The organism is Thermococcus sp. (assembly GCF_027063845.1).
GTDB lineage: Archaea > Methanobacteriota_B > Thermococci > Thermococcales > Thermococcaceae > Thermococcus.
The window spans coordinates 1-56,565 of record NZ_JAMOQU010000103.1; the positions used below are offsets into that span (position 1 = coordinate 1).

The window sequence follows — 56,565 nt, forward strand, 5'->3', positions numbered from 1 at the left end:
GAAAGAAGAGCAGGATTCACTCAAGCGACGTCATGAGGCTTTCAACGGATTTGCCAATCGTGATTGAGGTGGTTGACAGGGGCTTCAAGATAGAGAAGGCGATATGCGAAATCAAGCCCATGATTAAAGACGGCATGATAACCGTTGAGCCAACCATCGTGGTCTGGGTAGGAACCAAGGAAGAGGTCAAAAAATTTGAGGAAGATGCCGTCCGTGAGGAATAGTTCGGACTTCATCCAATAACTTAATAAGGGCTCAAAACGACTCACCCACAAACTAAAGTTACACTTAGCTCCACGAGCGAGGGGATTAACTATGATGTCGCTGGAGTTCGAGGTCCCCGTGAAAAGGCTCAACAATGTTATGGACGTCATACTTAGGGAGGACTCTAAGCTCCAGTGGGTCTACTACCGCGAGGATACGCAGAGCGTCGTCGTCCGAACAACGGTATCAAGAAACGCTCTACAGACGTTCCTGCTGAGGCTGGCCTCCGCTGTGGACGTGCCAGTAGAAGTCACAATAGTGGATGAGCGAGAAACGGGCAGGGCAATCCACGAGGCGTTCCTCCTAAGAGTGGACGTTTCAGAGGGCTCTTATCCCGTGGTTATACTGCTCCTCTACAACGTCAGCAAATTTTACCCGGATACAATAATAGTTGGCACATCTTCCGATGCCCCTCAGGAACTCGTTGACACCGTGCTTAAATTGACAATCGGCAAGGTCAACCTCCTTGAAACCGAGAAGGTTAGGAGCTCAATCGTTGATGGTGGGCTCTTCATCCAGCTCAGGGCAAACGTGCCCAGCTCCCCCGACAAAGAGATAGTCCTCGTCTGAGCCGTTGGTTAAGTCAGAAGTTTCTTAACCTCTCTCTCCAACTATTCTCGGTGGTCTCGATGCTTCACCACGTCAAGCTGATTTACGCCACGAAAAGCCGGAAGCTCGTTGGCAAGAAAATCGTTCTCGCGATTCCGGGCAGTATAGCCGCTGTCGAGTGCGTCAAGCTCGCGAGAGAGCTCATAAGGCACGGCGCTGAGGTTTACGCGGTGATGAGCGAGAACGCCCAGAAGATAATCCACCCCTACGCTATGGAGTTCGCCACCGGGAATCCTGTCGTGACCGAGATTACGGGCTTCATAGAGCACGTTGAGCTCGCTGGGGACCACGAGAACAAGGCCGACCTGATTCTCGTCTGCCCCGCGACGGCGAACACCATAGGCAAGATAGCCTGTGGCATAGATGACACACCCGTCACAACCGTTGTAACGACCGCCTTCGCCCACACGCCGATTATGATAGCTCCTGCCATGCACTCAACGATGTACGAGCATCCAATAGTCGTTGAGAACATCGAGAAGCTCAAAAAGCTGGGCGTCGAGTTTATCGGCCCCCGCTTCGAGGAGGGGAAAGCCAAGGTCGCTTCGATAGACGAGATAGTCTACCGCGTCATCAGGAAGCTCCACCCCAAGAGCCTCGAGGGGAAGCGCGTTTTAGTTACGGCAGGCGCGACGAGGGAGTACATAGACCCGATTCGCTACATCACCAATGCGAGCAGTGGCAGAATGGGAGTTGCCATAGCCGAAGAGGCGGACTTCAGGGGGGCGGAGGTTACACTCATCAGGACTAAGGGGAGCGTCCCGAGCTTCGTCGAGAACCAGATTGAGGTAGAAACTGTTGAGGAGATGCTGGAGGCGATAGAAAACGAGCTGAAGGCCAGGAAATACGACGTCGTGGTTTTAGCCGCCGCCGTAAGCGACTTCCGCGTTAAGAACAGGGCAGATAAAAAAATCAAGAGCGGAAAGGGCCTTACCCTCGAACTCGAGCCGACGCCGAAAATAATAGACCGCGTTAAAGAGCTTCAGCCAGACGTATTCCTCGTGGGCTTCAAGGCCGAGACAAGCGAGGATAAGCTCATCGAGGAAGCCAGGAAGCAGATTGAGCGCGCGAGGAGCGACCTCGTCGTTGCAAATACCCTCAAAGCGTTCGGAAGCGAGGAAAACGAAGTGTTCCTCGTCACCCGCGATGAGGTTAAGAGACTGCCGAGGATGAACAAGCGCGAGCTTGCCGAGAGGCTCTGGGACGAGGTCGAGCGCCTTATCTAACCCGAATCTTTTTAAGTCCTTTTTCCCACCTTTCTTGATAAAACTTCGTATGGAGGTCGTTGGTATGATGAACCTAAACCAGGCGCTCCCCTACGTTGGGGTGACGCCGTTTCAGCTGATTTCTGTCCTCGCAATTCTCATCGTGGGTTACGTCATTGCGAGAGCCCTCGTTGGGGCCTTCAAACGTGCCCTCAGAAAGACCAAGCTCCCGCCGCTGGTCGTCGAGTTCCTCGGCAGGTTTCTGGCCATTGGCCTCTACCTGATAGTCCTCATCGTGGCCCTGGGGGCCGTTGGAATCTCAATATCTCCCATAATCCTTGGCCTGTCTGCTGTGGTGGGCCTAATCCTCGGCTTCGGCCTGCAGGACACGATGACCAACCTCGCCGCGGGAGTGTGGCTCGCCGCACTGAGGCCTGTTGACATAGGGGAAGTTGTGGATATAGCTGGCAAAACTGGCAAAGTACGTGACATCGGTTTGATGGGAACCGAGCTCTTAACTCCCGACAACACGCTCATAACGATTCCCAACAAGCTCGTCTGGGGGAGCGTCATAACCAACTACACGCGGATGCCCACGAGAAGGGTCAGCGTTGATGTTGGCGTTGCATATGGAACCGACCTTGACAGGGCGATAAAGCTCGCGATGGACCTCATGAAGGGCCACCCGAAGGTTCTCAATGAGCCGGAACCGAGCGTCGTCATAACGGCCCTTGCGGACTCCTCGATAAACCTCCAGCTCAGGGCCTGGACGAAGACCGAGGACTATGGAACCGTTAAAGGAGACCTAACGAGGGGAATCTACGAGCTATACACCCGGGAGGGCATAGAGATTCCGTTCCCACAGCTCGACGTCCACCTGAAGAACGAATGATTTTCGGGTTCTCGCCCGTTTTCTACGTTTTTGTAAACTTTTTCCTTCACTAACCTTTCGTTCTTAACCAAAAGGTTGATAGTGGGGCCGACCCACTACATCCGGTGAGTGCTATGAGGAAGATAGGCCTCGTCGGCGGAACGAGCCCGGAATCAACACTCTACTACTACAAGAAATACCTTGAGATAAGCCGCGAAAAGTTCGGGCCCTACGTTTACCCAGAGCTGATAATCTACTCGATAAACTTCAAGGAGTTTATCCACAACCCGAACGGCTGGGAGGGGAGAAAGGAGATACTCATAAACGCGGCGAAGGCCCTTGAGCGGGCCGGGGCGGAGATAATGGCCCTGACCGCGAATACACCCCACATAGTCTTTCCCGACGTCCAGAAAGCGGTAAACGTCCCGATGGTCAGCATAATAGACGCTCTCATCGAGGAGATGGGAAAGAGGGGGGTTAAAAAGGTTCTCCTACTCGGAACGAAGACAACCATGACCGCGGACTTCTACAAGAACGCCCTCCGCGAGGCAGGCTTTGACGTGGTCACTCCAAGTGAGGAGGAAATCGAGAGGCTCGACAGGATTATCAAGGAGGAGCTCATGTTTGAGAACTTCGCCAGCAGGAACTGGGTGGTCGAGCTAATCAATCGCTACATAGAGAGGGAAGGAATTGAAGGCGTAATCCTCGGCTGCACCGAGCTTCCGCTCATAATCAAGCCTGGCGACGTCAAGGCGGAGGTCTTTGACACCGTTGAAATCCACATGCGGAGGCTCATTGAGGTAGCGAGCGAGTGATTTCATTCTTTTTTCCACACCGCGAACCCCTCAACTACCAGAACGTCCAGTTCAGCTTTTCTAAACGTCCTCAGCGCGTCCTCCGGTGAGCAGACTATCGGCTCGCCGTGCATGTTGAAGCTCGTGTTCAGAACGGCCCCGATGCTGGTTCTTCTCTCGAAGGCCTTAATGACTTCGTAGTAGCTCGGATTTACCTCTTTCCTCACGGCCTGAGGCCTCGTCGTGCCATCCACGTGAACGACCGCTGGAGCGATTTCCCTAAATGCTTCGCTCGCGGTGTAGCTCATCGTCATAAACTCGTTTGGCCGACCTTCAAGGTCTTCGAGGTATTCCCCGGCCTTCTCCCAGAGCAAAGAGGGCGCGAAGGGCTGGAAGACATCCCTTTTGAGCGCCAGATTAAGCCGCTCCTTGACGCTCTCGTCGGATGGATTGGCCAGAATCGAGCGGTTGCCTAAAGCCCTCGGCCCGAACTCCATCGCCCCCTGGAAGAAGCCGACGAGCTTCCCCTCGCTCAGAACGTCGGCAACGAACTTTTCGTCAACCTCCTCAAACTCGAGACTCTCTTTCCTCAGAAACTCCTCAATGTACGCCTTATCGTAGGACGGGCCGAGATAGACGTGTTCAAGCTTGAAGGGCTTCCATTTTCCGTCGAGCCTCTCGAACTGGGCTTTGGCGAAGATTGCCGCGCCAAACGCTAATCCCCCGTCGTCCATCGCGGGGAAGACCCACAGGTTATCGTCCCCGAAGATTTTTCTCAAAACCGCGTTGGCCTTGACGTTTTGGGCCACACCACCTGCGTAAGCTAAAGGAAGGCCCCTAGAGCGGAGCTTAACGCCGAGCTCTTCGAGGAGCTTCTCAAGGTGCCTCTGCGCGCTCGCCGCTATCTCGATGGCCGTCCTCTGGAGCTCGCCGTCGAGCTTCCCGCGCTTCATTTGGTTCGCTATCTCCTTTGCCCTTGAGAGAGGATAACCGAAGAACTCGGCCAGCTTTTTGGTCGCCTCGACGCCGATGACCTTGAGATGGTTTTCAAAGGTCAGTCCGTTGAGCTCGATTATAGCGCTCAAATCGTAGGTCGGCCGTCCGTAGGAGGCAAGGCTCATTACCTTTCCCTCGTGGCGCATTGGCTTGAAGCCCAGAAGCTCCGTAACCGAGGCGTAGAAGTCGCCGAGGGAGTCAATGTAGGTGCTCTGAGCTATCCTGACCATCTCGCCGTCCCTCGCCACGTAAATCGAGGAGCTCAGGCCGTCTCCAGCCGCGTCGATGCTAACAGCTAAAGCTTCGCGCCAGCCCGAGGTGTAGTAAGCTGATGCGGAATGAGCTAAGTGGTGCTCGACGAAGAGTACTTTCCTCTTGAACTCCGGGCCAAAGATGGCCTTCAGCCTCTCCTCAAGCTCCAGAAGTCTCTTCTGCTTCCTGAAAATCCCGGCAACGGCTATTACATCAACGTCCTCTGGGCTTGCCCCAGCCATTTCGAGAACGGTTTTGATGCTGAGCTCTGGAAAGCCCCTGTATTTCTTGACACGGTTTAGGCGCTCCTCGTTGACAGCGAAAATCCTCTCGCCGTCTATCAGAACCGCCCCGGCGTCGTGGCCGTCGTGGACTCCGAGAATCATTTTAGCACCTCCATATCATCAAGGTCCCACACGAAGCCAAGCTCCCTTAACTCTTCTTTGGATTCAACTCTCCTGGCGATTATTCCGAAGTGGAACCCCCATCCGTCCAGACCGATGAGCTTTGACTTCCTATCGAGCCCCTCAAAGACCTTCCTGGCGTCCCTCTCACTCAGGTGCCTCCACTTAACCTCTATCAGGAGGGCCTTCTTCTCAACTTCGTCTATCGCAACGAGGTCAATCTCCTCGCCCTTCCGCCACCACCTGCCAACCCTCGTCGGTTTCAGAGGAAGTTTCTCCCTAATTTTCAGCAGAAACTGTCTGGCAACGTCTTCAAAAATCCTTCCGACGTGTTCATCCAAATCCTTCATGACGAGCCTCGTGAGCATGTCGCCGTTTCCGGTCTCGATTAAATCGGCGTTGGGGTGGACGTATCGGAACCAGAACGAAAAGTAGGGGTCGTCGATGTAGTACCGTCCCTTTCTGCTCTTTTTGCTCTCAGTTACCGGAACTTCCCGCCTCACGATTCCGAGGTTCATCAGAACCGAAAGGTACTTCCCGACCGTCCCCCTCTCGAGGCCTGTCTCGTTCATTATTTCGCCGAGGGTCGTTCTTCCCCTTGCAATCGCCTCGAGAACGGCAAAGTAGAGCCTCGGCCTCTCAAGCTCCTCCCTCAGGACGAACTCGGCGTCGCCGTAGAGGAGGCCCTCCTGTCTGAAGTAGTTCTCGGTGAGGTTCTCCTCAACGCTGAGCCCATCGTCGAACTCAAGAAGGTACGCGGGGGTTCCGCCGAGAATTGAATAGGCCCTCACGAAATCCTCCATTGAAAAATGAGGAAGGAATTCCCTCGCGCTGAAGAAGTCGAGGGGCTTTACCTTCAGCTGGCCGGTTCTCCTGCCGTAAAGCGGACTCTTGTATCCGAGAAGCCCCTCCATCATCGAAACGCTTGAGCCGCTTATTATCAGGTAAAGCTTTCCCTCTGAGAACTTGGTATCCCAGTAGTCCTGAAGAATAGATGGAAGGCTTTTGTTTGAAAGGACGAGGTATGGGAACTCGTCTATTGCCACGATTAACCTTTCTTCCCTGCTTTTTTGATGGAGGTACTCAAATAGAGCATCCCAGTTGCGGAATGGATTTTTGAGAAGGACGTCGTCTCCGAAGTAAGCGGCAATCCTCTCCGAGAACCGCCTGAGGTTCTCAAGCTCGCTCGTTTCCCTCGCGAGGAGGTATATACCCCCGTGTCTCCTCAAAAACTCGGTTATTAGGGCAGTCTTCCCGACCCTTCTCCTTCCGTAGATTACCACGAACTCTGCACTCTCGCTCTCAAGTCTCTTCTCAAGGAGCCCAATTTCCCGCTCCCTATCTATGAACCTGCGAGACAATTTACCCACCAGTAATTTACTTTGCAGTAAATTGTTTAAAAGAGTAGCGGAGGGAAAAAGAATCAGTAGGTCCTCGCGAACCTCGCCACGAACTTCGCTTCCCTTCCGCAGACCGGGCACTTCTTGCCTTCGATGCCTTCCCTGGCTTTCTCCTCAGGGTAGGGCGTTCCGAGCATCTTTGCGTCGAGCTCCTCTTCCATTTTAAGCCCGCACTCCTCGTCACCGCACCAGGGAATCTCGACTATGCCACGCCTGTCCTCGAAGACTGCCTTGGCTTCCTCAATCGTGTCAACGCGCTTGATGTGGCTCTCAAGGAACTCCTTGGCGCGGTTGTAAAGGTTCTCGTGAATCGCGTCGAGGGTCTTCTTCACTTCCTCGACGATTGCATCTCTTTCCACGGTTACCTTCTCGAAGGTGTCGCGCCTCGCGAGGACGGCTTTCCTTCCCTCGACGTCCCTTGGGCCGACCTCTATCCTCAGGGGAACGCCCTTCAGCTCCCAGTCGTAGTACTTCCTTCCAGGCCTTATGTCGCGCTCGTCAACGTGGACGCGGAAGCCAGCCTTCCTCAGCTCCTCCGCTATCTCCCTCGCGTAGGCGAAGACGTCAACATTAGCGTCTTTCTTCGGAATGGGGACTATGACCACCTGAATCGGCGCTATCGTCGGCGGGAGAACCATTCCGCTGTCGTCGCCGTGAACCGCTATAACTGCCGCGAGAAGCCTTTCGCTCATTCCGAAGGTCGTCTGGTGGACGTACTCATGGTCGCCCGTCTCGGTCTCGTACTGGATGTTGTAGGCCTTGGCGAAGTTCTGCTTGTAGTTGTGCATCGTGCCAATCTGGAGCGTCCTCCCGTCGGGCATCATTATTTCCGCTCCCAGTGAGTAGAAAGCTCCGGGGAACTTGTCCCAATCGGGCCTCTTTGAGATGATGTAGGGCAAAGCAAGGAACTTTGCGAGGCGGTCGAATATCTCGAGGTCCTCCTTTATCTGCCTCTCGGCGTCCTCGAAGTCAACGTGAGCTGTATGCGCCTCGAAGAACCTGCTGATTTCCCTAACGCGGATGAGGGGCCTCGTGTGCTTGGTCTCGTAGCGGTAGACGTTGACTATCTGGTAGACCTTGAAGGGCAAATCCGCGTGGGAGCGAATCCAGAGGGAGAACATCGAGTACATAGCAGTCTCACTCGTTGGACGGAGGATGAGCCTCACGTCGAGCGGGTCGAGGCCCGCATGCGTTACCCAGTAGACCTCGTCCTCGAAGCCCTTTATGTGCTCGGCCTCCTTCTGGAACTCGGTCTCAGGAATGAGCGCTGGAAACAGAACCTCCTCGTGGCCAGTTCGGGCCATCTCGGCCCTTATGAAGGCCTCGATGTTGCGCATGATTTTCAGCCCGTACGGAAGCCAGACGTTCATTCCCTTGACGGGGTAGCGCTTGTCGATTATTCCAGCGGTTTCCAAGAGCTCGTTGTACCACTCGCTGAACTCGTTGCTCCACTTCTCACGCTTTACCTTCCCCATCTGCACCACCTAAAGGGAGAACTGGAAGGAGTTTTTAAGCTTTCTCAGGTGGTATTCGCCACTTTGCCAGGAGAAACCTTATTAGGTTCGTTTCGATATGGGTCTTAAGGTGATAGCATGAGGCCTAAGGTGGCCGTCCTCTTCAAGATGAAGAGCAAACCCCTTGAGGAACTCAAGAAATGGGCGGACGTTGACGTTATCCTCTACCCGAGCGTTGAGGAGCTTAAAGAGGTCATCGGCAAATACGATGGGGTGATTATTTCCCCGACAAATCCCCTCCCGAAGGAAGTCCTTGAGAGGGCCGAGAGGCTGAAGGTCATAAGCTGTCATTCAGCGGGCTACGACCACGTTGATATTGAGACCGCAACCAAGAAAGGAATCTACGTTACCAAGGTCTCTGGAGTCCTCAGCGAGGCCGTTGCCGAGTTCGCCGTTGGCCTGACCATAGACCTCCTCAGAAAGATTCCCTACGCGGACAGGTTCCTAAGGGCAGGAAAGTGGGAGTCACACAACACCGTCTGGAGCGGTTTCAAGGGGATTGAGACGGTCTACGGCAAGAAAGTCGGAATCCTCGGAATGGGCGCGATAGGAAAGGCCATAGCGCGGAGAATGAAGGCTATGGGCACGGAGATACTCTACTGGTCGCGCTCGCGGAAGCCAGACATTGAGAATGAAGTGGGTGCGAAGTACCTCCCGCTCGACGAGGTTCTGAAGGAGAGCGACATCGTTATTTTAGCCCTCCCCGCGACCAAGGAGACGTACCACATCATCAACGAGGAGAGGCTGAAGCTCCTTGAGGGGAAGTACCTGGTGAACATCGGGCGTGGAACGCTGGTGGACGAGAAAGCCCTCACAAAGGCCATCGAGGAAAGAAGGCTGAAGGGATACGCTACTGACGTCTTCGAGAACGAACCCGTGCAGGAGCACGAGCTTTTCGACTACGAGTGGGAGACTGTCCTAACGCCCCACTACGCGGGCCTCTCGAAGGAAGCGATGGAGGACATGGGCTTTCAGGCGGTTAGGAACCTCCTAACAGTTCTGCGCGGTGAGGTTCCGGAGACGCTCGTTAACCGTGAAGTCCTGAAGGTTCGTCCGCCCGAGGAGGTAAAGATGCTCTGAGGTGGTTTGAATGGAGTGGAGGGAAAGGCTGAAGGGCCTTCTCGAACCCTACGGCGAGGTTATCGAAACCGAGAAGGGGTTAATCTTCGAGTTCGGCGACGACGAAGGGGACTTCTCCGACAGGCTCGCCTTTGTCATCGAGAAACCTGAGGAGTGGCCGCTGGTGGAAGTTGCGGTAAAGGCGATAGCGGATTTAACCGACCACGACGTCCCTGGGAGGAACCTCTTCGCCTTCGGCTTCGAGCCCGACTTCGAGGGAACGCTCATCAGGCTCGGCATTCTGGATGGGAAGCCCGGGGAAGGGCCGGTAATCGGGGATGTTCCCGAGAAAGTCGTTAAGATAGCGGAGCGCAACGGCATCAAATACCAGCGCGGGGACGGAGAGGGAATCGGCCTTCCAAAGGACTTCACGGAGGAGGACTTTGAGGCCCTGATAAAGCTCGTGGAGGCCGTTGCCTTCGAGTGGTGATGGCATGCTGAAGTACCTCTCCTACTTCGCGGTTGGAATCTTCATCGGCATCCTCGCGGCACTGTTCGGCCTCGGAGGGGGCTTTTTGGTGGTACCCGTTCTCAATTTACTCGGCATTGAGATGCACCACGCGGTCGGAACCTCAAGCGCGGCCGTCGTCTTTACCTCCCTCAGCTCGGCGATAGCTTATTCACGGCAGAAGAGGATACACTACAGGGTCGGCCTCCTGCTGGCCTCGACGGCTGTTATAGGCGCTTACATAGGGGCATGGCTCACCTCGTTCATCAGCGCCTCACAACTAAAGGTCATCTTCGGGTTAGCACTCATCGCCGTTTCTGTAAGGATATACCGCAAGAAGACCGCAGAACCGAGCGAGGTCAGGCTTGAGGACGTTAAGGTGAACTACAAGCTCGTTCCTGTCGGTGGATTCTTTGCGGGAATCGCGAGTGGCCTGCTCGGCGTTGGTGGTGGGATAATCAACGTGCCGTTCCTGACTTACCTAGGCTTACCAATACACTACGCCGTTGCCACATCAAGCTTTGCGATTGTTTTCACTGCTTTAGCAGGAGCGCTCAAGCACTACGCGATGGGCAACGTGGAAACGCAGTGGCTCGTCCTCCTCGTTCCTGGCCTTATAATCGGGGCCCAGCTCGGGGCGGGGATAGCAAGGAGGACGAAGGCGAGCAGTCTAAAGAAGACCTTCGCCATCGTGATGTTTCTCCTGGCCCTGAGGATGATTCTGAAGGGCCTCGGCTTTGGAATCCCGTGAGGTTTTTAAGAAACCCCCTCAACCTTTTCCCATGCTCCAGTACCTCCTTGATTTTGTACTCGGCCTCGGCATTGGATTTATAGCGGGTCTCCTCGGTGTCGGGGGTGGCTTCCTGATAGTGCCGACCCTCGTCCTCCTCGGCGAGCCGATACATCTCGCTATAGGCACAAGTTTAACATGCATAGTCCTCAGCTCTCTTTCTGCTTCAATAACGCACATTCGGAGGGGTGCCGTCCTCTACCGCGTCGTTCTCCTGAAGGAGATTTTTTCCGTCCCCTTCGCGGTTCTTGGTGCTTACCTCTCATCCAGACTCCCTGAGAGGGGGCTCAGGCTGGTCTTCGCGTTCCTTCTCCTTTACCTCGCCTATACAATGGCCAGGAAGAAATGCAGACCTCACGACGAAGAGGGCGCGGTTCACTACTCCCGCGTTCCGGTTGTGGGAATCCTTTCGGGCCTTGTGAGCGGGCTCTTGGGCATAAGCGGCGGCGTTCTCAACGTTCCGCTCTTCCACACCTTCGTGGGCATACCTATGAGGTACGCCGTTGGAACCTCGAGCTTTGCCCTCTTTTTCACGGCCTTGGCCGGAGCCTTCGAGCACTACCGCCTCGGACAGGTTGATTTACACATGGCCTTCCTCCTCGCCCCGGGGCTCATAATCGGGGGCAGGCTCGGTGCCTTAACGGCCCACAGAGTTCACCCCAAAACCCTCAGGAGGGCCTTTGCGGGAGTTCTAATCCTGGTCGCGCTCAAGATGCTCCTGTGAAGGTTTATTAACTCCGGCATTAAGTCCCAGCGGTGGAAGCTATGGAGGAGCTCGTGGAAAAGGTTCGCGAGAAGTTCGACCTTGAGGTTAAAGATATGGCCGACGCCTGGAGGCTCGTTGAGTGGCTTGAGGAAAAGGAGTGGGTCATCTACATCATAACGGCCAAGGACAGAAAGCAGGTCGATGCATGGCACCCGCGCTACGGAACGCTCTTCGCCCAGTTCGGGGAGGTTCCGAACTTTGGAAGCATTTTAGAGGGTATTTTGACCGTTGCACTATTAGCCAGAGAGCTTGAGGAAAAAGGAACGATTTGAAACGCGCGTTTCAGCGAAGTCCTCAAATATGTCAAACCCGTAGTGCCAATCGGTGATTTCGATGGTGAGCGCGAAGTTGGGGGCGTTTGCCCTCGTCCTGTTGCTGATTGGAAGTGCCGTCCCAGTGGCCCTGGCCGAGGGCAACACCACCGCAGACCAGGGGTACGGGCCCTCCACGGACGACGGCTCCAGAGAAAAGGCCATAGCTGGCCAGCTGATTAGCCAGCTCCAGAGGCTCAGCGGGTTCGCAGAAAAGAGGATAGGGCCAATAAAAGACAAGTTACCTGAGAACTCAACGATACTGACCCACTACAAACTCGCCGAGGAATACAAGGAAAGGGCGGTAAGTGAATACGAAGCTGGCGACTATTATAATTCGATACTGGATGGCCTCACCGCCATGCACCACTACAGGATTGCCCTCTCTGCCCTCAAGGAAACCAGAGACAAGGTCAAAACGGCAAGAGAACGCATGAGGCTTGAGACCGAGCGCATGATGGAGTACTTCAGGTTCGTCGAGAAGACCATAAGACTGGCGGAAAACCAGGGGATAGACGTAAGCAACCTGACCATTCTCTACAAGGAGACAAAGGATGCCTACGAAAAGGTGATGTGTGACCTCAAAGCCAGAGATTACGAGAAGGCAAAAGAGGACTATGAAATCGCCAGAGAGAAGAAAGCCCTCCTTGACGAAGAACTGAGAGAGGTTCGCGAACAGCTCGCCTACGCAAACGCCGACAAAATCGTCAGGGACTTCCTGATTAAGGGAGAGAAGGAGATGGAGATGGCCCAGAAGGCAATAGAGATTGGCATGGAGAAAGGCTACAACGTAACGGAGCTCCAGGAGAGGCTCAACGCCTTCTCAGAGGTTTACGAGGAAGTCACGACTCTCGCCAATGATGGCAGGTGGGAGGACGCCCTCACCGTCCTGAAGGACAACAGGCAAACCATAGCCGAGTTCCACAGGGCCGTTAGGTTCATACTCAAAAAGGTTCGCGAGAGGGAGCTCGATGGCAAGCTTAAGGACGTCCGCGCATTCCTCAGGGAGATGAACGACAGGATTGGAAAGGACAGAAAGGCCCTGATGGAGCTCAAGAAGAGGGGCATCAAAACTACGAGGGCCGAGGTTCAGCTAAGGGTTGCGGTTCAGGAGCTGAAGGTTGGTGTTGAACTCCTCAGGGCGAAAAAACCCATCCAAGCCAAGGCCCACTTTGCGGTGGCACTGGACATGCTCCACAGGGTGGAAGACTTCATACTCGCCCACTCCTGACCTTTCTTTTTCACAGGGAGGGGGTCAAATGGGGCTCAGAGAGGTTGCGGTCACACTCATTGTTGCCCTAACTCTTCTGCAGGGGGTTAGTGCTTACACCGTTTCATCGCTGGTTTTGGTTGTTTACAGCGACGGTTATGTAAAGGTAGAGTACGAGCTCCTGCCCGAGGAATACTCCACCCAGATTGAACTTCCCCTTCTCGGGGACCATTACGAAAACGTCATCGTTGAGGATGAAGACGGGAACCCCCTGGATTTCAGGCTTGAGAACGGAACCCTCTTCATTTATCAAGGAAACGCCGAGTTGGTTAGGGTCTCGTACTACACCCCAGACCTGACATCCAAGAGTGGAATAGTATGGACAGTTAACGTATCCACAGAGGTTCCCTTCGACGTCGTTCTCCCCAACGACACTATCATAGTTGATTTGAGCGATATACCGCTCCAGATAAACGGAACGGCTATAACGATGCCCCCAGGAAATCAGAGCGTCTCCTACATCATCGAAGACCACCAGAGCTTTCCTTCAGAGGAAAGCAATGAGAACAGCGACTTAAGGCCTCTCTATGCCCTTAGTGGGGCCGTTCTCGTTGCATTGGGAGTGTTCGTGTGGTGGAGGAGTAGACGACAAAATGGTGAAGATGAAGAAGACGGGGCGAACGTCATCGAGAGGGCCCTTGAAAGCGACGAGCTGAGGGAGGAAGAAAAGCTCGCGCTGAAGTACCTGCTGGAGCACGGCGGACGGGCCAGTCAGGCAGAGATAAGGGACGCGCTCGGAATTCCGAAGACCACCGCATGGAGAATGTTCAGGCGCCTCGAAGAGAGGGGGCTCGTTAGAATCATCCGGGGGAGGAAAGAGAACTGGGTGGAGATAAGACGTTAGAGAAAATGTTATATCCCCTTTATTCCCAATTCTATCCGCCTGAAATCGAAAGGAACCTGCGGAAACGTTTTAAGTCATTCGTCCCACCGCTTCCCTAATTAGGGATGAGCCGTAACCTAAAGCGGTGATAATGGTGAGGAGAATCGCGTTCATGATTATCGGGATACTGCTCGTCTCACTTGTTCCGGCAGTCGGAGGGGTTAGCTCTGAGACCGTCTTCGCTTCAACACGAGCAAACGGACTGCTCCTTGCATTGGACAGGCTCGCCAACTACACTCACTCCATTAACTGCACCTCCGAGCAGGCCGACGCCCTTCGTGAAAAGGCCTGGGAGCTCTACAGGGCCGAAAAGTACAACGAGACAATTAAAGAGGCAATACTGGCAATGCACCTTTACCGTATGGCAATAAAGGTCTGTCAGGTTGGGGGAGAGGAATTGGCGGAGAAAACCGACTGGATTTCAATCGCTGAAACAGAAGTGGCCATCGCTGGGAACGTTCTGGAATATGCCAGGAAGCTAATTGAATCGGGCGAGCTGAGCGGAGAGGAGCTGAGGGAACTCGAAGCCGAGTACAACCAAACTCTCTGGGTCTACGAGGGACTGAAAGAATCCCTTGAAGAGAACGATACTCAGGACATAGTTCACAAGGTGGCGTTCCTTCGGACGTCGAGGCTGAAGCTCGAGAAGGCCCTCAACAAGGTGGTTCACAACTCAGTCAGGGCAAAAGCCAAGCTCCTGGGACAGGCTCAGCTACGCAGGATTGATGAGCTTATCGAAATGGGCGCTAACGCAACCGAACTCCTAATCCTAAGGGCAGAGCTCGAGAACGCAATCAAGAATGGAAACAGTGAAGAGGTTCTTCGGTTGCTCGGGGAAATCCCCAAGGTCTTGGTGGAACTGGAGAGGAGGGGCAAAATACGGGGAATTACCCACACAATCCCAGGACGTCCATCGTTCCCTGGAAGTTCCGTTGAAGGCGTTCCAAATACGCCACCAAAGAAGGCCCCGAGAAAAGGTTCGGGAGGCAAGAGATAACGTGGCCGGAGGGAACACCGTGAAAGGTTACTTGGCACTGGTGCTTTTGTTCCTTACACTTCCCATAGCCCTTGGACAGGCAACGGTTGAAACCGTTTTAGTTGAAGTGTACGATAGCGGATACGCCAAGGTAATCGAAGCGGCGACTCCCTCGAACTATTCAGTGGCCATTGAAATTCCACTTCTGAGTGAAGACATCACGGGGCTCTCTGTGTTCGATGAGAATGAAAATCCCCTCCTCTTCGAGAAGAACGGGAGCGTTCTCACTGTTTATGTCCTTAATTCGACGACTAAAATTATTGTCACGTACTTTACGGCCTCGCTGACCTCAAAAGAGGGGGAACTCTGGAACCTGACATACGTCTTCCCATACCCCGTTACGATAAAGCTCCCCCCAGGGGCCATGGTCGTTGATTTAAGCGATGTTCCCCTCAAGATAACCTCCGACACAATAACCATGCCTCCGGGAAACCAGAGCGTTTCCTACATCTTACCCCTCCCAGTTACCACGACACCATCTCAATCCCCAACATCAACCACATCGACCACGACAACGAGGGCATCAAGCTCGGATACACAATCAACGACTTCTTCAATTCCAGTTAGTACAGTTCCGAGCATGCCTACTTTAAGTTCCCCAGCGACGACCTCCAAGAGCACCGCTCCCGAGAATCTGACCACATCAACGCCCTCCAGCCGGGGAGGTTTACCATTGCTCCCAATGCTCGGCATCCTGGCGGTTATTGGCATCCCAGCAGTCGCATACTGGACTAAGAAGAGGAGAAACCCTGGGAACCTGCCCCTTTCAAGGGAAGAATTTAGAGAAAAGCTCGAAGCGATGGGTCTCACCGACGAGGAAATCAATGCGCTCCTTTACGTCTATGACCAGGGCGGAAAGGCCAAGCAGGCCGACGTCAGGAAAGCCCTCGGGATTCCCAAAACGACAGCATGGAGAATGTTCAAGCGCCTTGAGGAGAAGGGACTCGTGCGGGTTTACAAGAGGGGAAAGGAGAACTGGGTGGAGCTGGTGTTTTAGCGACGCCAGCTTCTCTGGAACCCTTTCTGCTTTTATGAAAAGTTGTTGGCCAGGTAATACCCGCGCTATAACTTTTGTCGTTGACCTCCAGAAGCACAATGCCGTTTGAAGAGTGAAAGAGCACAAACAAAAGGCAGAAAAGAAAAAGAGACTCACCTAATCCTCGCGCCGAGCTTTACCTCCTTGTCGGGCATGAGCAGGGCGACGTTCTCGCCGTCATCAGCGGCCAGAAGCATTCCCTGGCTCTCTACTCCCCTGAGCTTCTTGGGCTCAAGGTTCGCTATGATGACGACGGTCTTGTTTAGGAGCTCTTCGGGCTTGTAGTACTTCTTAAGGCCAGCCACCAGCTGTCTGACCTCGTCGCCCAAATCAACCTTGACCACGTAGAGCCTGTCGGCGTTCGGGTGGTCCTTGACCTCGATTATCTTTCCAACGCGGAGGTCGAGCTTCGCGAAGTCGTCAAAGCTGACGTACTCCATGCTTTCACCACCTTTTTCCTTCTTTACCTTCTCCTTCTTGGAGGCCTTTTCGGCCTTCTCAGACTTGGCCTCGATTTCATCCCCGTAAATGCTCTTAAGGATTGCCACCGCCTCTTCCCTGCGCTTTTCGCCGAACTTTTCGAGGGTCACCTTCACAACGTCATCCTTCTTGTAGTACTTGTCGAGGAGTAGCCTGGCGCTCTCCGGGTTGCCCCTGGTTATGTAGTTGACGATGAAGTAGATTATGTCCTCGTCGGTGACCTTCCTGAACATCGGCGTTGCCTTCCTGACGCGGTGTCCCGCGGGAATCTCGGTGAACTCCCAGCGCTTCAGCTCTTCGAGGTTGAGCAGGTGCCATATCTTCTCGCTGGCATCGGGCAGGAACGGCTCAAGGAGGATTCCGAGGGCCTTAACTATCTGGAGCGAGACGTTGACCGTTGTGGCCGTCCTCTCGCGGTCGGTCTTTGCCGTCTTCCAGGGCCTCTGGTGGTCGAAGTAGCGGTTGCCGAAGATGGCCAGCTCCATGACCCTTCTGAGGGCATCCTTGAAGCGGTACTGGCTTATGAGCTCGCCGACCTCCTCGAAGGCCCTCTCAATCTCTTCGAAGGCCTGTTTGTCCAGCTCGTTCAGCTCGCCCCTCTCAGGCACGATTCCGTCGAAGTAGCGGTTCACGAAAGTGAGAGCGCGGTGCACGAAGTTTCCGAGGTTGTTCACCAGCTCCTCGTTTATCTTCACCTTGAAGTCGGCGAAGCTGAAGTCGCTATCGCGAGTTTCGGGCATTATCGCGGTGAGGTAGTAGCGCAGGTAGTCTGCTGGAAAAGCGTCGAGGAACTCGTGAACCCAGATGGCCCAGTTTCTGCTCGTTGAGAACTTTTTGCCCTCGAGGTTGAGGTACTCGTTGGCGGGAATGTCGTATGGGAGATTCCACTCGGCTTCGACTTCCTCGTCCTTATACTTGCCGTAGGCCATCAGGAAGGCGGGCCAAAATATCGCGTGGAAGGGTATGTTGTCCTTGCCGATGAAGTGTATTACTCTGGTCTCGCCGTCGAGGTTAAGCCAGAACTTCTTCCACTCCTTCTCCTTTCCAGCCCTCTTGAGGGCCTCGATTGTTATGGAGATGTATCCTATTGGTGCCTCAAACCAGACGTAGAGCACCTTGCCCTTGACGTCTTCGTCGTCCAGAGGGACTGGAATTCCCCAGTCGAGGTCGCGTGTGATGGCCCTCTCCTCCAGCCCCTCGTTAATCCAGCCGAGGACGGTGTTCTTGACGTTGGGCTTCCAGGGCCTGCTCTCAACCCACTTCTTGAGCTTCTCCTCGAAGTCCTGCATTTTGATGTAGTAGTGAGCTGAATCCTTGAAGGTTATCGGGTTGCCACAGATGTTACAGCGCGGGTTGATGAGGATTTCCGGCGTTAACGGCCTTCCGCAGACCTCACACTGGTCGCCACGCTGGTTTTCGGCACCGCAATAAGGGCAGGTTCCGATGACGTACCTATCGGGCAGGAACATCTTGTCGTGCTCGCAGTAGGCCTGCTTGGTGACCTTCTTAACGAGGTGGCCGTTTTCCAGGGCCTTTAAGAAGAACTCCTGGCTCACGCGGTAGTGAACGGGCAACTCCGTCCTTCCGAAGTAATCGAAGCTTATCTTAGCCCTCTCGAAGGTCGTCTTTATGTGCTCGTGGAACTCGTCAACGATTTCCCTCGGGCTCCTGCCTTCCTTGAGCGCGCGGAAGGTTATCGGCGTGCCGTGCTCGTCGGTTCCGCAGATGAAGAGCACTTCTTCGCCCTTGAGCCTCAGGTAGCGAACGAATATATCGGCCGGCAGATACGCTCCCGCCAGGTGGCCCGCGTGAATCGGCCCGTTCGCGTAAGGGAGTGCCGAGGTCACCATGTAGCGCACCATTTCAACCACCGTTGGCCGTTGTTTCTGGCGCTTATAAGGCCTGCGGGTTTTAAGCATTACGGTGGGTTATTAAGTTATAGGCTAAATATGTATAGTCTGATATAAAACCAGCTGGTGTCGTTTCCGCTGGTATTATCAGGATGAGAGCGGACAGAGCATCGAAGGGCCCCGTCATAGTGGAAAATTCAAAACGAGCGGGCGGAAGAAGCTGTTGGAAATCGGATTTTGCAAATCTCAAAATGCAACATAATGTTTCAGAATTTTAGTTAAAATGTTACAGAATTTTTTCGAAGTGAATAGATTAGATACGAGCGAAGAGCTTTCCATTGGAACCCTAATGGGGTCCACTCATTCCGCCAGACAAAACCAAAACTGCTTCAAAACTTGTATCAAAGCACTCTCATGAGTCTGGAAATCCCACCGGTGCCCCCGTGTCAGGCATGAGAACGATACCCCAATCCCCGCGAGGGACAACGTGACGGTCAGCACGACCGAGCCGTGGTAAACGCAGGTTTCCAGAAAGGCTTAAATATTCCGGCGTTCTTATTTCTCCACTGGACGAAAGGGCGAGTTTCGCGCCCTGTTGCAATAAGACTCGAAGAGAATTGAAAGTTAGTAGCCCTCCAGCTCAACCTTCGAGAACGGCGGGTTGCAATAAGACTCGAAGAGAATTGAAAGGAGGATAAAGATGGAAAGGAAGTAAACCCCTGTGGGTTGCAATAAGACTCGAAGAGAATTGAAAGCAGGCCTGAGACCATGCCACGTTAAGAGGCTCTCCCGTTGCAATAAGACTCGAAGAGAATTGAAAGTTCTTCTTCCCTATTCTCATTTCGCCATCCCTCCTAGTTGCAATAAGACTCGAAGAGAATTGAAAGATAGACTGAAGCCCACACCAGGAGGCCTGGAATCGTGGTTGCAATAAGACTCGAAGAGAATTGAAAGTGGGGCCTCATCATCTGGCTTGGGCTTCCGATATTGGTTGCAATAAGACTCGAAGAGAATTGAAAGGAAAGGCATCTTTGGTAACTCGGATTGGATCATCGGTGTTGCAATAAGACTCGAAGAGAATTGAAAGCGAAAGTGGGTATTTCGGGAGTGGAAGTCTCTAAGGTGTTGCAATAAGACTCGAAGAGAATTGAAAGTATCACCTCCTCAACTGTTGCGGCTGAGAGATGAAGGTTGCAATAAGACTCGAAGAGAATTGAAAGTGGGCTGGGCGAGAAGGCCGAGCTTCCGGAATCAGTACGAGTTGCAATAAGACTCGAAGAGAATTGAAAGTGTTAGGGCTGTTGAGGACCTCCTCGACGACATGGATGTTGCAATAAGACTCGAAGAGAATTGAAAGTCGGAAACATCTTCTTTGAGAGCAAGTAACCCATATCGTTGCAATAAGACTCGAAGAGAATTGAAAGGGTGTTTAAAGATAAAGGCCGCTTCGTCGTCGTAAATCGTTGCAATAAGACTCTAAGAGAATTGAAAGGGGAGAATGGAATGAGGTTGTGGTATCTTGGGGGGTTGCAATAAGACTCTAAGAGAAGAGAATTGAAAGTTTTAAGTCATCATCATTCTCTGCCTCGATGATTTCGTTGCAATAAGACTCTAAGAGAATTGAAAGATAGTTCTTTCGTGTAGTTCAAGCCGACGATGGTGTGTTGCAATAAGACTCTAAGAGAATTGAAAGTAGCATCACCCGATAAGAATAAGCTGGGTGGGTATAAGTTGCAATAAGACTCGAAGAGAATTGAAATAAGTTTGAATTCCCCGCTTGCAGTATCAAGTTAAACGCTACAATAAGAACAAGGAAAAGGAAACCTCAGACCTTAACCCTTTTCCAGACCGTTCCCTGCGGTGTGTCCTCCAGCTGGATTCCGAGCTTTCTCAGCTCTTCCCTGATTTTGTCGGCCAAATCGAACTTCTTCTCCTTCCTGAGCTGGGCGCGGACTTCAACGAGCAGGTTTATGAGTTCCTCCTCGTTTCCGGCCTTCTGCTCCTTAAAATAGTCCTCGAACAGGCCAAAGACCTCGCCAACGTCCTTGAAGAACTCCCAGGCCTTCCTTAGAATGCTCTCCTTCGGCTTTTCAACCTCGGTGAGGTAGCGGTTGACCACGTTGCTGACCTCGAAGACCGCCTTTAAAGCCTCGGCCGTGTTGAAGTCGTCGTCCATCGCTTCGTAGAACTTCCTCCTTGCGTCCCTTATGGCCTCGTAGGCCCTGAACTCGGGCTCGTCCCAGCGGAAGGATATTTCAGCCCGCTTCATCGCAACGCGGATGTTCTCAAGCGTGTTGTAGAGCCTCTCAAGGTTGTTCTTGGCGTGCTCAATGCCCTCCTCGCTGTAGTCGAGAGGCGAGCGGTAGTGCCTCTGGAGGACGAAGAGCCTTATAACCTCTGGATTGTAGCGCTTGAGGAGCTCTCTAACGGTCACGAAGTTGCCCAAGCTTTTGCTCATCTTCTCGCCGTTCACCATCAGGAAGCCGGTGTGCATCCAGTAGTGGACCCACTCGTGGCCGAAGCAGGCCTCGCTCTGGGCTATCTCGTTCTCGTGGTGCGGGAAGATTAGGTCGTTGCCCCCGCCGTGGATGTCGAAGCTCTCGCCGAGGTACTTACTGCTCATCGTGGAGCACTCTATGTGCCAGCCGGGTCTTCCCTCTCCCCAGGGGCTTTCCCACTTCGGCTCTCCTGGTTTGGCCTTCTTCCAGAGGGCAAAATCTTCGGGGTTCCTCTTCCCCTCGCCTGGCTCGACGCGCGCGCCCTTCACGAGGTCCTCGAGCTTTATCTTGCTCAGCTTTCCGTAGTCCCTGAACTTCCTGACCTCGAAGTAAACGCCGTCGCTACCTTCGTAGGCGTAGCCCTTTTCCTGGAGCTTTTTCACGAAGTTAATGATGTCGTCCATGTGCTCGGTGACGCGCGGGTAGACGTCGGCCGGCTTGACCTTCAGGGCCTTCATGTCCTCAAGGAAAATCCTCAAAAAGCGCTCCGCGAGCTCCTTTGGGTCTTCCCCTGTCTCGTTGGCGCGCTTGATGATTTTATCGTCTATGTCCGTGAAGTTCATCACCATGAGAACCGTGTAGCCCTTGTGCTCAAGGTAGCGCCTTATGACGTCGAAGGCGATGTAAGTTCTCGCGTGGCCGAGGTGGGGGTAATCGTAAACCGTCGGGCCGCAGACGTACATTCTAACCTCGCCTTCGCGAAGGGGCTTGAACTCCTCTTTCTGCCTCGTAAGGGTGTTGTATATCCTAATCGCCATCCCCACCACCGGGGCCTTTTGGGAGGGCCTTTTTATTAGCTTATCGTTGCGGGAAAGCTTAAAAACCAACTCCACAACTCCGGTTAGAGCCTGAAAAAGGGGGTTGTAAAGATGGTCAAGGTTGAGAAGGGAGACGTCATAAAGCTCCGCTACACCGGAAGGATTAAGGAAACCGGCGAGATTTTCGACACCACCGATGAAGAGATAGCCAAGCAGGCTGGCATTTACAAGGAGAACGGCGTTTACGGTCCGGTCCCGATAGCGGTCGGTGCCGGCCACGTCCTCAGGGGCCTTGATGAGGCCCTGGAGGGCCTTGAGGTCGGTAAGAAGTACGAGATTGAGGTTCCGCCCGAGAAGGGCTTTGGAAGGCGCGACAGGAAGCTTATCAAGACCTTCACCCTTGGCCAGTTCAGGAGGCAGGGCATAATCCCGTTCTCCGGAATGCCGATTGAGATTGAGACCGAAAACGGACGCAAGCTCAAAGGAAGGGTCCTCACCGTCAGCGGAGGTCGCGTTAGGGTTGATTTCAACCACCCCTACGCAGGCAAGCACCTCATCTACGAAGTTGAGATAGTCGAGAAGGTCGAGGACCCCATAGAGAAGGTCAAGGCCATGATTGAGCTCCGCCTTCCGAGGGTTGACGCCAACAAGGTCATCATCGAGGTTGGCGAAAAGGACGTCGTCGTTGACTTCACCCCTGTCAAGGACGAGGTTGACAGGGGAACCCTCGCCCTCGGTGAGATACTCCTCGAGAGCGACCTCAAGTTCCTTGGCTACGAGGAGATAACCTTCAAGCCGAACGTGGAGGAGCTTCTCAAGCCTCCGGAGGATGCAGAAGCCGAGGAAGAGGTCATTGAGGAAAAGGTTGAAGAGGGGGAGAAGACCGAAGAGGTCGAGCCTGCTGAGACTACTGAAACCACCGAGGAGACCACCGAGACCACTCAGGAAGAGAAGCCTACCGAGGAGAGGGAAGAGGGTGAGGAGCCAAAGGAAGAAGCCGAGAAGGTCGAGGAGAAAGAGGAGAAGCCCAAGAAGAGAACCAAGAAGAGCACCAAGGGCAGGAAGACCCGGAGGACGACCACCAAGAAGACCACCAGCAAGAAGAAGACCAAGGCCGTTGAGGAGAAGGAAGAGAAGTCTGAGTGAAGTTTTTAACCCCCAACCATCATCTTTTTTCTTAGGGGGTGCGCATGGCGAGTCGCTTTGAAATTCTCCTCCAGGACTTGGGAAGCAGGTTCACCCAGGATGACATACCCAAGATTAAGGACGCCCTTTTAGCCCTCAGGCGCGTTATGGAGATTCCAGTGTCGTACCTCAACCCCTCGAGCGGTTATCATCCCGTCGTCATCTTCAAGAAGCGCTTTGGCAGGGTTCAGAAGGAGGTTCCCGTTTCGATACTCGACCTCAGAATCCTGAACCGCTACAACATGCCGGGCTGGAGAAGGGAAGTGGAGTTCTGGCTCGACAACGATGTGGTCATCCAGGAAAACCTCTACGGAATGGAGGCCCTCCTAATCGGGGACCCGCGCGGGCTTAACCGGCTCTCGGACATCATAAGGAGGCTTGCCCAGTACATGCCGGTTCGCCCGTCGAGGCTCGTGCTGTTCTACAACACGATTTACATGGACTATAGTGGGGGAAGGTACATCCAGCTCCTCCTCAGGGGCAACGACCTTGAGGTCAGGCTCATAAGGATGAAGCTCAGCGAGGCCGCGAACTACCTCGGCAAGGCCATCGAGTACATGGACTCGGCCTTCGGCAACAAGAACATAGACTTTTACAAGCTCCTTTTCGCCCACGCCTCAGAGACCTACAGCTCCTTCGACTGGTTCTTCCACCGCTACCTATACCCCCGGCTAAACCCGGAGCAGAGGGAATTCTTAGAGGAGATGCAGGACTACCGGAACTTCCTCAGACTGCTCTACGACCACATCAACAGGCTCAACAAGGACAGAATCGGCGACGAGGTCGGAATCCGCGTCATCAGGAGGGCAAATCCCAAGAGGCCCCTTGAGATAGGAATAGCCTTCACAAACCGCGGAATCGAGGTCAGGCGCTACGCCAACACGGTCCAGATAAGCTTCATGGTGTGAGAAATGGACAGAGCTTTGCTTTTCTACGCCCTCCTCTTTCCCCTGAGCTTCGTCCCCTGGTTAATCCCCGCCTCGTTCTGGGGGCACGTTCTGATTGTCCTCGTTGCCTATCTCCTTATCCCCCTGGCAATCTCTACGGCCCTCGGCTTCAGGTTGAGTGAGCTGGGGCTCAAACCACCGAACCGCAAGGGCGTCAAGCTGTTCCTCCTGCTCTTCGCCCTCTCGATTCCGCTGAGCCTCTATGGGATGACAGTCCCCTCAATGAGGAACTACTACCCGGTCTTTCCCTACTCGGGCCCGGGGAGCTTCCTCTTCGGGGAGCTCGGCATGGGACTTATAATGCTCGCCCACGAGGCCTTTTACAGGGGATTTCTCCTCTTCCCGCTCGCCAGAAAGAACGAGCCACTGGCGATAATCCTCCAGGACATCCCCTACACGCTCGTCCACATAGGGAAGCCCGGAATAGAGGTGCCCTACGCTTTGGTGGCAGGAATCATCTTCGCAAAAATGGATTTGGAGGGAGAGAGCTTTCTCCCGAGCTTCCTCCTCCACTGGCTCGGCTCAGCGTTTTTCGACGTCCTTTGCGTTCTTTAGCCTCGCCGTTCCGTAGCCCACGAAGAGCACCCTGTCCGGGTCGAGGGCCTTCAGCACTTCTGGCCTGTGGGTGATTATCAGGGCAGTTATGCCGGCCTCGCGGATTATCTCAGCAACTTTCTTGGCGACGCGCATCGCCGTCAGCGTATCGAGATGTGCCGCGAACTCGTCAATGAGGAGCAGGTTGGGCTTTTCCGCTAAAAGCGAAGCTATCCTCGCCCTCTCCTTCTGCCCCGTGCTCAGCTCGCCGTACTTCGCCCTGTAGAGGACGGCGTCGCTCAGGCCGGCCCTGTTGAGTATTTCGACCGCTGCATTGAGGTCGCCTATCTTCCTGTAAACGTGCTCCAAGATGCTCTCCGTCCCGAAGGTCGGCTCGAACTCACCGGGTATCATAACTGAAACCTTGGCGTTGTCAGGAACCTTAATCTCACCCTCCGTTGGTCTAAAGCGCTCCTCCCACCAGCCGTTGGCCGCTCCAAGGATGAGCCTCAACAGTGTCGTCTTTCCGGCCCCGCTCGCGCCGACAACGGCTATAAGTTCTCCAGGCTGGATTTCGAAGTTCAGATTCCTCAGAACGGGCCTCTGAATAATGCGGTGCCTAACGCCAAAGGCCTTGAGCAGTTCTTGGATCTCCTCTGGCAGGCCCTTGATGTCAAGCTCGCTCTCGAAGACCTTGCTTACGTTCTTGAAGATTATCGGCCCAGCTAAAGGCTCAACCTTCCCGTAGCTCGGCCTCCAGAGCTTACCCTCAGGAGGCGCGTAGGGGTCTTCGCGAAGGAAGCGCTCGATGTACTCCTTAGCTTCTTCCGTCAGCGGGTAAAAGAGGACGGGCCTTCCGCTCGCGGTCTCCCAGAGGAACTTGAAGCCGACCTTCTCGAAGAACGGGTTGTAGCGGGCCATCTGGGCTATGGTCTCGACTATGTGCTTCCTCTTCCTCATCTCGGGAATCCTGCGCTCGGCTATCCACTCGAGGGCAGACTTGACGCTTAACTGTCCCAGCCCGTCGGAGCGGTAGTCGGGGTGGACCACAACCCTCGCAATCCTCGCGCCCGCCGTGTTGGTCTCTGCTAAAGCTTTCCACTTGGCCTGCTCCCAGAGGTAGGAACGAGCTATTCTCCTCTTCCCGTACTTCCTCTTCAGTTCCTCGTAGAGTTCCTTCATTATGCGCTCCGGCCAGAAGGCGGGGTGGAACCACTCCTCCGGAAAGACCTTTTCGCGGATGTTCTTCTCGATTTCGCCATTCGGCAAGCGGCGGTGCATGAGCGGTATCGGCGGGTCAACGCGGACGTAGCTGAGAATCCTCGGCTCGTATTCTTCCCTCTCGACGAGCTCGAAGATGAGGAAGCGCGACGCTGGAGTTGAGCCCTTTATCTCGAGTATGTGGCTTTCAGCCCCGCAGATTGGGCACCTCTGCCTGGTGTTGGCCTCGAAGATGTGGCCGTTCTCACAGCGCCAGAGGGCTACTTTCTCCTTCTGGCTCGCGTAGTGGTACTGCTCCAGCTCGGCTATCGCCTCGAAGTCGCTCTCGTATTTCGCCTCGCGGGCGCGGATTTTGTAGGTGTAGAGGAGCTCCCCTGTCAAAGGTGAGTAGCGCTTGGCCTCAACGGTTTTCTCAAAGAGGGGCCACACAGGAATCCTGTCGCCCTCGTAGAACTTCCACAGCTTATAACCGTCGAAGTCGAGAACCTTAACGCCGTCCTTCTCATTCGGTTTGTTGAGGATTTCAATTTCCACCTCATCGCCAGTCAAAAACCACTGGGCGACGTTGCCCGTCATGTAGAGGCGGTATTTCTCCCCCTCGGCTTCGACTTCGAGGATTCCGAACCAGCGGTGCTTGAAGCGCGGGATTTCGTTACCGACGACCCTTCCCCTTATGAGCATGGGACCACCGGGATAAATAGGAAAAAGGAGTTAAAACGTTAGCCCAAGAGCTTCCGCACCCTCTCCACGACCTCCCCCGCGTCCCGCCCAAAGACCAGAACCATCGGCTCCTTTCCCCAGTCGCCGAGGTGGTAAACCACGTCGGGCCTTTTTCCAGCCCTCTTTACGGCGGTCTCGATGCCCCACTCCATCGTCCCTCTCTCTGACCTTTTCACCTCCTCGGGCTCCTCCCTGCGGTCGTAGAACGAAACGACGAGGCCGAGTTCCTCCGCCTTCTCTATCAGCTCCTCCGAGTAGCGGAGGTTCAGAACCGCCTTAATCTCTGGATAAAACTCGCGCATCTTGAGGAGGGCTCTCCTGAGATGGTCGCTGGCGTTGAGCTCAACTGGGCCAACGGGCTTGATAGTCTGACCATAGCGGACGATTCTGCCTTTAACTGCAAAGACCTCTCTGAAGGGCGTCGCAAGGGCGAAGTTCGTTCCCACCTCGGGAACGTGCGGGTTGAGCCTCTCCCCAAAGGTCACCAGCTCTTCAACCGCTTTTTCAAGCTCTTCCCTGACCCTCCAGCGGTAGGCATCTCTCTCCAGTTCCCAGAGTGGATTCACCGCTTTAGATTCTGCCTTTGAGAACCTGATAGAGTTTTCAACGAAGCGCTTGGCCCTCTCAACGGCTTTAGGGAGCTCAAGTCCTTTGGCAAGGAACGTCGCCAGAGCCGAGGAGAAGGCACAGCCGGTTCCGTGCGTGAAGCCCTCAGCCTTTTCTCCCTGGAACTCGTAGAACTTCCCGCGCCAGTGGAGGACGTCTGTGAGGTCAAGGTGTCCCCCTTTAACGACCGCGCCCTCGGCGCCAAGCTCTTCAACAAGAACTCTCGCAGATTCCTTCATATCTTCCACAGAGCGGATTTCAATGCCTGTCAGCGCTTCGGCTTCCGGGACGTTGGGAGTGACTATCGAACCGGGAATGAGTGTCTTGAGCGACTCAGCGTCGTCAATGAGCTTTCTTCCGGTGCTTGAGGCAATCACGGGGTCGAAAACCCGGGTTAGGCCTTCAGTCTCTTCCCTCACGACCCGGGCAACCTCACCGCTCCCGAGCATCCCGATTTTGACCGCTTTAACCTCAAAGGCCCCTTTAACGGCCCGTATCCCCTCCCCCACGACTTCGGGCGGAAGGGTGTGGTAACCCCTTACCTCCGAGGGGTTCTGGTAGGTTATCGCCGTCAGAACCGGGAGCGGGTGCTCGCCCAGAGCGGAGACTGTCTCGATGTCTGCCTTCAAACCCGCCCCGCCACCCGTGTCGAGGCCCGCTATAATTAGGACGGCCATTCCATCACCTCAGCTTCTCAAGGATTTCGAGGGCCGCTTTCCTACCGCTCAGGAACATTCCGCCGAATATCGGCCCCATCCTCGGCGCTCCAGCGATAGCATTGGCGGCCATTCCCGTAACGTAGAGGCCGGGGAAGACCTCCCTCGTGTGCTTTACGGTGAGCTCTTCCCCCCTCTCGGCCCACATCGGCCCCTCCCCGGGAACCTGGAGGAGGTCGCGCCTGACGAGGTGTTGCGTAACCTGCGCCCCGTGGCCGGTGGAATCAACCACAAAGCGCGCCTCGACCGTGAGGGGGTCAACGTGAAGGCCCGTTATCATCACAGGCGTCCAGTTGATCACTATTCCCGCGACGCGGTCCTCCTTGAGAACCAAATCCTCAACCTCAATCATGTTGAAGAACTTCACACCGGCCTTCACAGCTCTGCTCGCTATCGTCGTTGCCGTCTCGATGGCGTCGGCAACGTAGAGGCCGTTCCCGAAGGGCCTGTAATCTATCCCGAACTCGTCGAGGATTCCCCTCGCCTCCTCCTGAACGACGATTTTGTTGAAGCCCATCGCACCGCCCCAGATTCCGCCCCCGATTGAGAGCTTCTTCTCGAAGATTGCCACCTTCGCACCGTTCTTCGCGAGGTAGTAGCCCGCTACCATCCCAGAGGGGCCAGCCCCTACAATAGCGACGTCGAGGCTCAGGCTTTCGAGAAGCTCGGCGGTGTAGGCCTCTATTATCGCCCTGCTTATCTCTATCTCCCTCAGCATCCCGACCACCCAAAACCTTTTAAGTTCCGCTCAAAACTGAGTTTTGAAATTTAAAAACTTTGTTATAAACTGGTTTTAAAACCGGGTGATTAAGATGACCCAGCTTGAGGCCGCGAAGAGGGGAGAGATAACAGAGGAGATGAAATTCATCGCCGAGCGGGAGGGAATAGACCCTGAAAAGCTCAGGAGGAGCGTGGCAAAGGGGCACACGGTGATATTCAGGAACGTCCGCCACGACTGGGTTAAGCCTGTGGCAGTTGGCAATGTCGTCCGCGTTAAGGTCAACGCCAACATTGGAACGTCGCGCGACATAGTGGACGTTAAGGCGGAGATAGAGAAGGCCAAGGTCGCCGTGAAATACGGCGCCGACACGATAATGGACCTCTCCACCGGGGGCGACCTCGATTCGATAAGGAAGGCCATCATGCACGCCGTTGACGTGCCCATCGGCACAGTTCCAATCTACCAGGCCGCTGAAGAGATGTTAGCCAAGGGGAAGGCCATCATCGAGATGACCGAGGACGACATGTGGAATGCCGTCGAGAAGCACTTCAAGGACGGTGTTGATTACACGACCATTCACGTCGGGGTTACGAAAGAGGTTGTCGAGAAGATGAAGCGCGTTAAGCGCGTCGTCGGCATGGTCTCGCGCGGTGGGACCTTCCTCGCGGCGTGGATACTCCACTGGGGCAAGGAGAACCCGTTCTACAGGGACTACGACTACCTGCTTGAACTCGCCAAGGAGTACGACGTTATTCTGAGCCTCGGCGATGGACTTAGACCAGGTGGTCTTCCAGATGCGGGCGACGAGCTTCAGATTGCCGAGCTTTACACCCTTGGAAGGCTCGTCAGGAGGGCGAGGGAAGCCGGAGTCCAGACGATGGTCGAGGGTCCCGGGCACGTGCCCATCGACCAGATTCCGGCACAGATAAAGCTCGCGAAGGTTGCCACCGACAACGCGCCCTTCTACGTCCTCGGCCCAATCGTTACAGACATCTTCCCGGGCTACGACCACATCACGTCCGCCATAGGAGGAGCGATAGCGGCTTTGAACGGCGCGGACTTCCTGTGCTACGTTACTCCAGCGGAACACCTCGGACTGCCGACGGTCGAGCACGTCCGCGAGGGAGTTATAGCGGCGAAGATAGCCGCCCACGCGGTCAATTTGACCCAGTTCGAGGCCGACTTCAAGAAGGACTACCTGATGAGCCTCGCGCGCGGAAGGCTCGACTGGGCGAAGCAGTTCGAGCTGAGCCAGGACAGGGAGAAGTTCATCGAGATAAGGAAGGAGAGACCGACGAAAACCGAGGCCTGCTCGATGTGCGGTGATTTATGCGCGATAAAGCTCATCAACGACATGCTCAGGAAGGGGTGAGAGCTTGAGGCTCATCTATTCCGGCAAGACGAAGGACGTCTACGAGGACGGGCCTTACCTCATCTTCCACTTCAAGGACACGGTTCTTGGCAGGGAAGGCAGGGAAGACAGCGGGGGCAACGAGGTTATAGGAGAAAAGGAGGGAAAGGGAAGCCTCGTTTTGAAGCAGACAGAGTTCTTCTTCAGGCTCCTTGAGAGGAACGGTGTAAAGACGCACTTCGTGGGGAGGATTGACGAGAGGAAGGCCCGCTTCCTGAAGGCCGAGAGGATTCCGCTGGAGGTCATCTACCGCGAGCTGGCCTACGGTAGCTTCCTTCGGCGCTACAAAGGCTGGGCAAAGCCGTTTCAGAGGCTCGGGATAGTGGAGTTCACTCTAAAGGACGACTCGCTCGACGACCCGCTCATAGCGGAAGAAGCAATCACAGCCCTCGGAATCGCGGGTAGGGAAGAGGTCGAGGAAATGAAAGAGACAACCAGAAAAGTCGCCCGGGTTTTAAGGGACTTCCTCTCATCGAAGGGCCTCCAGCTCGTTGATTTTAAGCTCGAGTTCGGCAGGCTTGACGGCGAGCTAATCGTCATAGACGAGCTGAGCGGAGATACCATGCGCGTTGCGAAAGGTAACAGGATTCTGACGCGCGAGGAACTCTCGGAGGTGATTGGATGATAATCTCGACGATAGCGTCTCATTCCTCCCTCCAGATTCTCCTCGGGGCTAGAGACGAGGGGTTCAGGACGAGGCTCTACGTGAAGCCTGGGAGAAGGGCCTTTTACGCCTCCACGAGGCTCGCGGACGAGCTTGTGGTTACAGAGAACATGGGCGCGATTCTCGACGACGACGGAATAGTAATCCCTCACGGCTCCTTCGTGGCCTACCTCGGCCTTGAGAGGATAGAAAGAGCTAAGGCAAAGTTCTTTGGCAACAGGCGCTTCCTCAAGTGGGAGACAACCTTTGAACTGCAGGATAAAGCCCTCGACGAGGCGGGAATCCCAAGGGTGAGGGTCATCGAACCCGATGAAGTCGAGCCAGATAAGTTCTACTTCGTCCGCCTTGAGGGGCCGAGGGGAGGAAGCGGGCACTTCATAGCGCGCGGGGAAGAGCTTGAGGAAAGGTTAGGGGAGCTTAAGGAACCCCACAGGATAGAGGAGTTCGTCCCGGGCGTTTACCTCTACGTCCACTTCTTCCACTCGCCGATTCTGGGAAGGCTTGAACTCCTCGGCGTCGACGAGCGCGTCGTCATAGCCGATGGAAACGCCCGCTGGCCGGTGAAACCGCTCCCGTACACGATAGCGGGGAACGTTGGCGTCGCTTTGAGGGAATCGCTCCTTCCGAGGCTCTACGACTACGGTCTGGCGTTCGTGGAAGCTATGAAAAAGCTTGAACCGCCCGGAATCATCGGCCCCTTCGCGCTCCACTTCGCTTACGATGGGAGTTTTAGGGCGATAGGCTTCGCCTCGCGGATAGACGGAGGTTCCAACGCCCTCCACTGGTACGGAAGGCTCTACTGGGACGAGCCCATGAGCGTCGGGAGGAGGATAGCGCGCGAGATTAAGCTCGCCATTGGGGAAGACAGGCTCGAGGAGGTGGTAACGTGACCTACACGGGCAGAACCCTCGGGGTCGGACTGATGAACGGCAGGCCCTTCGCCTTCTATCTCCTCTGCTCCCGTTCCTTCCCGAGGAGGAGGGCAATCGTGAGGGAAAACGCCGTTTACATCGAGAACCTAACGGAGACCGATAACCCCTACGTCAGCTACCCTGTCGTGAGGCTCCTCGATGAGTACGCCGTCGTCACGAACGGCCTCCAGACGGACTTCATAGCTCAGGCCCTCGAGTGGGAAAGCCCAAAGAAGGCCCTAATCCACGTTCTTGATGCCCTCGACTACGAGAGGGACGCCTACAGCACGCCGAGGATAGCCGGGATAATAGGGAAAGACGGAAGGGGCTGGCTCGGCTTCGCTGGAAAGGACGAGTTTTGGGTAAGGGAGCTGGAGCTGAAAGAAGGCAAGGCCTTCGTCACGGCCACGTACAACCTCGCCTTTACCGAGCTTGAGTTCCCGGCCTTCGAGAGCGCTGAGGAGCTTGCGAGAAAGGCTTTGGAGCTCCCCTTAGAAAAGAAGGTGCTCGCCATCGGAGTTGTAAAAGGGAAAAATGAGTGGAGCGTTGGCTTCATTCCCTTTCTTTGAACCTTTTCATAAGGTTCGCCATCTCGAGCGCGGTCATCGCGTACTCGAAGCCCTTGTTGCTCTTCACTCCCGCCCTGTTGAAGCCCTGCAGTTCGTCCTCGACTGTTATGACGCCAAAAATCACAGGAACGCCTGTGTCGAGAGAGACCTTCGCGACACCCTTCGCGACTTCGTTGGCAACCAGGTCGAAGTGCTTGGTTTCTCCCCTCACGACCGCCCCCAGAGCTAAAATCGCATCGTACCTGCCACTCTCGGCCATTCTCTTCGCCACCAGAGGAATCTCGAAAGAACCGGGGACTTTGACAACATCAACCCTCTCAACGCCGTGCCTCTCGAAGCAGTCGAGTGCCCCCTTCAGGAGCTCCTCCGTGAGCAAATCGTTGAAGCGCGCAACCACTATTCCTATCCTCAGGCCAGCTCCGATAAAACCGCCCTCAACCGTTCTTACCTCCATAGACACACCCCCTAAACCTCGAAAGGAAGCTTGTGGCCGAGTTTCTCCACTTTGACCTTTAAGTACGGTCTGTTGTGCTCCGTGACCTCCCCAGGGGCAGGAATAACCTCGACCACCTCAATCCCGAACTCCTCCAGGGCCCTGGCCTTCGCCGGATTGTTGGTTATGAGCCTTATCCTTGAAACGCCCAGCGCGCGAAGCATCTGGAAGGCCGCCTCGTAGGTCCTCTCGTCGGCCTTATGACCGAGGGCCTCGTTGGCTTCAACGGTGTCTAAGCCCTTATCCTGGAGCTCGTAGGCCTTAATCTTCTCCTTTAGGCCAATTCCCCTACCCTCCTGGTCCATATAGAGCAGTATTCCGCCCTCCTGCGCTATCATTCTAAGTGAATTTGCCAATTGACTTCCGCAGTCGCACTTGAGGGAGGCGAGCGTGTCTCCGGTGAGGCACTTCGAGTGCACCCTGACGAGCGGAACGTCGCCGTAGGGCTCCTTGACTATGGCCACGTGCTCCTTGAAGTCTAACTCATTATCGAAGGCGATTATCCTGAACTCCCCATACCTTGTTGGCAGTCTCGCGTTGGCGTAGACTCTAATCAGCTGCTTCCTCTTCACGAACTCCTTCCAGACGTCGTCCGTCGTGATAACCGGCAGGCCGTGCTCCTCGGCGAACTTGAGGGCATACTCGCGGTTGTGGGAGTCGCCCTTATCGTCGAGAATCTCGATTATCAGGGCGTAGCGCATGAATCCAAGGAACTCCATGAGCTCAAGCGAGCTCTCCGTGTGACCTCGACGCCTGTTGAGCCCTATCCCGCCGAGGAGGTGCAGATGCCCGGGGTAGCGGAAGGCCTCAACACCCAGACCCTCGGCGAGCTTTCTTGCCGTTAAAGCCCTCTCTTCGGCGGTTATGCCCGTGAATGTCTCTTTATAATCGACAGGTATCAGGAAGTTTGTCTCACCTTCCTTACTCGGCAGGCGGAAGAAACCCTTCCTCAGGGCTTCGTCCATGTCCATCGTGAGGCAGAGGAGGCCCTTAGCGGAAAGCATGAAGTTCACAACCTCGGCAGAGGCAATCTCGGCCGGATAAATCAAATCTGCCTCGAATTCTCTCCTGTCATCTATCAGCACGACGGGTTTTCCCTCAAGGATTGCCCTTCTCAGCTCTTCAAGGTTCATACTCCCGCCTCCATGATGCGCTTTACATACCTCGCCAAGACGTCAATCTCGTAGTTTACCCTATCTCCTGGCCTAAGGTGGCCGAGGTTCGTCACCTCGAGCGTGTAGGGAATGACCTGAACCCAGAAGCGGTTGGCTTCGACCCTTGCAACGGTGAGGGAGACGCCGTTGAGCGCTATCGAGCCCTTCTCAGCTATTCCCCACCTCTCGCGGGGCATCTCGAAGGCCATCCAGGTGGTGTTCCCGCTCCTCCGCGCGGTGATAAACCTGATTGTCCCGTCCACGTGGCCCGTAACTATGTGGCCATCCAGGCGGTCTCCAAGCTTCAAGGCCCTCTCGAGGTTCACGAGCCTTGCCTCGCGCAGGTTGGTCCTACTCAGGGTCTCCTCGCCGACGTCGAAGACGGCTGTTTTTCCGTCGAACTCGACAACGGTCAGGCAGGCCCCGTTCACCGCGACGCTGTCGCCCTGTTTAACCTTGAACGGGAGCTCTACGTAAAGCTTTCCCGCCGAGTAGCGGGCTTTGCCTGTTCCCTCAACGATTCCGCTGAACATCTTCACCACCGGGGTAGGCCGTTACGAGGAAGCTCTCGCCGAGCCTCTCGATTGAGTCAATCCTCAGCAGCGGTGCCTCGTTCGCGTTCTCAACCTTCAGGCACTCGAAGGGCTTGATTCCCCTCCCGAAGAGCTTCGGCCCGTAGAAGAGGTAGAACTTGTCCGCATAGCTTAAAAACTGGCAGGCTATCCTCCCACCCTCAATCAGGACACTGTCGATGCCGAGTTCACCGAGCTTCCTGAGAATCTCCCCGGGCTCGGTTATAGGGTAGGCCTCCGCTATTCCTTCGAAGAGCTCCGGCCTCTCTGTAAAGAAGATGACCCTGCCGTCCTCAAAAAGCCGGAACTTCCTCCCAGACTTCATTGCCTCAGCGACTCTGCCAGAACGGTCGAGGACTACCTTGACCTTCTCGGGGCAGTTCTCCAGCCTGCAGTTGAGCCTCGGGTTATCGGCCAAGACCGTTCCAGAGCCGACCATTATCGCCATGTGCCTCCTCCTGAGCTCCTGAACTTTGAGCCTCGCCATCTCGCCGGTAATCCACTGGGATGAACCGGTCTCCGTCGCGATGAAGCCGTCCAGGGTTAGGGCGAGCTTGATTGAAACGAAGGGCGTCTTAGTAGTCACGTACTTAATGAAAATCTCGTTGAGCTTTCTTGCCTCGTCCTCGAGAACGCCAACCTCGACCTCGATTCCAGCCTTTTTCATCTTCTCGATTCCCCTTCCCGAGACGAGCGGATTGGGGTCCACCATCGCAACTACAACCCTCTTGAAGCCCTCCCTGATTATCCTGTCGGCGCATGGAGGTTGCTTCCCCCAGTGGGAGCAGGGCTCGAGCGTCACGTACATAGTTGCGCCCCTAACGTCGTGTCCCCTGCTCTTCGCGTCCTCTATGGCGTTGACCTCCGCGTGCTTCTCGCCGAAGTGCCGGTGCCAGCCGACGCCTATTATTTCCCCGTCCTTGACGATAACTGCCCCTACCATCGGGTTCGGGTTGACCCAGCCCTCACCGCGCTTCGCCAGCTCGAGTGCCCGGCGCATGAACCTCTCATCTTCACTGCTCATGGTTGGGCATTTGTTCCGAAACTTTTAAGGTTTTGTTCCGTTTGGGGAACGAACTCTTTTTATCAACCACTTCAACGTTGAGATGGTGATTTTCATGGAGGATCCCTACATCTGGGCCGAGAACCTAAAGGACGAACGCGTTCTTAAGCTCGTCGAGGAGGAGAACAGGAGGTTTAGAGAGTTCATAGGAGAGCTGAGCGAAGAGCTCTTCCCCGAGGTCTGGGAGTACTACTCGATTCCTGTCTTAACGGGCGCGAAGCTAACGGAGAAGGGCGTTGTAGCGATGTACCGCGAGAGGGACAGGCAAATCATCAGGTGGCTCAGCGGAGAAACCATAGCTGACTCGAAGGAGCTTGAAAAGGAATTTAACGACGAGGTTCTCCTGCAGGGCTTCACCGTCGATGATAAGGGCAGATTTCTGGCCTACAGCTTCTCAATAGGGGGTGCCGACGAGGGGATAACGAGGATAATAAACCTCGAAACCGGCGAGCTAATCGAAGAGTTCAGGCCGTCGGTGTGGAACGTCACATTCCTCGAGGACGGCTACTACTTCGCCCGTTTCTACAGGCACGGGGAAACGCCCGACGGCGTTAAGGCTCCCGCCGAGAGATTCTTCCGGAAGGATGCGAGCGGAGAAAAACTAGTCTTCGGAAAGGGCCTCGGGTCGGGCTACTTCATCTCGCTGAGGAAGAGCACAGACGGAAAGTGGGCGATGGTTACGGTAACGTTTGGCTGGAACAGCGCGGAAATCTACGCTGGTCCGATAGACGAGCCCGAGAAGTGGGAGAAGGTTTACTCAGCGGACGTTCCGGTTGAGCCGGTTGACGTCCGCGACGGCAAACTCTACCTCCTGACGAGGGAAGGGAAGGGCTTAGGGAAGCTCATCGCGGTCAGGGACGGAAAAATTGAAGAGGTAATCCCCGAAGGTGAGTTCCCGCTGGAGTGGGCTGTCTTAGTTGGGGATAAAATCCTCGCGGGCAGGCTCGTGCACGCGAGCCACAGACTTGAGGTCTACTCGCTCGACGGAGAAAAGCTCGACGAGATGACCTTCGACCTCCCTGGGAGTGTTTACCCGCTCGACACCGACGGGAAGAAGGTTTTGCTCCGCTACGAGAGCTTCACCGTCCCGTACAGGCTCTACGAGTTCGATGGAGAGCTTAAGCTCGTCGAGGGGCAAGAAATCGAGGGGAACTTCAGGGTCGAAGAGGACTTCGCGGCCTCGAAGGACGGGACAAGGGTTCACTACTTCCTCGTTAAGGGCGAGAAAGATGAGAAGAAAGCCTGGGTCTTCGGATATGGAGGCTTCAACATCTCCCTGACGCCACGCTTTTTCCCGCAGGCGATTCCCTTCATAAAGCGCGGGGGAACCTTCGGGATGGCCAACCTGCGCGGTGGAAGCGAGTACGGCGAGGAGTGGCACAGGGCCGGGATGAGGGAGAACAAGCAAAACGTCTTCGACGACTTCATAGCCGTCCTTGAGAAGCTGAAGGGTGAAGGCTACAGGGTAGCGGCGTGGGGAAGGAGCAACGGTGGCCTCTTAGTCTCGGCAACCCTCGTCCAGAGGCCGGACGTAATGGACTCGGCGCTGATAGGCTACCCCGTCATAGACATGATGCGATTCCATAAACTTTACATCGGCAGCGTCTGGATTCCGGAGTATGGCAACCCAGACGAACCGAGGGACAGGGAGTTCCTCCTGAAGTACAGCCCCTACCACAACGTCAGGCCGGCAGAATACCCGCCGACGCTCATCTACACCGGCCTCCACGACGACCGCGTGCACCCGGCCCATGCAATAAAGTTCTTCCTGAAGCTGAAGGAGGTTGGAGCGCCGGTTTATCTCCGCGTCGAGACAAAGAGCGGGCACATGGGCGCTTCACCTGAGACGAGGGCGAGGGAGCTGACCGATTTGCTCGCCTTCGTCCTCAAGACCCTCTCGTGATTCCTACTGAGGTTAGTTGTGACTTTCCCGTCCACTCCCTTTTTCAAAGTTCTTTCGAAGGGTATTCGGTGTTCCCGGAGGAAGAATAAGCTTTATATGGGAAACGCCGTTAAAGGTTATGGCTGAGAGGCGATGGTCGCAGGAAGGATTTCAACCGGGGTCCCTGGGCTTGACATAATGCTTCACGGTGGATTGATTCCCGGAAGGGTTTACCTCGTCAAGGGTTCACCCGGAACCGGAAAGACGACCCTGGCCATGCACTTTGCGATGGCGGGGGTTGCAAACGGGGAGAGTGTACTGTATATAACCCTTGAAGAGCCCGCCGAGAACATAAGAGAGGACTTCGGGAGGATGGGCTTCGACGTTTACCACGAGGATTTCACCCTTATTGACGCCACCCCAACAACTGAGCACTACGTCTTGGTTGAAGACTTCTTCGAGACCTTCGCCAAGAACCTCAACAAGCTTACCGAATCAATAAAGGAGCAGTTCCGGGTCAGGCGCTACTCAAGGGTAGTCGTTGACCCGATAACGATGCTGAAGCTGGCCACAAAGGACGAGATTGACTACCGCAGGGCGTTTCTGACGTTCGTCAAGAGCATGATGCGTCTCAAGGTAACTGTTCTCATAACGTCTGAAGTCGAGAGGACCGACATCGAGGAGTATCTCGTGAGCGGTGTCATCGAGATGAAGCTCCTCGAGCGCGATGGAAAGCTGATGAGGGCTATTAAGGTCACCAAGTTCCGCGGAAGCGGCTTCGACAACGTCATAAGACCATACGAGATAACCGAGACCGGCATGGTGGTTTACCCCGACAGAACCGTGCCGTGAGGGTTCGAAATGCTTCCCCCCGAGGTCAAATCCGTTCTTGAAGAACTTCGCGCCGAGAGGATACGCGGTGCCAGCTGGATGGCCAGACGGGGGGCGGAAGCTTACCTAATTCTGGCAGACCTTCTTGAGGGTGACGAGCTGAGAAAGGCCCTCATCGAGCTTAGACACGAGCTTCCAAGGATAAACCCCACAATGGCTTCCCTCTACAACCTCTCGCGCTTCATTCCGGTAACGGACAACTCCCTCCTCGTCAAGTCTCGGGCGGAAGAGTTCCTCCGTCTGATTGACGAGGCAAAGAAGACAATCGGCAACATCGGTAGCGAGCTGATAGAGGACGGCGACACGGTTATAACGCACTCCTTCTCATCGGCGGTCTTTGAGATACTCAGGACGGCAAAGGCCAAGGGGGTAAACTTCAGGGTAATCCTCACCGAGAGTGCCCCTGACTACGAGGGAATAGCGCTGGCGAGCGCTCTCGAACGGGAAGGAATCCGCTTCGAGGTCATAACCGATTCTCAGCTCGGTCTCTTCGCGAGGAACGCCACGATAGCCCTTGTGGGAGCAGACAATGTGACGCGCGACGGGGCGGTTGTGAACAAAGCCGGCACATACCTCTTAGCTTTGGCGTGCCACGACAACGGCGTTCTCTTCTACGTCGCAACCGAGAGCTTCAAGCTCCACCCAGAACTTAAGAGCGACGAGGTCGAAATCCTCGAGAGGCCCTATGCGAGGCAGGGCTACCGCGTGAGAAACTTCCTCTTCGACGTTACCCCTTGGCGGTACGTGAGGGGCATAATAACGGAACTCGGAATTCTCGTCCCGCCCAGGGAAATTTAAGAAAAGGAAGGAAATCAGCTCTCCTCACCGACGAGCCAGAGGAGAGCACCCTTGATGAACGGCCAGTTGCTCTTGATGTACTTGCTGTAGTAGGCATCGCTGAGGGCCTTGCTTGAACCGTAGACCACTATCCTGCCCTTTCCGAAGGTTACCGCCGCGGCAACGACGGGCTCGCTTCCCTTCTCGTATACGGTGTTGCCCTCGGCGTCAACTGCGTAGGCGCTCTCGTAGCCCCTGATTACCCACTTCGCGTCGCCGGTAACCTTGAGGGTGTCGCCGTTGTAGTACATCGTCCAGTTCTCGGGAATGTACTTGGTGATGGCGCAGTCCCTGTTGTAGATTCCGACGAACGGGTAGTACGGCCTTCCGCTGTTCTTTTCATCGTCCATGAGCTCGGTCTTCTCGAACTGGATACCGGTGCCTTCGAGGAGTACGTTGAGGCTCTCGCTGAGGTACTTATACCAGTCACCGGCCACGAAGAGTGCTCCTCCCTCCTCAACGTACTTTCTGAGGGCGCTTATCTCCTCGTCGCTCAGATTCGTCTTGGGGTTGGTGAGTATAACCACATCGTACTTCTTCAGCTCGTCGTAGGTGAGAGGGGCGTAGGTGACGTTAACCTCCCAGCCGAGCCCCTCTATGTTCTCCTGGAGGCCGGTGAAGCCGTATTTGGTGAAGTAGTACTGGCCGTGGGAGAGGTCTATGAGGGCCTTGGTGATGTGAATCGTGTAGTTGACCATCGTCTGGTTTGTCATGGTTCCGTTCGAGGGCGCGGTCACGTTTCCGGCCGTCTGGTTCGTCTGGGTCTGGTTGGTCTCGTTCACCGGCGGGTGGCAGAGGGGCTCGACTTTGACGAGCGTCTCCTGGAGTATTGGGAGAACCTTTTCGATTCTCTCAACAACGTCCCGCGCAAGGAAGCGGGCCTTCCTTATGTGAACCATGACGGAGTAAGTGTAGAGCCTGTTTCCAGAAAGGAAGAGCGCCGTTCTGTTCTTCATCTCAAGGAACTTGGCGTACTCGGCCTTGGTGAGGTTGTAGTTGGTTTCAATCCACTTGACGTCGTCGGAGAGGTCGCCGAGGTTCACACCGCATTTCTGGAGCTCCTGAACAGTGGCGGTCAGATTCTCGTAGAGCTCATCGAGCTGGGGTGCAATCCTGTTGTAGCCGTTCTCGTAGAGGTACGTGAGGCTGTAGAACAGCCTATACGGGTTAACGTAAACCTGAACCTGCTTGGTGATGAAGTCGTTGATTCCATCACCGACGACCTCTGCGGTGACGTTGTATTCTCCTTTGGCCATCGGAATCCAGGTCTTCTCAAGGGTCTCGGTGCTCTTTGGTCCGAGGGTGAGGTTCTCGGTGTAGAGCGGAACGCCGTTTATCTTGAGGTAGAATGTGATGTTGGTCTCGGCATTTCCGCTGTTGGTGATACTGACGTAGATTTTGCTCGGAATTCCTGAATAGAGGGGTTCGTTTATTTCGAGGGACTTAATTGCGACGGGAACGTAGTACTCGATTATAAGCTTGGGGTGTTCATCCTTAAACTTGCTGTCCTTGGATGTGAAATATATGTAGTCCTTGACTTTGACATGGCTTAGGTTCGAGTGAAGGTAGAAGCTGACGACGCCATCGGTCTCAAACTGCTCCCTGACGAACTCAGTAACGTTCCATGTGAAGTCTGCATTGACGTTGCCGTTGGGAAGCGAGATGACCCTCCAGTCAAGGGGACCAACGGCATCGGTGGGCTGATTGTCCCATCTGAGGGTTTTCTCATCCCAGCTGTCGTCGAGCACTCCATAAATAGAGACGTTGTGGGTGCGGTAGCCGTAGTGGTTGTAGGCGTGGAGCCAGATAACTGCGCTGACTATTACAGCACCCTTGGGTATTTTCCCGTTGAGGTCGAACTTTAGGTAGGGCCTCTGTTCCTTACCCTTGTAGGTTCCAACCCTGAGCCTGTACGTTTTGTAGTCTACCCATCCGCCTTCATCAATCCACGTATCGTCGGTCGGCTCTATTGAAACGGTCTTTGTAACGTGGGTATTGCTTGCCCCGACAGGAAACGACGTCGGAATCAGCCCTACCAAGAATAGTAATACGATTGCAACCGCCAGGCGCTTCATAGCATCACCCTCAGTTCTTTCACGGTCACCCTAAAAAGCTTTCCGGAAGCCTAATAAACATGGGGATGTTAAACACACCGGTGATGCGAATGCCGATAACCACCAAAACAGGCGATAGAGGTTTAACCGGCCTCTTTACTGGCGACCGTGTTGTAAAGTACTCGCCGATAATGGAAGCGAACGGAACGATTGACGAGCTCGACAGCTTCCTCGGGGAGGCAAAGCACTACGTGCCGGAGGAGATGGTCGGAATTCTTGAGAGGGTTCAAGTCCAGCTCTACGACCTTATGGCGGAACTCGCGAGCAAAGGAAAGTACGCCAAGGTGGGCGACGATGAAGTCCGCTGGCTTGAGGATCTCACTAGGAAGTACGAGGACGAGCTCCAGCTCCGGGCATTTGTTCTGCCGGGGTCAACGGTGGCGAGTGCGAAGCTCGACGTGTGCAGGGCGATAGCGCGAAGGGCCGAGCGGAAGGTCGCGAAGCTCTACCTTGAGGCCGGCATAGGAGAAAAGGCGCTCGTCTACCTCAACAGGCTCAGCGACCTGCTCTTCGTGATGGCGCGCGTCATAGAGAAGCGCGAGGGAAAGCTGAAGGAGGTCAAATAGAGCGCCGGTACTCCTCCATTGCCTCCTCATAGCGGTCGCTGAGGAGCTCGTTTGCCCTGCTTTCCACGTCTTTCAATGCCTTCTCGGCCTCTTCAAGGCTCGGGCTGACGACGGCAACTCCGAGCCCGCCGATTCGCTTTATCGCTATCACCTTCTTCCCGTTGCGGATAAAGACCTCCACACCCTCCTCAAGGCCCAGCGCTTCAGCCTTCTTCTCGATGTAGTGCAGAATGTCCTCTATGTGCGCCCCGAGCCTCTCGTTGCCCTCAAGGCTGAGGCCGTCCTGGGTGATGACCATCTCATAGATTTCTGGCTTGTCCTTCCACAAAAAGGAAAGGAGGCGAATGGGCATGACGACCACCTCAGTAGAGCATCTCCTCGAGCTTCGGAAGGACCTTCCTGAGCTCAAGCTTCATCCTGCCGAGGTTGAGGTCGGCGTCGCCGATGACTATCAGGTAGTAGTCCCCTCCAATCGGGTTGATGAACATTCGGGCGTTCTTGAACTCGAGGATGGCCTCCTTGAGCTCCCCTGCTCCGAACTGGTCGCCCATCAGCTTTATGGCAGAAACGAGCTCGTGGAGGACCCCGGCGATGGCCTCGCGGTCGAGGTTCTTCTTCATCGCCGACTCGATGACGAGGCCGTCCTTGTCGACCACTATCGTCCCTATCACTCCGTCGATTTCCAGCATATCCGTGAGTATTTTACCCATTACGAGGTCCACCGCGCTCATTTTACCACCCCCACGAGCTCGTCAACAAAAGTTACAAAAAGTATTTAAAAGTTTTACGCCCCCGGATTCCTCACTTCTACAGCTAGTGGCCCGTCAACGTCTTTTAGAAGAACATCCCGGTATTTCACCCAGTAGTAGGCTACCACGACGGCCATTCCAATCCAAAGGCCAAGGGCAACGAGCCACGCGGGATAGAGGTTCAGGAGTGGGCCAACGAGAACGAGACCGAGGGGAGTGGCAATCCTCGTGAGTATTCCGAGGGCCGAGAAGACCCTGCCGCGAACCTCGCTCGGAACGGCCCGCTGGAGCTTGGACTGGATGGGGATGTCTATGAACGTTTCAGTTACTCCCCAAATCACGGCAACTGCACCAAGGAAGAAGAATGCAGCATTTCTGTCGAGGCTCGAAAGGGGTGAGATAACCCATATGAAAGCTATTATCATCATTCCATCCAAAACCATCGCCCCGAACAGGAACTTCCCCGCCTTTTTGCCGAACTTCACCGCTATGAGAAGGTTTCCGAGCAGGGCCCCGCCCATGAAGAAGCTCTCCATTAGACCGAACTGGACGCTCGTGAACTTCAGAACCTCTCTCATCGCATAGGGGAGCAGAACGGCACCGAAGGGTGCACTAAAGATACCCAAGAATATCGCAAAGGTCATCAGCGTCTTCAGGTAGTGGTGTTTAAAGATGAAGCGGACACCCTCCTTTATGTCGCTGAAGACCTGACCGAGCCCCTCAATCGGTTTTGCCTTCCACTCGTAGCGGATTAGCATCTCAAAGAGGCCCGAACCGAAGAAGCTGACCGCGTTTATCAGGATGGCAAGCCTAATCCCGCCGATTCCGTAGATTAAACCGCCGAGGGCCGGTCCAGCGAGGCGGGCCAGTATCGTGAAAGAAGACACCGTTGAGTTTGCCTTTTCAAGCTCATTGGGTTCCACGAGGTCGGGAAACATCGCCCCCGTTCCAGCAGCAAAGAACGAGCCCAGAACCGCCATAACTACCTGAACTGCCAGAAGCTGGTAGATGCCGAGGAAGTTGAAGGTTATGACACCGAAGAGGAGAACCCCCCGGATTAGGTCAAATCCAACCATGAGCCACTTTCTGTTATACCTGTCGCCGACGACACCTGCGAATGGCATGACGATTAGGGAAGGGATTATCTCCGCCAAGATGAACGCCGTCATCATCGAACCGCTGTGGGTCTTGTCCAGCACGTAGAGCGGTAAAGCTACATCCTGCACCGCCCAGCCGAGCTGGGAAATGAAGCGGCCGATGGCAAAGAGCCAGAAGTTCCTGTTGAGGCCCTTGGAGCTTTTCATACCGACCACCGTTTTTGTTTGGCTCTTTAATTGCTGAATTGCGTAATCAAAGAATTAAAGAATTAAACAATCTCGACCCTCACGTCGCCGTTCACTGTCTTTATCCTGATGGGGAACTCGCCGGTTCCGATGATTCCGTCGGGAATCCCGATTAGCTCAACGTCGCCGTTGACCTTCTTTGCCTCGATTCTCGCGTCGCAGAACTCGGTGAGGCGAATAGTTACGTCCCCGTTGACGCAGTTCACGTTAACGTCTCCTTCAAGTTCCTCGATGGTTACAGTTATGTCCCCGTTCACGGTAGAAACTTCCAAAGGTCCCGCAACCCGAAGGTGAGCATCTATCTCGCCATTCACGCTCTTCATCAGCTCGGCCTCGCAGTTCCTCAGCGTTATCTCCCCGTTTACGGTGGTAACGTCGGTAAAGCGGATGCCATCAGCTATGAGCTCCCCGTTCACGTTTCTTGCATTGACTGAAACTCCCCTCGGAACCTTGAGCTCCATCTCGACCCAGCCATCCTCCGCTTTGATTATACCCAAAAAGCGGAACTTTCGCCTTGGCTTTTCATTGATAACGAGCTTTCCGCCCATGTTCTCGACTATCAGGTCAACCTCGCCGTGTTTTGTGTAGCTCACCTCGACAGCGTCCTCATCCCATGCGGAGACATTAACCATCCCGTTGACGAAGTTCAGGTGAACTTCCCTGACGTCCTCAAAGAGCATAGGCTCACCCCACGAACTTCATCAGCTCGTCGAGGAGCTCCCTAACGCGCCTGCCGAGCATCGCCCTGTCCACACCGAGGCCCTCTATGAGGCCCGCGCTCTGCTCCTCCACTATCTCCTTCGCCTTCCGCATTACGAGCCGGTAGGCTTCCTCGTTCTCTATGGTGTGAGTCCTTCCACCGGCCCTTATCCTTACCACCCCGTCCTTAGCGGAGATTACAACGTCCTCGATGCGTATCTTCGCCCTTCCCCTGCCGACCGTGACGGATATGTCGCCGGAGCGGAGCGAGACAGCTTCGCCAAGGCTTAGCGTTTCGTTTCCGCTCCTGTAAACGACCCTGTTCCCGTCGACTTCGATGGAGAACTCATCGGTCTGAACCTTCAGCCTGTCGCCGACCTTGGTTAGCTGGAAGCCGTTGCGGAGCTCCCTGATGGTGAGCATACCCTCTGGCTTCTTCGGATTGCCCTCGTGAATCCTGAAGGGCCCGATTTTCACTTCCTCACCGTGCGGCGTCTCTATTACCTCAACGAACGGAACCTTGACGTACTCGAAGTCCTCGCCCTCGTAGACCTTGATTATGCCCAAATCCACTACGCTTTCGCCCTTCGTCTTTCTGTAGAGCCTGTCAGGGTTTATAAGGCGGTTCGCTTCCTCAACGAAACTATCGTCCGCTTTCGCCTTCTTTCCAACTCTCAGCTCGCCCCACACTGCCACAGGACTTGAGAGGGCCTTTCTAATCGTCCCTATCGGCGTTTCAGCCTCCACCTCAATCTCGCCGTCTATCACCCAGCCAACACGCTTTCCGCCGACCTTCACTGGATATGCCTTCCCCTCTCCCCTCAGCCTCACGTCGCCGAAGTCGGCCCCATTGAACTCGTAGGCCTTCTTCTCGACACGCCAGCTGAAGCTCCTCTTTTCCGACCTGCCAACGAGCAGTCCCGCGATGGTCAGCACGACTGCGTAGGCGAAGGCCCTTCCAGCCAGATCGTGAAGATCCTTCGGCATGCCGAGCCAGCCACCGAAGTACAGGAAGACGCTCGTCCACAGGAAGCCCTTGGCAAGCGCGAAAATTACCCCGCTTACTGTAACTCCGAGCCACCTGCCGACGCTCAACAGCTCGAAGGCAAAGATTAGCGCGATTATCGCGTAAACGAGGTAGCGGTTGTATTGTTCGAGGCCGAGGTAACCCTTGAAGAGCCAGACTATCAGCAGGACGGCTGTTATCTTCTTCAGATACTCCGCGATTTTGAAGCGCGGGCTTTCCTCAGTATAAAACGGATAGCTCATTCTTCCACCCCCTCCAAAGCGGTTATAATCTCAAGCAGGCGCAAAAACAAACGGCCGTCGGGCGAGATTTCGTACTTGTCTCCCTTGCGAACCATCCCGGTTTTGAGGAGGAGCTTGAGATGGTGCGAAACAGTCGGGCTTTCAACGCCAAGGGCTTCCTTAATCTCCTTGAAGCCCATCGGCTTTTTGGACAGCATCTTGAGGATTCTAATCCTGTCTGGATTCGCGAGTGCTTTGAGGGTCTTCGCAGCTTTCTCTTCGTCGAGTTCCGGAAGCTGGCCGTCGCTCAGCTTCTTCCTGAGCCTCTCCTTTATGGAGAGCATGACCTCGTCAACCGGGTCAACGCTCTCCTCAAGCAGGGCCAGCTTCCTCCTCAGTTCCTCAAGCTGGGCCTTCAGCTCGTCCATGCTACCACCAGGTACAGACTTTTGTAGTACAATTTTCTGTACTTAACTTGCGCAATGGGTATATAAAAGTTTATCGGTTGTTGGTTGTTGCCAAAAACGTTTTAACGCTTAAACCTCAGTCTCAACCATGAACATCGCCGAGATGCTCGCGCTCATTGCTCTGGGCTACGTTCTCAAAAGGCTGATTAAATCGGAAAAGCCCTTCGATTACCTCAGGATTCTTGTCAACGACGTTCTGCTTTCCCTGTTCATCTTCGGCAACGTCGCGAGCAAGGATTTGACCTATCTCCTCAGCATAAAGACGGTCTTTCTCTACGTCTTCCTCGTCATCGGCATAAGCCTGTCCACGTCCTACCTCTATGGTCGCTTTAAGCTCAAAGACGACCCCTGGGCCGGCGCGCTGATGGTGCTCTCGATTTACCCGAACACGGCCGCGCTGGGCTTTCCGATAGCGAGCCTCTTCCTCAGCGACATCACGCCTGCGATACTCTACTCGACGACTAATTCGATGATAGTCATTCCTATTGTGACTTTCATAGCGGCACACTACTCCAGTGGGGGCGCGAGCATTAGGGAGAGCCTTCTGAAGGCCCTCAAGTTCCCGCCAACGCTGGCTAATCTACTCGCTTTGGCCCTTGTTATAGCGGGGGTAAGACTTCCCGCTGAAATCATTGAGCCGATAAAAACCATCGGCTGGCTCAGCATACCGCTCCTCCTTATCTACTTCGGCTCGAGGATAACACTGAGGGCCTTCGACCTGAGAAAGCTCCTGGAGGTCGGGGCCTTCAGGATTGCGATTCCCTTCGCCTTCGTTTTCCTCACCCTCCGCTGGGCGAAACCCGAGGTTTTTTACTCCGTCCTTGTCGAGGCGAGCATGCCCCCGGCAATAGCTGCCAACGCGATTCTGGCCCAATACCGGCTAAAGGCCGAGGAAGCGATAAGCGTAACCTTCGTTCTCACGCTCCTCGTCATAGGGCTCTTCGTCGCCCTGCGCTTTCTGATTTGAGAATTAGGGCACCCTAAGGAAAGGATAATATATCCCTTGAGCAAGAGTAGTTTTAATACAGGTGCAGGTACAGTTTAGTTCTTTGGAGGGCCTCTCATGGGAGCGGTACTAATGGTGAGGACTGTCAGTCAGGTTGTCCGGGAGGCGGTTCCTAAAAAAACGGTGGAAATGCACCCTCAAGAGTCGGAGCCCGTAATTGCTCCTACCAAGGGTCTGGATAGTCTGGACTTGGAATCGCTTTTTTCTGGATTAATAAAGGGACTATTACCCAAACCTCTGTGGGTTTTATCAAACGAGGCGCGACGGAGGGAAGTTCTTAGCCTTCCAGCTGAGAGCTTCGCAGGTTCTATGGGTATAAATAGTCAAACCCGTGGGGGGTTCTTCAGATTGCCCATCTGAGGTGATGCCGTGAAGGGGAAAGTAAAAGGCCAATCATAGAGTGTAGAGCGTCTTTGACTCAAACTGTCGGAGTTACGAACCTTTCTTTTTTGTAGCCAAAGCTTGAGAGGGTGAGTGAGATGGGGTTTATGGATTCCCTGAAGAAGGCAACCTCAACAATCGTGAAAAACATACGGCATAAGGAGTTCAAGCTCAGGGCCGGCGAACTCGCGGAGAAGTGGAACGTTTTGAGCAGGTACCGGCCGGAGATTAAGGTGAGAAGTGGGAATATGGACCAGTGGTGGGAGATTTCCAGGGTCTACGTGGCGGAGAAGGAAGTCGGCCTCATTCGCAGGTCGAAGGTGAAGAGGGTCTTCATCGAGTACATCGAGCACTACGAGGACTACTACGACGAGGATGAGGAGGAAGAGCGCGGTTGGTTCGACTACCGAAAAGAGAGCGACCTCGTGAAGATGGACAAGGACCCCAACGACAAGGTTGAGATACGGCTGACTCTCGCCAACTACGAGAAGATGCTTGAGCGCGAGGGGGAGATTCTGAAGTGAGGACGATAAAGCTTCTGCTCGTGCTTCTCATCGCGGGCGTTCTCGTTGCGAGCGGTTGCACTGACCAAAGCCCGGCAACTGGAACCCCCGGCGGGGGGCAGGGCACGACCGGAACGAGCTCATCGAGCACACCTTCCGTTTCAACCGAGGCCTGCGGACAGACACAGACGGGAGAAACACCGGCAGAGGTTGAGGAAAAGCCCAGCGGGGTCGTGACGGCGGAGGTCTTCAACAAAACCTTCGCGGTGAACGCCTCCCTCGTCCCGGATTCCACCTTTGAGTGCCTGTCAAAAGGTCCCGATGTCATAAAGACCTACTACTCCGCGGTCAAGGACAAAAAGAACGTCAGCGATTTTTTTGACCTGAGCGTTGTGGACAAGGGCTCTCTCCTCGAGCTACACGAGGCCCTCTACCGGGCCGTTGACTTCAAGGAGCTCCAGATAAGCGAGCCCAAATGCTCGGTCGTCAGCACGAACCTCGTGGCCTGCTCCTACCACTACCATGCTGTTCTTATCAAAGAAGGCCATGAGAAGACCATAGAGAGGGACTACGTAACGTTCCTTGCCGGTGACTCCTGCAAAATCGTCTGGACGGAGGAAGGAAAATGAAGAGGGTACTCATCTTAATCTTCATTCTCATGGCGTCACTGGCCCAGCCGATGCCCGCAGTCGCTGATTCTTCGGCCTACCTCGATACCGACGGGGACGGTCTGAGCGACGCCTTTGAGCTGGCCTATAACGAGACCCACTACGGTATGGTTTACCACCTCAACCCGGCCAACCCAGACAGCGACGGCGACGGCCTCTCCGACGGCTTCGAGCTGAGGTTCGGGAGCAGTCCGTTTCTGAGCGACACCGATTTCGATGGCCTGGGCGATGCCATCGAGGCATTCTACGGGACGAACCCGAGGAGTCCAGACACCGACGGCGACCACCTGAGCGACAAGTTCGAGGTCTACGGCGATTTCGGCGTCAAGTTGCCCCCGTCGGACCCAACTTCCTGGGACACCGACGGAGACGGGATAGACGACTACTTCGAGGTTCAGATGTCCACAAGCTGGAACGGAGCAGAGGAGAGACCGTTCTACCTGAATCCCGACTGGGACGGCGACGGAATAGTTGATGGCAACGAGATTCTGCCCTACGATGGCTCATATCACCCAACGGTTGACCCTTATTCGGCGAATGAATGGGACGGGGATTCCCACCCAAGCCCCCTACTCAACGGCCAGAAGTTCTACATCTGCTTCACGAGCCCGGACTGCGACGGGGACGGGCTGAACGACGGGGACGAGCTAAAGGCCGGGGCGAACCCGGTGGAGATAGACTCCGACGATGACGGCCTCTACGACGGCTGGGAGGTCAGGCTCGGAACTGACCCAACGAAGTCAGATACCGATGGCGACGGGCTGAGCGACTTCAAGGAGGTAATACCCGAGCTCGCGTATTACGCCTACCACAACGCAACTCCAGCCTGGATCGTTGTAACCGACACACTCGCGTATTACTACAACTGGACACTCGATTACAGCATGACGTTGGGTATGGTCTGCGCCCAGAACTACGACTACCTGCTCTCCTACTACCCTAAAACAATCATAGGCGATTCCTACTTTGAGTACAATGGGCAGGTGTGCTTCATTAAGCCATTCCTAGACCCGCGTTCACCCGACACCGATGGGGACGGGCTAAGTGATGGGGAGGAAGTGAACTTTAGGTATATCTATTTCCTCACGAAGAACATTACGGGGCTGGGTCTCGTTCACCTCAATCCATCAAACCCGGACACCGACGGTGATGGTATTCCCGACTCAGCTGATATCGTCCCAGTGGTTCCAGAGGGGGTTGATGAAGTTTACAAGTCCTCCGTTGGCTCGCCAAGTGCACAGGACCTCGATGAGGACGGCCTAATCGAGAGCGACTTCTGCGCTTACTACAATGACTGCGATGGGGATGGAATAAGCGACAGCGCTGAAGTTACATGGTGGCACACCGACATGAGAAAGCCCGACACCGACAACGATGGACTGACCGACTTCGAGGAGATTTCGATAGGGACGAACGCAACGAAACCAGACACCGACGGCGACGGGTTCTCGGACTTCGTGGAGTGGAAGGAAGGAACGAACCCGACCGACTCGTGGTCACATCCAAAGGAACAGCCCGCTGTAGAGGTGCCTGAATACAAGGAAGTGGAACCCCCGTCTACGGAACCCCCACGGCCGAAAACCAAGCGCACCGTCAAGTTCCTGCTGAACGGAAAGGAAATAGAGCCCAACAGGTTCATAACGGTGATTCTTGACGGGGACACCGCTGAGTTCAAGGTCGAGGCATCCCCTGTTACGGTTGTCTACCCCGATGGAAAAAAGGAAACCCATGGCATTAGCCTCATTGACGCTTATGGCGAGGACGGCGACTACATTGAGGGAAGCAACGGCACTTACACAATAACGTTCTCAAACCTCACCAAGATAGGATTTTCCTTCGTCTCCTTCTACATCGAGCTGGACTACAGCGACTGGAAGAGGTATTACTACACTTTCAACATCGAGGCAAAGTACAAGGCCGAGCCACTCGTAAAGCTCCTTAACGCCACGTGGGATGAGAACCTCGACGTTGGAAAGCTGAGGTTTGAGTGTCGCTTCTGCAAAAACGTGACGATAACGGTTCCAGGGGCCCTCGTCAACGGGAGGGAGAAGAGGACGATTAACTTCGGAACCACGAGGAGTTTAAGGTTCTTCTACGCGAGAATCATACCCCACCGCTACACCGTCCCGGGTGAGAGCGACGTCGGAACCATCTACACGAAGTACGAGGACAGCGTCGAGGTTATGAAGACGGGGAAGGACATCGGCGTCCTGACCGCGAAGATGGTGGAGGCGAGGAGTGTAGGCTCAAAAATCGTTTACGGCATGGTCGCAACGGCCAAGGGGATAAAGACAATCGTTGGCGGTGTTGAGGCGTTCATTCCGGAGGACGAGGACGTGCCGGCGGAGGAGGGCATTGACGCGCGCGACTCCAAGAAGTTCTCGAAGGAGGCCTTCAAGAAGGGCCTGCTCGACTGGGTCAAGGAGAAGCTCGTTGATGCAACCTTCGACTACGTCACCGAAAAGGCCGTCAAGTACGCCGACGCCAAGGAGCTGGAGGCAAGGAGACACGAAACGACCTACCACGTGACGGTTAAAGCGTGCAACGACTTCGGCTGCAAGGTTTACAGCTTCTCCGTCAGGGGGTATGCATATGAGACCGATTGAGCTTTCTTTTCTTTTTGCCCCTCTGAGGGGAGGTGATGGAGGATGAGAAAAGCCCTAATCGCCCTGTTAATAATAGGAGTGATGTTTGTTGGAGGATGTATAGGCGGAACGAGCGAGAAGTCCACCGGGGGAGGGCAAACTGGAACTTCCCCGCAAACAACGGCCGGAGGAAATCAAGGTACATCGGGAGGAACTGGAGGAACATCAACAGAGGAGAAAATCAGCAACCTCGAAGAAATCGGCCAGAGGGGACACGTTGAGCTATTCAACGAGAACGACCTCAAGGGGATAAAGGTTCACGTTGACGGCTCTTCATGGGTGAGCAACGGCAACGCCTACAACACGCTCTTTGACTACGCCCCAATGTTCTACTCGGGAGGGAACCTTTACATTTACCAGTACGCAGACGAAAGCTTTTCGCAGGTGTACACGGACGGCACCTTAGAGGTCTACCCCTTCATCGTGCTCAAGATGCCAGTCAACGGGGTGGAGTTCACCTTCGCCGGCCCGCGGGACTCAATACTGGCCGTTGGCGCCGACGGAAAGCTCTACCTCATCGTGTACGACCTGGACGAGAGGAAAAACTGGCCGAGCGACGATGACAGGAAGGCCGTCTACTTCTACAAGACCAAACGGGTCGAGAGCTGGGATTTGAACGTTAAACACGTGGCGGCGGGTTCCGAAAAGGACGATGAGTACGTCTACTACGTCGCATGGAACGGCAACGAGGTTTACGTAATCGGCTGGTCTTCGGAAGACCTGTTCGATTATACGAAGGGAGAAGGTCAGAAAGCCGAAGCCAAAAGGTTCTCCTTTGACAACGTAAGGGACGTGCTGATTGGAAAGCAGGGCATCTACGTCCTGGGTGGCGGAAAGCTCTACGTCATAAACACCGTTGATGGCCCGGAGGGAGTTAAGGTCTCAGCGGAAGTTAACGTCGGTGAAAACGCCCAGCTATCGCTTGATGAGGGAGGTGACTACGACCTTGTTTCGGTCTACGACGGGAAGACCCTCAAGCTGATGGTCTTCGAGGACGGAAAACTCGACGATGATTATCAGGCTGAGATTAAGCTCGAAGGGTACGAGAGCGTTTACGTCTACCTCCCGAGCAGTGGGGTTGAATTCGTGGCGCTGAAAGGGAACAGGGCTTACTTCTATACCTTCAACTTCGGTGATTTCACTACGACTCTGCTCGGGCACCTCGACCTCCCAGTCAAGCCGGTGTGGGCCTCCGGTCACATTGACGGCTGGGACGTGGGGGTCATAACCTTCTGGGGCGACGATGGGAAGTACTACAGGCTGTTCGAGGTTCTAAAGACGAGCGAGGGTGAATCTCAGAGTGGTGAATCCGGAGGTACGGCCGGAGAGTCAGGGGGCTCAGGAACTTCATCCGGAACTTCAGGAGAATCAGGGGGGAGCACTTCAACAGGAACTTCGGAAAGCGGGCAGGGAACAGAGGCTTCTTTTGAAGACCAGCTCAAGCACTTCCTTGAAAACGCCTACACGGTGGAAGGGCTCGTTTACGCCAAAGAGGGCTACAGCTACAGGGGAATAAAAATAAGCCCAAGGATAGGCAGGCTCTACTACTTCCCGTACGGCTATGAAAACACCTTATTCCTCCTTGACGGTGATAAGGTTATCCGGATAGTCCCCTGGGACCAGGACTTTTTCGACGGGAAAACGGATAACCCCAACATAGACCCGCACGATACCGGGAGTGTGAGGATAACCCTCCTCCCCGCAAAGGCTAAACTCTACTACGCGATACCGAACGGAGACTACGCGGTTATGGTTGACGAGAACGGAAAGCTCCATATACTCGTCGGACTTGACTGGCATCCCGGGGAAGATATTGGCTGGTGGACCTTCAAGAGCGACGTCGTTTACGACTTTGACGCGGAAGGAGCTTCCATAAGCAAATACTACGACTATGCGTACATAGTCTGGAAGAACAATGAGCTCAGAATTTACATCTATGACTCCGATACCCACTACAAGATGTGGGACGAAGGCGCGAACATAACGGTCGAGCCAAGGGTTTACACACTACCTGAGAATATCAGAGAGGTCAATCCATACTTACCATATGACTTCATCGTCGTTCTAACGGAGGGAGGAACGTACCTCATTCCAGATCCCCTCGGGCACTACAGTGAAGACACCAACGTTTACAGGATAGACGACCGCGTGGATTTAATCGGGGCTTATGGATACTGGTATCTGGACGAACTGCTCGCATACTCAAACGGCAAGCTCTACGGCCTCGCGGTTGATTACTCAAGCGACAAGAGGACAGTAAGCGTTGAGAAGGGACCCTACGTTTCCATATCAAACGTCGTTGGCCTCTACGGGGACTACGGTAGTGAAGAATTCATAGCACTGTCCCTCAGCGATGGAACGTTCCTGGTTTACCAGCACGCTTGGAACGGCCAGAAACAGACCTATGAGTTCGCCCTCAGGAAGACGTTCTACCTCCCGGCACCGCTCGTGAAGTTCACCTTCGACTACAGGCCGGAATGGGACTGGATTAAGGTTCTTGGCCTGGGAGCTGATGGCTCCTTCTACAACTTCGAAATACAAGGAGGTGGTAGCTGATGGAAGCGCAACTCATAGTCCCTGTGCAGGAGATAGCAAGGGGAAAGCCCAAGTTCGGAATATGGGCGGTAGTAGGGGACAAGGTCTACTACATCAGGATGAAGGAAGGGACGTGGGGCGACGCCCTCAAAAGGGGCCTGATGTACGGGGGAGTGTACATCTCAACCTACACCGCCGCCAAAGCAAGGGAAGAATACGAAGAGGCCGTCAGGAACTATCTCTCCTCCCTTGAGCTTCCCCCAAACTTCGTGGAGCACATAGACGACTACGCTAGGGAGAGCGATAGAAGCTTTGTGGCAAGAGTTGAAGAGACCTCAGTAAAACGCGGAAAAGGGTTCCTCGGCAACGAGGCCAACGGCCAGACCCCGGTCGAGCTTAAAGCTCCCAACGGCTCAGTGAAGTTCTACGTCGCCACGGAAACGTTTGAGAAAATAAAACCAACGCTCCAGGCAATACCTTTCAAGGAGTACAAGGAGGCAAGGATTTGGATTTTTTAAACGTTCTTCTCCTTCTTTATAATTTTTAAACCCCTCAATTGCCCGTCAGAATTGTCCGGCAGGAGTTTTTATGGGCAAAGGTTTTTAAATCCCTCCTCAATTCCCAACGCGAAGGGGCGGCTGGCGGGAGCTGGCCGTCACCGGGAGGTGGTTGTATGGCAAGGATGCACGCGAGAAAGAGGGGTAAGTCAGGCTCAAAGAAGCCTCCGAGGACCGCTCCGCCGACCTGGGTGGAGTACACCGCTGAAGAGGTTGAAGCTCTCGTTGTCAAGCTCAGGAAGGAAGGCTACAGCACTGCTATGATAGGAACGATTCTCCGCGACCAGTACGGCATACCGAGCGTCAAGCTCGTCACCGGCAAGAAGATAACCAAGATTCTCGAGGAGAACGGCCTCGCGCCCGAGATTCCCGAGGACCTGATGTTCCTCATCAGGCGCGCGGTCAACCTCAGAAAGCACCTCGAACAGCATCCGAAGGACAAGCACTCAAGGCGCGGTCTTCAGCTCATCGAGAGCAAGATTAGGCGCCTCGTCAAGTACTACAGGAGAACCGGGAAGCTTCCGGCGAAGTGGCGCTACGACCCGGAGCAGGCAAAGCTCCTCGTTCGCTGACCCTCTCCTTCTTCTTCCTTGGTGATGCCCCGTGGACAGGGAAGCCTTTCTGGAGAGGGTTCGCGAGGGAGCCGAGCTTATTAAGATGCACATCGAGTTATGTCACACCATAAGGCTAATCTCGCACCGCGACGCGGACGGGATTACCGCCGGTGCTATTCTGGCCAAAGCGGTAGCAAGGGAAGGCGGAAGTTTTCAGCTCAGCATCGTCAAGCAGGTCAGTGAAGAACTCATTGACGAGCTCGCGCGGGAGAACAGGGAGATATACGTCTTCAGCGACCTCGGAAGCGGTTCAATTGAGCTGATTCAGAAAAAGCTCGACTTTGCGACCGTCGTCGTTGCCGACCATCACCCGCCGGAGGGCGACTTTTCGAGCGAGTCCAAGGTCCTTGTAAACCCGGTTCCCTTCGGGGCCAACAGCGTCCGCGATTTGAGCGGTTCCGGCGTCGCCTACTTCGTCGCGAGGGAGATGAACGAGAAGAACAGGGATTTGGCCTACATTGCGACCGTTGGCGCGGTCGGCGACATGCAGGAGATAGACGGCACCTTCCACGGCCTCAACCTCGAAATCCTCGAGGACGGCAAGAAGCTTGGAATCCTTGAGGTCAGGAAGGAGTTGAGGCTCTTCGGCAGGGAGAGCAGACCGCTCTACCAGATGCTGGCCTACGCGACCAATCCAGAGATACCAGAGATTACCGGCGACGAGAGGAAGGCAATAGAGTGGCTCCGCGCGAGGGGCTTCGACCCAGAAGTCCACTACTGGCAGCTCCGCGAGGAAGAAAAGCGGAAGCTCCACGAAGCGCTTCTCGTTCACATGATAAAGCACTCCGCGCCGAAAGAAGCTATAGACAGGCTCATAGGCGACGTTGTCGTCAGCCCGCTCTATCCTGAGGGCGATGTCAGGCACGAGGCGAGGGAATTCGCGACGCTCCTCAACGCGACCGGTCGCTTGAACGCGGGAACGCTCGGAGTGGCAATATGCCTCGGCGATGAGGATGCCTACAAGAAGGCCCGGAAGATGCTCGAGGACTACAAAAGGGAGCAGATAGAGGCAAGGAAGTTCCTGATTCAGAACTGGAGCATGGCCGAGGAAGGCGAGCACGCCTACGTCTTCTACGCAGGCAAGAACATAAGAGACACGCTCGTGGGCATAGTGGCTAACATGGCCATCAACGCTGGCCTGGCCAATCCCGAGAAGCCCGTCGTCGTCATAGCGGACAGTGAGGAAGATGAGAACCTCGTTAAGGCCTCCGCCAGAACGACCGAGAAGGCCCTGAAGAAGGGCTACCACCTCGGTGAGGCCCTGAAGGAGGTCGCCGAGAAGCTCGGTGGTGAAGGCGGTGGCCACGCTATCGCTGCGGGCATAAGGTTCCCCAAGGGCAGGATAGACGAGTTCATAAAGCTGTTCAATGAGGCACTGGCGAAGCAGGTGAAGAGCAATGAGGATTGATGCGAACGTTGAGATACGGTGGCACTACGGTGATGAGCTCAGGGCTAAAGCAATAGCCGAGGCGATAGAGGTTGACAACGAGGCCATGCCCGGTCAGCTAAAGAAAAGTTTAAATGTGCGAACCCGATGGGTTGATGGAGACGTCATAACAAAGGTTAAATACTCGGGTGAGATTGAGACACTCATCAAAGCGCTCGATGATTTGGTGTTTTCGGTCAAGGTCGCCGAGGAAATGACCGAAAAGGTGTGAATTGGAGGTGTTAAGATGGCAAGGGGTAACCCAAGGCGTAGGGCAGCCGCTACCAAGGATAAGTGGAAGATGAAAGAGTGGTTCGTGATTTACGCTCCGGAGTTCTTCGGAAGCAAGGAGATTGGCCTCACCCCGGCCGACGAGCCGGAGAAGGTCATTGG

54 protein-coding genes and 1 CRISPR repeat array (1 of these 55 only partly in view) are annotated in these 56,565 nt (G+C 54.8%); of the genes, 35 read left to right on the forward strand and 19 right to left on the reverse strand.

Annotation, left to right across the window (positions count from 1 at the left end; genetic code table 11):
- From MVO87_RS08125 to MVO87_RS08145, 5 genes are all read left to right on the forward strand, one after another.
- A partial coding sequence (locus MVO87_RS08125) for a DUF190 domain-containing protein (protein WP_297552853.1) occupies window positions 1–224 on the forward strand: 224 nt, incomplete at its 5' end.
- A 91-nt stretch (window positions 225–315) separates the two neighbouring features.
- Window positions 316–834 (forward strand): hypothetical protein, encoded by a 519-nt coding sequence (locus MVO87_RS08130; RefSeq protein WP_297515399.1) that lies wholly within the window; start codon window positions 316–318, stop codon window positions 832–834.
- 59 nt (window positions 835–893) lie between these two features.
- A complete protein-coding gene (coaBC, locus tag MVO87_RS08135) occupies window positions 894–2,099 on the forward strand; it encodes a bifunctional phosphopantothenoylcysteine decarboxylase/phosphopantothenate--cysteine ligase CoaBC (RefSeq protein ID WP_297515464.1) in 1,206 nt (401 codons plus the stop codon).
- Between the two features lie 64 nt (window positions 2,100–2,163).
- Complete coding sequence (locus MVO87_RS08140) at window positions 2,164–2,970, forward strand: mechanosensitive ion channel family protein (protein WP_297515461.1); 807 nt, start codon at window positions 2,164–2,166, stop codon at window positions 2,968–2,970.
- A gap of 113 nt (window positions 2,971–3,083) precedes the next feature.
- Entirely contained in the window at window positions 3,084–3,764 is a 681-nt protein-coding gene (locus tag MVO87_RS08145) for an aspartate/glutamate racemase family protein (RefSeq protein WP_297515457.1), read from the forward strand.
- Window positions 3,765–3,766: 2 nt separating this feature from the next.
- Here the strand turns inward: MVO87_RS08145 and MVO87_RS08150 are convergent, their stop codons facing one another.
- From MVO87_RS08150 to proS, 3 genes are all read right to left on the reverse strand, one after another.
- A complete protein-coding gene (locus MVO87_RS08150; protein WP_297552855.1) occupies window positions 3,767–5,377 on the reverse strand; it encodes a carbamoyltransferase family protein in 1,611 nt (536 codons plus the stop codon).
- Window positions 5,374–6,756 (reverse strand): ATP-binding protein, encoded by a 1,383-nt coding sequence (locus MVO87_RS08155; protein WP_297552874.1) that lies wholly within the window; start codon window positions 6,754–6,756, stop codon window positions 5,374–5,376. The genes MVO87_RS08150 and MVO87_RS08155 overlap by 4 nt, the downstream gene beginning before the upstream one ends.
- Window positions 6,757–6,818: 62 nt before the next feature.
- Entirely contained in the window at window positions 6,819–8,270 is a 1,452-nt protein-coding gene (proS, locus tag MVO87_RS08160; RefSeq protein ID WP_297515454.1) for a proline--tRNA ligase, read from the reverse strand.
- 117 nt (window positions 8,271–8,387) lie between these two features.
- On the opposite strand from proS, the gene MVO87_RS08165 reads away from it, so the two are divergent.
- From MVO87_RS08165 to MVO87_RS08205, 9 genes are all read left to right on the forward strand, one after another.
- Window positions 8,388–9,389 (forward strand): 2-hydroxyacid dehydrogenase, encoded by a 1,002-nt coding sequence (locus tag MVO87_RS08165; RefSeq protein ID WP_297515389.1) that lies wholly within the window; start codon window positions 8,388–8,390, stop codon window positions 9,387–9,389.
- 10 nt (window positions 9,390–9,399) lie between these two features.
- A complete protein-coding gene (locus MVO87_RS08170) occupies window positions 9,400–9,858 on the forward strand; it encodes a hypothetical protein (RefSeq protein ID WP_297515387.1) in 459 nt (152 codons plus the stop codon).
- Window positions 9,859–9,862: 4 nt separating this feature from the next.
- Window positions 9,863–10,627 carry a sulfite exporter TauE/SafE family protein gene (locus MVO87_RS08175; RefSeq protein ID WP_297515384.1) on the forward strand — a complete coding sequence of 255 codons (765 nt, stop codon included), beginning with the start codon at window positions 9,863–9,865 and terminating at the stop codon, window positions 10,625–10,627.
- A 31-nt stretch (window positions 10,628–10,658) separates the two neighbouring features.
- Window positions 10,659–11,390, forward strand: a complete 732-nt coding sequence (locus MVO87_RS08180) for a sulfite exporter TauE/SafE family protein (RefSeq protein WP_297515379.1) — start codon at window positions 10,659–10,661, stop codon at window positions 11,388–11,390.
- 41 nt (window positions 11,391–11,431) lie between these two features.
- Window positions 11,432–11,704 (forward strand): hypothetical protein, encoded by a 273-nt coding sequence (locus MVO87_RS08185; protein WP_297515451.1) that lies wholly within the window; start codon window positions 11,432–11,434, stop codon window positions 11,702–11,704.
- Window positions 11,705–11,765: 61 nt separating this feature from the next.
- Entirely contained in the window at window positions 11,766–12,974 is a 1,209-nt protein-coding gene (locus tag MVO87_RS08190) for a hypothetical protein (RefSeq protein WP_297515375.1), read from the forward strand.
- A gap of 28 nt (window positions 12,975–13,002) precedes the next feature.
- Complete coding sequence (locus MVO87_RS08195) at window positions 13,003–13,857, forward strand: helix-turn-helix transcriptional regulator (RefSeq protein ID WP_297515370.1); 855 nt, start codon at window positions 13,003–13,005, stop codon at window positions 13,855–13,857.
- Window positions 13,858–13,990: 133 nt separating this feature from the next.
- Window positions 13,991–14,893, forward strand: coding sequence for a hypothetical protein (locus MVO87_RS08200; protein ID WP_297515367.1), 903 nt, complete (start codon window positions 13,991–13,993; stop codon window positions 14,891–14,893).
- A gap of 19 nt (window positions 14,894–14,912) precedes the next feature.
- Entirely contained in the window at window positions 14,913–15,929 is a 1,017-nt protein-coding gene (locus MVO87_RS08205) for a helix-turn-helix transcriptional regulator (RefSeq protein WP_297515364.1), read from the forward strand.
- A gap of 152 nt (window positions 15,930–16,081) precedes the next feature.
- Here the strand turns inward: MVO87_RS08205 and metG are convergent, their stop codons facing one another.
- Together metG and cysS are read right to left on the reverse strand one after the other, a co-directional pair.
- Window positions 16,082–18,310, reverse strand: coding sequence for a methionine--tRNA ligase (metG, locus tag MVO87_RS08210; protein WP_297552876.1), 2,229 nt, complete (start codon window positions 18,308–18,310; stop codon window positions 16,082–16,084).
- Window positions 18,311–18,892: 582 nt separating this feature from the next.
- Window positions 18,893–20,058: direct repeats of the CRISPR family, unit length 30 nt; unit sequence GTTGCAATAAGACTCGAAGAGAATTGAAAG.
- A 65-nt stretch (window positions 20,059–20,123) separates the two neighbouring features.
- Window positions 20,124–21,554 carry a cysteine--tRNA ligase gene (cysS, locus tag MVO87_RS08215; protein WP_297552878.1) on the reverse strand — a complete coding sequence of 477 codons (1,431 nt, stop codon included), beginning with the start codon at window positions 21,552–21,554 and terminating at the stop codon, window positions 20,124–20,126.
- A gap of 111 nt (window positions 21,555–21,665) precedes the next feature.
- Here cysS and MVO87_RS08220 point away from each other — a divergent pair, with 111 nt between their 5' ends.
- The 3 genes from MVO87_RS08220 to mrtA are packed head-to-tail and all read left to right on the forward strand — an operon-like array spanning window position 21,666 to window position 24,241.
- Window positions 21,666–22,700: an FKBP-type peptidyl-prolyl cis-trans isomerase gene (locus tag MVO87_RS08220; protein ID WP_297512766.1), complete on the forward strand. Its 1,035-nt coding sequence runs from the start codon at window positions 21,666–21,668 to the stop codon at window positions 22,698–22,700.
- A 44-nt stretch (window positions 22,701–22,744) separates the two neighbouring features.
- Complete coding sequence (locus MVO87_RS08225) at window positions 22,745–23,647, forward strand: hypothetical protein (protein WP_297552857.1); 903 nt, start codon at window positions 22,745–22,747, stop codon at window positions 23,645–23,647.
- A gap of 3 nt (window positions 23,648–23,650) precedes the next feature.
- Complete coding sequence (gene mrtA / locus MVO87_RS08230; protein ID WP_297552858.1) at window positions 23,651–24,241, forward strand: CPBP family archaeomyxosortase MrtA; 591 nt, start codon at window positions 23,651–23,653, stop codon at window positions 24,239–24,241.
- Here mrtA and MVO87_RS08235 read toward each other — a convergent pair.
- The 3 genes from MVO87_RS08235 to MVO87_RS08245 are packed head-to-tail and all read right to left on the reverse strand — an operon-like array spanning window position 24,209 to window position 28,201.
- Window positions 24,209–26,122 carry an ATP-binding cassette domain-containing protein gene (locus MVO87_RS08235; protein WP_297552860.1) on the reverse strand — a complete coding sequence of 638 codons (1,914 nt, stop codon included), beginning with the start codon at window positions 26,120–26,122 and terminating at the stop codon, window positions 24,209–24,211. The two genes, mrtA and MVO87_RS08235, sit on opposite strands and share 33 nt — an antisense overlap.
- 38 nt (window positions 26,123–26,160) lie before the next feature.
- Complete coding sequence (locus MVO87_RS08240; RefSeq protein WP_297512522.1) at window positions 26,161–27,444, reverse strand: PfkB family carbohydrate kinase; 1,284 nt, start codon at window positions 27,442–27,444, stop codon at window positions 26,161–26,163.
- A gap of 4 nt (window positions 27,445–27,448) precedes the next feature.
- Window positions 27,449–28,201, reverse strand: a complete 753-nt coding sequence (locus MVO87_RS08245; RefSeq protein ID WP_297512524.1) for a sulfide-dependent adenosine diphosphate thiazole synthase — start codon at window positions 28,199–28,201, stop codon at window positions 27,449–27,451.
- Window positions 28,202–28,295: 94 nt separating this feature from the next.
- Between MVO87_RS08245 and thiC the strand changes: the two genes are divergently transcribed.
- Genes thiC through MVO87_RS08265 form a run of 4 tightly spaced genes read left to right on the forward strand, consistent with a single transcriptional unit; the run spans window position 28,296 to window position 31,759 of the window.
- Window positions 28,296–29,576 (forward strand): phosphomethylpyrimidine synthase ThiC, encoded by a 1,281-nt coding sequence (thiC, locus tag MVO87_RS08250; RefSeq protein ID WP_297512547.1) that lies wholly within the window; start codon window positions 28,296–28,298, stop codon window positions 29,574–29,576.
- Between the two features lie 4 nt (window positions 29,577–29,580).
- The gene (locus MVO87_RS08255) at window positions 29,581–30,240 is read left to right on the forward strand and encodes a phosphoribosylaminoimidazolesuccinocarboxamide synthase (protein ID WP_297552862.1); all 660 of its coding nucleotides are present in this window, start codon (window positions 29,581–29,583) and stop codon (window positions 30,238–30,240) included.
- Window positions 30,237–31,169 (forward strand): formate--phosphoribosylaminoimidazolecarboxamide ligase, encoded by a 933-nt coding sequence (locus MVO87_RS08260; RefSeq protein ID WP_297512528.1) that lies wholly within the window; start codon window positions 30,237–30,239, stop codon window positions 31,167–31,169. Before MVO87_RS08255 ends, MVO87_RS08260 begins: the two co-directional genes overlap by 4 nt.
- Window positions 31,166–31,759 (forward strand): IMP cyclohydrolase, encoded by a 594-nt coding sequence (locus MVO87_RS08265; protein ID WP_297512530.1) that lies wholly within the window; start codon window positions 31,166–31,168, stop codon window positions 31,757–31,759. Before MVO87_RS08260 ends, MVO87_RS08265 begins: the two co-directional genes overlap by 4 nt.
- Here MVO87_RS08265 and ribH read toward each other — a convergent pair.
- From ribH to ribD, 4 genes are read right to left on the reverse strand one after another with little or no spacing between them, the layout of a single operon-like run.
- On the reverse strand, window positions 31,743–32,213 hold the full coding sequence (ribH, locus tag MVO87_RS08270; RefSeq protein WP_297512532.1) for a 6,7-dimethyl-8-ribityllumazine synthase: 471 nt from the start codon (window positions 32,211–32,213) through the stop codon (window positions 31,743–31,745). The genes MVO87_RS08265 and ribH overlap by 17 nt on opposite strands.
- A gap of 11 nt (window positions 32,214–32,224) precedes the next feature.
- Window positions 32,225–33,385 (reverse strand): bifunctional 3,4-dihydroxy-2-butanone-4-phosphate synthase/GTP cyclohydrolase II, encoded by a 1,161-nt coding sequence (locus MVO87_RS08275; protein WP_297512533.1) that lies wholly within the window; start codon window positions 33,383–33,385, stop codon window positions 32,225–32,227.
- Complete coding sequence (locus tag MVO87_RS08280; RefSeq protein ID WP_297512549.1) at window positions 33,382–33,939, reverse strand: riboflavin synthase; 558 nt, start codon at window positions 33,937–33,939, stop codon at window positions 33,382–33,384. The genes MVO87_RS08275 and MVO87_RS08280 overlap by 4 nt, the downstream gene beginning before the upstream one ends.
- Window positions 33,920–35,002 carry a bifunctional diaminohydroxyphosphoribosylaminopyrimidine deaminase/5-amino-6-(5-phosphoribosylamino)uracil reductase RibD gene (gene ribD, locus MVO87_RS08285; RefSeq protein WP_297512535.1) on the reverse strand — a complete coding sequence of 361 codons (1,083 nt, stop codon included), beginning with the start codon at window positions 35,000–35,002 and terminating at the stop codon, window positions 33,920–33,922. The genes MVO87_RS08280 and ribD overlap by 20 nt, the downstream gene beginning before the upstream one ends.
- Window positions 35,003–35,096: 94 nt before the next feature.
- Between ribD and MVO87_RS08290 the strand changes: the two genes are divergently transcribed.
- From MVO87_RS08290 to MVO87_RS08300, 3 genes are all read left to right on the forward strand, one after another.
- Window positions 35,097–36,944, forward strand: coding sequence for a prolyl oligopeptidase family serine peptidase (locus MVO87_RS08290; RefSeq protein WP_297512550.1), 1,848 nt, complete (start codon window positions 35,097–35,099; stop codon window positions 36,942–36,944).
- 132 nt (window positions 36,945–37,076) lie between these two features.
- Window positions 37,077–37,775, forward strand: coding sequence for an RAD55 family ATPase (locus MVO87_RS08295; protein ID WP_297512537.1), 699 nt, complete (start codon window positions 37,077–37,079; stop codon window positions 37,773–37,775).
- 9 nt (window positions 37,776–37,784) lie between these two features.
- Window positions 37,785–38,612 (forward strand): translation initiation factor eIF-2B alpha/beta/delta subunit family protein, encoded by an 828-nt coding sequence (locus MVO87_RS08300; protein WP_297512539.1) that lies wholly within the window; start codon window positions 37,785–37,787, stop codon window positions 38,610–38,612.
- 14 nt (window positions 38,613–38,626) lie between these two features.
- Here the strand turns inward: MVO87_RS08300 and MVO87_RS08305 are convergent, their stop codons facing one another.
- A complete protein-coding gene (locus MVO87_RS08305) occupies window positions 38,627–40,726 on the reverse strand; it encodes a DUF4350 domain-containing protein (RefSeq protein ID WP_297512541.1) in 2,100 nt (699 codons plus the stop codon).
- An 89-nt stretch (window positions 40,727–40,815) separates the two neighbouring features.
- Between MVO87_RS08305 and MVO87_RS08310 the strand changes: the two genes are divergently transcribed.
- Window positions 40,816–41,331, forward strand: a complete 516-nt coding sequence (locus MVO87_RS08310; RefSeq protein WP_297552880.1) for a cob(I)yrinic acid a,c-diamide adenosyltransferase — start codon at window positions 40,816–40,818, stop codon at window positions 41,329–41,331.
- Here the strand turns inward: MVO87_RS08310 and MVO87_RS08315 are convergent.
- The 6 genes from MVO87_RS08315 to MVO87_RS08340 all read right to left on the reverse strand — a co-directional run bounded on the left by MVO87_RS08315 (window position 41,324) and on the right by MVO87_RS08340 (window position 45,798).
- Window positions 41,324–41,683, reverse strand: a complete 360-nt coding sequence (locus tag MVO87_RS08315) for a hypothetical protein (RefSeq protein ID WP_297512543.1) — start codon at window positions 41,681–41,683, stop codon at window positions 41,324–41,326. The two genes, MVO87_RS08310 and MVO87_RS08315, sit on opposite strands and share 8 nt — an antisense overlap.
- A gap of 10 nt (window positions 41,684–41,693) precedes the next feature.
- Complete coding sequence (locus MVO87_RS08320; protein WP_297512545.1) at window positions 41,694–42,062, reverse strand: roadblock/LC7 domain-containing protein; 369 nt, start codon at window positions 42,060–42,062, stop codon at window positions 41,694–41,696.
- A gap of 53 nt (window positions 42,063–42,115) precedes the next feature.
- Window positions 42,116–43,384 (reverse strand): Mef(A)/Tet(V) family efflux MFS transporter, encoded by a 1,269-nt coding sequence (locus tag MVO87_RS08325; RefSeq protein WP_297552864.1) that lies wholly within the window; start codon window positions 43,382–43,384, stop codon window positions 42,116–42,118.
- Between the two features lie 62 nt (window positions 43,385–43,446).
- Entirely contained in the window at window positions 43,447–44,103 is a 657-nt protein-coding gene (locus tag MVO87_RS08330; RefSeq protein ID WP_297552866.1) for a DUF4097 family beta strand repeat-containing protein, read from the reverse strand.
- A gap of 4 nt (window positions 44,104–44,107) precedes the next feature.
- Window positions 44,108–45,391, reverse strand: a complete 1,284-nt coding sequence (locus MVO87_RS08335; RefSeq protein WP_297552868.1) for a hypothetical protein — start codon at window positions 45,389–45,391, stop codon at window positions 44,108–44,110.
- Entirely contained in the window at window positions 45,388–45,798 is a 411-nt protein-coding gene (locus MVO87_RS08340) for an ArsR/SmtB family transcription factor (RefSeq protein WP_015858975.1), read from the reverse strand. The genes MVO87_RS08335 and MVO87_RS08340 overlap by 4 nt, the downstream gene beginning before the upstream one ends.
- Window positions 45,799–45,925: 127 nt before the next feature.
- On the opposite strand from MVO87_RS08340, the gene MVO87_RS08345 reads away from it, so the two are divergent.
- From MVO87_RS08345 to MVO87_RS08390, 10 genes are all read left to right on the forward strand, one after another.
- Window positions 45,926–46,804, forward strand: a complete 879-nt coding sequence (locus MVO87_RS08345; protein WP_297512096.1) for an AEC family transporter — start codon at window positions 45,926–45,928, stop codon at window positions 46,802–46,804.
- 518 nt (window positions 46,805–47,322) lie between these two features.
- Entirely contained in the window at window positions 47,323–47,748 is a 426-nt protein-coding gene (locus MVO87_RS08350) for a hypothetical protein (protein WP_297512093.1), read from the forward strand.
- A complete protein-coding gene (locus tag MVO87_RS08355) occupies window positions 47,745–48,356 on the forward strand; it encodes a hypothetical protein (protein WP_297512090.1) in 612 nt (203 codons plus the stop codon). The genes MVO87_RS08350 and MVO87_RS08355 overlap by 4 nt, the downstream gene beginning before the upstream one ends.
- Window positions 48,353–51,001: a calcium-binding protein gene (locus MVO87_RS08360; protein ID WP_297552870.1), complete on the forward strand. Its 2,649-nt coding sequence runs from the start codon at window positions 48,353–48,355 to the stop codon at window positions 50,999–51,001. Before MVO87_RS08355 ends, MVO87_RS08360 begins: the two co-directional genes overlap by 4 nt.
- 42 nt (window positions 51,002–51,043) lie before the next feature.
- Window positions 51,044–53,596: a hypothetical protein gene (locus MVO87_RS08365; RefSeq protein ID WP_297512896.1), complete on the forward strand. Its 2,553-nt coding sequence runs from the start codon at window positions 51,044–51,046 to the stop codon at window positions 53,594–53,596.
- Window positions 53,596–54,093, forward strand: a complete 498-nt coding sequence (locus MVO87_RS08370) for a hypothetical protein (protein WP_297512894.1) — start codon at window positions 53,596–53,598, stop codon at window positions 54,091–54,093. The genes MVO87_RS08365 and MVO87_RS08370 overlap by 1 nt, the downstream gene beginning before the upstream one ends.
- Before the next feature lie 155 nt (window positions 54,094–54,248).
- Window positions 54,249–54,704 carry a 30S ribosomal protein S15 gene (locus tag MVO87_RS08375; RefSeq protein WP_297512893.1) on the forward strand — a complete coding sequence of 152 codons (456 nt, stop codon included), beginning with the start codon at window positions 54,249–54,251 and terminating at the stop codon, window positions 54,702–54,704.
- Window positions 54,705–54,735: 31 nt separating this feature from the next.
- Entirely contained in the window at window positions 54,736–56,154 is a 1,419-nt protein-coding gene (gene gan, locus MVO87_RS08380) for a GINS-associated single-strand DNA-specific exonuclease (RefSeq protein WP_297512891.1), read from the forward strand.
- Entirely contained in the window at window positions 56,144–56,404 is a 261-nt protein-coding gene (locus MVO87_RS08385) for a KEOPS complex subunit Pcc1 (protein ID WP_297512889.1), read from the forward strand. Before gan ends, MVO87_RS08385 begins: the two co-directional genes overlap by 11 nt.
- A 15-nt stretch (window positions 56,405–56,419) precedes the next feature.
- Window positions 56,420–56,565: the 5' end (the start) of a 30S ribosomal protein S3ae gene (locus MVO87_RS08390; RefSeq protein WP_297512887.1), read on the forward strand. It continues 457 nt past the right edge of the window; 146 of the gene's 603 nt are visible here — the first part of the coding sequence; the start codon lies at window positions 56,420–56,422; the stop codon falls past the right edge of the window.

Excerpts from the sequence above, each read along its gene's own strand:
- MVO87_RS08130 (WP_297515399.1), top strand. The coding sequence starts at position 316 with ATGATGTCGCTGGAGTTCGAGGTCCCCGTGAAAAGGCTCAACAATGTT.
- coaBC (WP_297515464.1), top strand. The coding sequence starts at position 894 with ATGCTTCACCACGTCAAGCTGATTTACGCCACGAAAAGCCGGAAGCTC.
- MVO87_RS08140 (WP_297515461.1), top strand. The coding sequence starts at position 2,164 with ATGATGAACCTAAACCAGGCGCTCCCCTACGTTGGGGTGACGCCGTTT.
- MVO87_RS08145 (WP_297515457.1), top strand. The coding sequence starts at position 3,084 with ATGAGGAAGATAGGCCTCGTCGGCGGAACGAGCCCGGAATCAACACTC.
- MVO87_RS08150 (WP_297552855.1), bottom strand. The coding sequence starts at position 5,377 with ATGATTCTCGGAGTCCACGACGGCCACGACGCCGGGGCGGTTCTGATA.
- proS (WP_297515454.1), bottom strand. The coding sequence starts at position 8,270 with ATGGGGAAGGTAAAGCGTGAGAAGTGGAGCAACGAGTTCAGCGAGTGG.
- MVO87_RS08165 (WP_297515389.1), top strand. The coding sequence starts at position 8,388 with ATGAGGCCTAAGGTGGCCGTCCTCTTCAAGATGAAGAGCAAACCCCTT.
- MVO87_RS08170 (WP_297515387.1), top strand. The coding sequence starts at position 9,400 with ATGGAGTGGAGGGAAAGGCTGAAGGGCCTTCTCGAACCCTACGGCGAG.
- MVO87_RS08175 (WP_297515384.1), top strand. The coding sequence starts at position 9,863 with ATGCTGAAGTACCTCTCCTACTTCGCGGTTGGAATCTTCATCGGCATC.
- MVO87_RS08180 (WP_297515379.1), top strand. The coding sequence starts at position 10,659 with ATGCTCCAGTACCTCCTTGATTTTGTACTCGGCCTCGGCATTGGATTT.
- MVO87_RS08185 (WP_297515451.1), top strand. The coding sequence starts at position 11,432 with ATGGAGGAGCTCGTGGAAAAGGTTCGCGAGAAGTTCGACCTTGAGGTT.
- MVO87_RS08190 (WP_297515375.1), top strand. The coding sequence starts at position 11,766 with ATGGTGAGCGCGAAGTTGGGGGCGTTTGCCCTCGTCCTGTTGCTGATT.
- MVO87_RS08195 (WP_297515370.1), top strand. The coding sequence starts at position 13,003 with ATGGGGCTCAGAGAGGTTGCGGTCACACTCATTGTTGCCCTAACTCTT.
- metG (WP_297552876.1), bottom strand. The coding sequence starts at position 18,310 with ATGGTGCGCTACATGGTGACCTCGGCACTCCCTTACGCGAACGGGCCG.
- cysS (WP_297552878.1), bottom strand. The coding sequence starts at position 21,554 with ATGGCGATTAGGATATACAACACCCTTACGAGGCAGAAAGAGGAGTTC.
- MVO87_RS08220 (WP_297512766.1), top strand. The coding sequence starts at position 21,666 with ATGGTCAAGGTTGAGAAGGGAGACGTCATAAAGCTCCGCTACACCGGA.
- MVO87_RS08225 (WP_297552857.1), top strand. The coding sequence starts at position 22,745 with ATGGCGAGTCGCTTTGAAATTCTCCTCCAGGACTTGGGAAGCAGGTTC.
- mrtA (WP_297552858.1), top strand. The coding sequence starts at position 23,651 with ATGGACAGAGCTTTGCTTTTCTACGCCCTCCTCTTTCCCCTGAGCTTC.
- MVO87_RS08235 (WP_297552860.1), bottom strand. The coding sequence starts at position 26,122 with ATGCTCATAAGGGGAAGGGTCGTCGGTAACGAAATCCCGCGCTTCAAG.
- MVO87_RS08240 (WP_297512522.1), bottom strand. The coding sequence starts at position 27,444 with ATGGCCGTCCTAATTATAGCGGGCCTCGACACGGGTGGCGGGGCGGGT.
- MVO87_RS08245 (WP_297512524.1), bottom strand. The coding sequence starts at position 28,201 with ATGCTGAGGGAGATAGAGATAAGCAGGGCGATAATAGAGGCCTACACC.
- thiC (WP_297512547.1), top strand. The coding sequence starts at position 28,296 with ATGACCCAGCTTGAGGCCGCGAAGAGGGGAGAGATAACAGAGGAGATG.
- MVO87_RS08260 (WP_297512528.1), top strand. The coding sequence starts at position 30,237 with ATGATAATCTCGACGATAGCGTCTCATTCCTCCCTCCAGATTCTCCTC.
- ribH (WP_297512532.1), bottom strand. The coding sequence starts at position 32,213 with ATGGAGGTAAGAACGGTTGAGGGCGGTTTTATCGGAGCTGGCCTGAGG.
- MVO87_RS08275 (WP_297512533.1), bottom strand. The coding sequence starts at position 33,385 with ATGAACCTTGAAGAGCTGAGAAGGGCAATCCTTGAGGGAAAACCCGTC.
- MVO87_RS08280 (WP_297512549.1), bottom strand. The coding sequence starts at position 33,939 with ATGTTCAGCGGAATCGTTGAGGGAACAGGCAAAGCCCGCTACTCGGCG.
- ribD (WP_297512535.1), bottom strand. The coding sequence starts at position 35,002 with ATGAGCAGTGAAGATGAGAGGTTCATGCGCCGGGCACTCGAGCTGGCG.
- MVO87_RS08290 (WP_297512550.1), top strand. The coding sequence starts at position 35,097 with ATGGAGGATCCCTACATCTGGGCCGAGAACCTAAAGGACGAACGCGTT.
- MVO87_RS08295 (WP_297512537.1), top strand. The coding sequence starts at position 37,077 with ATGGTCGCAGGAAGGATTTCAACCGGGGTCCCTGGGCTTGACATAATG.
- MVO87_RS08300 (WP_297512539.1), top strand. The coding sequence starts at position 37,785 with ATGCTTCCCCCCGAGGTCAAATCCGTTCTTGAAGAACTTCGCGCCGAG.
- MVO87_RS08305 (WP_297512541.1), bottom strand. The coding sequence starts at position 40,726 with ATGAAGCGCCTGGCGGTTGCAATCGTATTACTATTCTTGGTAGGGCTG.
- MVO87_RS08310 (WP_297552880.1), top strand. The coding sequence starts at position 40,816 with ATGCCGATAACCACCAAAACAGGCGATAGAGGTTTAACCGGCCTCTTT.
- MVO87_RS08315 (WP_297512543.1), bottom strand. The coding sequence starts at position 41,683 with ATGCCCATTCGCCTCCTTTCCTTTTTGTGGAAGGACAAGCCAGAAATC.
- MVO87_RS08320 (WP_297512545.1), bottom strand. The coding sequence starts at position 42,062 with ATGAGCGCGGTGGACCTCGTAATGGGTAAAATACTCACGGATATGCTG.
- MVO87_RS08325 (WP_297552864.1), bottom strand. The coding sequence starts at position 43,384 with ATGAAAAGCTCCAAGGGCCTCAACAGGAACTTCTGGCTCTTTGCCATC.
- MVO87_RS08330 (WP_297552866.1), bottom strand. The coding sequence starts at position 44,103 with ATGCTCTTTGAGGACGTCAGGGAAGTTCACCTGAACTTCGTCAACGGG.
- MVO87_RS08335 (WP_297552868.1), bottom strand. The coding sequence starts at position 45,391 with ATGAGCTATCCGTTTTATACTGAGGAAAGCCCGCGCTTCAAAATCGCG.
- MVO87_RS08340 (WP_015858975.1), bottom strand. The coding sequence starts at position 45,798 with ATGGACGAGCTGAAGGCCCAGCTTGAGGAACTGAGGAGGAAGCTGGCC.
- MVO87_RS08345 (WP_297512096.1), top strand. The coding sequence starts at position 45,926 with ATGAACATCGCCGAGATGCTCGCGCTCATTGCTCTGGGCTACGTTCTC.
- MVO87_RS08350 (WP_297512093.1), top strand. The coding sequence starts at position 47,323 with ATGGGGTTTATGGATTCCCTGAAGAAGGCAACCTCAACAATCGTGAAA.
- MVO87_RS08360 (WP_297552870.1), top strand. The coding sequence starts at position 48,353 with ATGAAGAGGGTACTCATCTTAATCTTCATTCTCATGGCGTCACTGGCC.
- MVO87_RS08365 (WP_297512896.1), top strand. The coding sequence starts at position 51,044 with ATGAGAAAAGCCCTAATCGCCCTGTTAATAATAGGAGTGATGTTTGTT.
- MVO87_RS08370 (WP_297512894.1), top strand. The coding sequence starts at position 53,596 with ATGGAAGCGCAACTCATAGTCCCTGTGCAGGAGATAGCAAGGGGAAAG.
- MVO87_RS08375 (WP_297512893.1), top strand. The coding sequence starts at position 54,249 with ATGGCAAGGATGCACGCGAGAAAGAGGGGTAAGTCAGGCTCAAAGAAG.
- MVO87_RS08385 (WP_297512889.1), top strand. The coding sequence starts at position 56,144 with ATGAGGATTGATGCGAACGTTGAGATACGGTGGCACTACGGTGATGAG.